The following is a 57,022-nucleotide window of genomic DNA, read 5'->3' as shown; positions in this document are numbered from 1 at the left end:
TGCTGCACGAAATGCAGAAGCGCGATGCGAAGAAGGGTCTGGCGTCGCTGTGCATCGGCGGCGGCATGGGCGTGGCGCTGGCGGTGGAACGGCCGTAAGCAGGACGCGCGGCACAAGTACGCAGGGCAGGACTGGGAAGGATTGGCGGGCGGCCTGGAGATCGCCGTCCGCATAACGAAAATGGAGTGAGGTATGACGAAGCGCATAGCGTATGTAACCGGCGGCATGGGCGGCATCGGCACCAGCATCTGCCAGCGCCTGCACAAGGATGGCTTCACGGTGGTCGCGGGCTGCGGCCCCAACTCGCCGCGCCGGGTGAAATGGCTGGAAGACCAGAAGGCGCTCGGCTTCGACTTCATTGCCTCGGAAGGCAACGTCGGCGACTGGGAATCGACCAAGAACGCGTTCGACAAGGTCAAATCCGAAGTCGGCGAAGTCGACGTGCTGGTGAACAATGCAGGCATCACGCGCGACGTCGTGTTCCGCAAGATGACGCACGAGGACTGGACGGCCGTCATCGACACCAACCTGACGAGCCTGTTCAACGTGACCAAGCAGGTCATCGACGGCATGGTGGAGCGGGGTTTCGGCCGCATCATCAACATTTCGTCGGTGAACGGGCAGAAGGGGCAGTTCGGCCAGACCAACTATTCGACCGCCAAGGCCGGCATTCACGGCTTCACGATGGCGCTCGCGCAGGAAGTGGCGACCAAGGGCGTGACGGTCAACACGGTGTCGCCGGGTTACATCGGCACGGACATGGTGAAGGCCATCCGGCCGGAAGTGCTGGAGAAGATCGTCGCGACCATTCCGGTGCGGCGTCTGGGCACGCCCGACGAGATCGGCTCGATCTGCGCGTGGCTGGCCTCCGATGAATCGGGCTTCTCGACCGGCGCGGACTTCTCGCTGAACGGCGGCTTGCATATGGGCTGACGGGCGGAGGCTCGTCCGGGTGCGGCGTGCATTGCGTGCGTTGCATGCATTACGTGCATCCGGGCGGGCCGCCACTCGCCGGATTTTTTCAACGATGCGGCGAACATGCAGCAGCGCTTTTTTGCGACGACGCAAGACCTGCTTGCTGCCATCGCAGTAAAGTTTTGCGTTTAAAGGCGTTCAATGACCACTACTACTACAAAGAAATCCGCCGAGCGACTGATCAAGAAGTATCCGAACCGTCGGCTGTATGACACGGAGACGAGCACCTACATCACGTTGTCGGATGTGAAGCAACTCGTGCTCGATCAGGAAGAGTTCAAGGTGCTCGACGCGAAGTCCAACGACGACCTCACGCGCAGCATCCTGCTGCAGATCATTCTTGAGGAAGAGAGCGGCGGCCTGCCGATGTTCTCCTCGGTGATGCTGTCGCAGATCATCCGCTTCTACGGCCACGCGATGCAGGGCATGATGGGCACGTACCTGGAGAAGAACATCCAGGCGTTCATCGACATCCAGCAGAAGCTGTCCGAACAGAGCAAGGGCATTTACGACGGCAACGCGCTGAATCCCGAGGTCTGGTCGCAGTTCATGAACATGCAGGCGCCGATGATGCAGGGCATGATGACGAGCTACATCGAGCAGTCGAAGAACATGTTCGTGCAGATGCAGGAGCAGATGCAATCGCAGGCGAAGACGATGTTCAATACGTTTCCGTTTCAGGCGCCTACGGGGCCGACTACGGAGAAGAAGTAGGGGACTCGTATCCGGGCAGGCTTCGCGGGTGGCGTGCATCGCCAGCCGGGGGATCAGGGTCAGCGGCGGAACGTTGAGGAAGTAATTTCACAGAAATGCGTTCGCGATTTCGTTGACGCTCGGTATGGCGCGCCCCTAAGCTATACCTACGTTTCAGGCGATGCCTGAAACGCTCGTCGAACGGGGAAACCTGGCGGCAAATACGGCCGCAGGCCGCCGAACAGCCGCTTCAAGCGGCTGTTTTCATATCCGCGGACGCATGACTGTGACGTACATCTGCTATATCGATCTGCTATATCGATGAGGCAGGAAACGGCGCATCGTTGCTTTCCAGCGAGACCTGCAACCAGCCGCTGCTCGGCATTGCAAGCGGGTTGTGCTTCAGGATTCAACGTCTCGCGACGTCTCGAGCCGAGTTCGCCGGAAAATCGTTCAAGTGCCGCAGGTGCAGTATCAAGATAGGCACTTCGTATATTGATTCTGGCCGTCTTCCCTAACCCCCTCGTTTTTCCAACCAAGCCGCTGATAAAAGCCGTTCGCTCGGACTGCTGGGTTCCGATCAGTCCGCAGCCAGATCTCGCCGCATCCTCGGCTGAACAACCATTGTTCCGCTGCGTTCATGAGCAGTCGGCCCACGCCGATTCCTTCATATTCGGGTCGAACAAACAGCGCGAAGATCGTTGCGTCTGCCGCGTTTGCCATGCCGAATGCCACAACCTTTGCAGCATCTTCCGCAACCCAACCGCGGCCTTCGCCAGTCAGCATGGCGGCAATGGTCACCGGCGTGATATTCACGGATGCCAGTTCTTCGATGGACATGCGGTTCTCACGGACGCTAGTGCGAACATCGAAAAGCCAGGGCACGTCTTCGACGGTTGCAGCGCGGATCTGTATTGCTGTCCTTCTCATGGCATTTCGCGTCGTATTTCAAGTTTCGAGCCTCGCGGATGTAAGCCAGTCTGAACGACAAACGCAGACTGCGTTGTGAAAAAGGGGTTCGTTTTCAGCAAACAGTGTCACAGCGAATGCCTGGGTGATCCTCCGCTTGAACCAATCCGCACCACCGATCACCCTCCAAACCGCCTCCCCACCGCTCCGATGTAAAATAGTGGATTCGCCCGACGCCTTCGGCCGAGTCCCACAACATCGTCTCTCCCCGTGAAAAACTCTTTGGAATCAACCGCCCAGGCCCCAGCCCCCAAAATCGGCATGGTGTCCCTCGGCTGCCCGAAAGCCCTCGTCGACTCCGAGCAGATCATCACCCAGCTGCGCGCCGAGGGTTATCAAATCTCCGGCACCTATGACGGCGCGGACCTCGTCGTGGTCAACACCTGCGGCTTCATCGACGAAGCCGTGCAGGAAAGCCTCGACGCCATCGGCGAGGCGCTCTCCGAAAACGGCAAGGTCATCGTCACCGGCTGCCTCGGCGCGAAAAAGAGCGCGAGCGGCGGCGGCCTGATCGAGGAAGTGCATCCGAAGGTGCTCGCGGTCACCGGCCCCCACGCCACCAACGAAGTGATGAACGCGGTGCACACGTATCTGCCCAAGCCGCACGATCCGTTCACCGACCTCGTCCCGCCCGCCGGCATCAAGCTCACGCCGCGCCACTACGCCTATCTGAAAATCTCCGAAGGCTGCAATCATCGCTGCACCTTCTGCATCATTCCGTCGATGCGCGGCGATCTCGTCTCGCGTCCCGTCGCCGAAGTCATGCTCGAAGCCGAGAATCTCTTCAAGTCCGGCGTGAAGGAACTGCTCGTGATCTCGCAGGACACGAGCGCGTACGGCGTCGACGTCAAGTACCGCACCGGCTTCTGGAACGGCAAGCCGCTCAAGACGCGCATGACCGACCTGGTCGGCGCGCTCGGCGAACTCGCCGCCCAATACGGCGCCTGGGTGCGCCTGCATTACGTCTATCCGTACCCGAGCGTCGACGAAGTCATCCCGATGATGGCCGAAGGCCCGCTCAAGGGCCACGTGCTGCCGTATCTCGACGTGCCGTTCCAGCACGCGCATCCCGAGGTGCTCAAGCGCATGAAGCGTCCGGCCAACGCCGAGAAAGTGCTCGAGCGCGTCCGGACGTGGCGCGAAATCTGTCCCGACCTGACCATTCGCAGCACCTTCATCGCGGGCTTTCCGGGCGAAACGGAAGAGCAGTTCCAGACCCTGCTCGACTTCATCGCGGAAGCGGACCTGGACCGCGTCGGCTGCTTTGCGTATTCGCCGGTCGAAGGCGCGAGCGCCAACGAACTCGACGGCGCCTTGCCCGATGAAGTCCGCGAAGAGCGCCGCGCGCGCTTCATGGAACTCGCCGAGGAACTGTCGGCGAAGCGCATGAAAAAGAAAGTGGGCAAGACGCTCAAGGTGCTCGTCGACGAGATCGGCACGGACGGCGGCATCGGCCGCACGGCGGCGGATGCGCCGGAAATCGACGGCGTCGTGTACATCGCGCCGGCCACCAAGGCATCGAAGCGCTACAAGGCCGGCGATTTCGTCTCCGTGAAAATCACCGGCGCCGACGGCCACGATCTCTGGGGCGAGGTCTGACACCATGCCGCACGCTCCGCAGGTCCTCGCCCTCGGCGAGGCGATGATCGAGTTCAATCAGTCGCAGCGCGGCCAGCCCGGCTATCTGCAAGGTTTCGGCGGCGATGTGTCGAACTTCCTGATCGCGGCGTCGCGGCAGGGCGCCTCGACCGGCTTCGTCTCCGCCGTCGGCAACGATCACTTCGGCCAGTTGCTGCTCGACCTGTGGCGCGCGGAGAACGTCGACACCTCCACGGTGCGCATCGATCAGGACGCGCCCACGGGCGTGTATTTCGTGTCGCACGGCGAGCAGGGGCATCGCTTCGACTACTTGCGCGCGGGCTCGGCGGCGAGCCGCTATGCGCCGTCGCACCTGCCGCTCGACGCCATCGCGGCCGCCCGCGTCGTGCATCTGTCGGGCATCAGTCTGGCGATCGGCGTGGCCGCGTGCGATGCCGCGCTCGCCGCCATCGACCATGCGCGCTCGCACCGCGTCACCGTCAGTTTCGACACCAACCTGCGCCTCAAGCTGTGGCCGCTCGCGCGCGCTCGCGCCGTGATGCTCGAAGCCATCCGCTCGGCCGACATCTGCCTGCCGAGCTGGGACGACGTCACGCTGCTCACGGGCCACGAAGACAAGGACGCGATCGTCGACGCCTTGTTGGCGCTCGGTCCGAAGATCGTCGCGCTGAAACTGGGCCGCGAAGGCGCGTACATCGCCACGCCCGCCGAGCGGCGCGTGGTGCCCGGCCGCGTCGTGCAGGCGGTCGATGCCACCGGCGCGGGCGACTGCTTTGGCGGCGCGTTCATTGCGCGCATCGTCGCCGGCGATGATCCTTTCGCGGCCGCGCGCTATGCGAACGCGGCGGCCGCCTTTCGACGCAAGGCTTTGGCGCGGTCGCGCCGATTCCTGATCAGGCCGCGGTGGAGCGCGCGCTGAAAGCCTGAGCGTCAATCCAGCAACGACAACCCGACAGCGGAGACGACATGCAACGTGAAGTGGTGGTGGTGAGCGGCGTGCGCACGGCAATCGGCGATTTCGGCGGCGCGCTGAAGGATTTCATGCCGACCGATCTCGGCGCGCGCGTCGTGCGCGAGGCCTTGTCGCGTGCGAACGTGCAGGGCGATGAAGTCGGCCACGTAGTGTTCGGCAACGTGATCCAGACCGAGCCGCGCGACATGTATCTCGCCCGCGTCGCCGCGCTCGACGGCGGCGTCACGCAGCACGCGCCCGCGCTCACGGTGAACCGCCTGTGCGGTTCGGGCCTGCAGGCGATCGTATCGGCGTCGCAGAGCATCCTGCTCGGCGATGCGGATGTCGCCATCGGCGGCGGCGCGGAAAGCATGAGCCGCGCGCCCTACATCATGCCGGCCGCGCGCTTCGGCCAGCGCATGGGCGACGCGCGCATCGTCGACATGATGGTCGGCGCGCTGAACGATCCGTTCGACAAGATTCACATGGGCGTGACCGCCGAGAACGTCGCGCGCCAGTTCGGCATCACGCGGGAGATGCAGGACGCGCTCGCGCTCGAATCGCACAAGCGCGCGGCGCACGCCATCGAGGCCGGTTTCTTCAAGGAGCAGATCCTGCCGATCACGCTCGCGTCGAAGAAAGGCGACACGGTGTTCGAGCGCGACGAACACGTGCGCATGAACGCCACTGCCGAGGACTTCGCAAAGCTCAAGCCCGTGTTCGCGAAAGAAAACGGCACGGTGACGGCGGGCAATGCATCGGGCATCAACGACGCCGCGGCGGCCGTCGTGCTGATGGAGTGCAGCGTCGCCGAGAAGCGCGGCGCGCAGCCGCTGGCCAGGCTGGTCGCCTACGCGCACGCGGGCGTCGATCCGAAGATCATGGGCATCGGCCCGGTGCCCGCGACGCAGAAGGTCCTGGAACGCGCGGGTTTGTCCGTCGCGGATCTCGACGTGATCGAGGCCAACGAGGCGTTCGCCGCGCAGGCCTGCGCCGTGTCGCAGGAACTGAGGCTGGATCCCGCGAAGGTCAATCCGAACGGTTCGGGCATTTCGCTCGGCCATCCGATCGGCGCCACGGGCGCGCTGATCACCGTGAAGGCGCTGTACGAGCTGCAGCGCATCGGCGGGCGCTATGCGCTCGTGACGATGTGCATCGGCGGCGGGCAGGGCATCGCGGCGATCTTCGAGCGCATCTGAGGCAGCCGATGCGCGCTCGAATCCCGCACACAACGAAGGAACCACGGATGATCCACAGCATGCACGGCTCGCGTCTCATCGCGGCGCTGGCCATCACGGCGGCGCTGGCCATCACGGCGGCGCTGGCCGCCTGCAATTCGCCGATGCCCGCAGGCGGCTCCGGCGTGTTGCCGCCGGACCAGCGCGAGCCGGCCGGCGCGGATGCGCACGGCGCGCAAGCGGCCATCGCCGAACTGGCGCTGCCGCCGCAAAAGCCGCTGACGCCCAATCCGGAGTACGCGCGCTTTCCGCGCTATGTCGGCACGCTGGGCACGCGGCAGATCGAGATGAAGCTCGGCGCGAAAACCGACGATCCGTCCGGCGTCCACGGCGAATATCGCTTTGCAGGCAGCCCGAACGTGATTCTCGTGGCGGGCGATCGCGACAGCGACACGCTCGAGATCGAGGAATCGAACGACGGCACGCACATCACCGGCAACTGGGTCGGCAAGTTCGCGCCGGACGGCAGCGTGTCCGGCGAACGCATGGATCCCGACGATTCCAACGGACAGCCCTTCGAGCTTCGGCCCGCCGTTGCGGGCGCCGGGCTGCCGCCGCTGCCGGGCGGGAATGCCGCGGGTTCAGCGGGCGCGGCGGGTGCATCGAAAGCGCCGCCCGCGCCGTCGCTGGAACCGGCGCCGCCCGCACCGCCGAAGAACAGCGTGGGCGGCACGAGCAACGTCATCATCGGCGAATAGCCCTGTCTCTTTCATGCCGCCGGCGCGCTCCGGCGGCATCTTCCTTGATCCGTTTCAACGCCACGCCATGACCGATTCCCACGACAACGCCCCCAACCGCGACCTGCAAACCCGCATCGTCCAGCCGGAGGATCGCATCACGCCCGGCTTCGAGTCGTTTTCGGTGCCGGTGGCGCGGGCGTCGACGGTCGTGTTTCCCGATCTCGCGACGATGCGCTCGCTCGTCTGGAACGACGACTCCAGGTGGCGCTACGGCCTGCACGGGACGCCGACGACCATCGCGCTGGCGCAGCGCATCGCGGCCATCGAAGGCGGCGAGTACGCGCTGTTGCAGCCCTCGGGACTCGCGGCGATCTCGAATGTCTATTTCGGTCTCGTGCGGACGAGCGATCACGTGCTCGTGCCCGACAACGCCTATGGCCCGAACCGCGATCACGCGGACTGGCTCGCGGAGGATTTCGGCATCGAGGTGACGTATTACGATCCGATGATCGGCGCGGGCATCGATACCTTGCTGCGCGCCAATACGAAGCTGGTCTGGCTCGAAGCGCCCGGTTCCGTGACGATGGAAGTGCAGGACGTGCCCGCCATCGCCGCGGCCGCGCGGGCGAAGGGCATCGTGACGGCCATCGACAATACGTTCTCGGCCGGCCTCGCTTTCAAGCCGTTCGAACATGGCGTCGACATTTCGGTGCAGGCGCTGACGAAGTATCAGTCCGGCGGCAGCGACGTGCTGATGGGCGCGACCATCACGCGCAACGCCGACTTGCACAGCAAGCTGAAGCGCGCGCGCATGCAGCTGGGTGTCGGGGTATCGGCGGACGATGCATCGCTCGTATTGCGCAGCCTGCCTTCGATGAAGACGCGTTACGAGGCCCACGACCGCGCGGCGTTCGCGCTCGCCACCTGGCTGAAGACGCGCCCCGAAGTGGCCGCCGTGCTGCATCCGGCGCTGCCGGACTGTCCCGGCCACGCGTTCTTCGAGCGCGATTTCAAGGGCGGCGCGGGCGGCCTGTTCTCCATCGTCTTCGACAAGCAATACAGCGCGGCGCAAGTCGATGCGTTCGTCGAGGCGCTCGAGCTGTTCTCGATCGGCTGGAGCTGGGGCGGCTCGCACAGCCTCGCGATGCCCTACACCGTCCGCACGATGCGCACGGCATCGCAATGGCCGCACGAAGGCGTGCTGGTGCGGTTCTATATCGGCCTGGAGGCGGAAGCGGACCTGCGCGCCGATCTCGAAGCGGCGCTGGTCAAGGCGTTCGGTTAAGACAAACGGCGCCCGAGGGCGCCGTTCTTCGACAAGCACGAAAGCCGCAGCGTTCAGAACAACCGCAGCAGGCCGTCGAGGCCGACGAAGTTGAACGCGAGGCTCGCCGACTCGCGCACGACCGGCTTCGCGCGAAACGCCACCGACAAGCCCGCTTCGGCCATCATCTTCAGATCGTTCGAGCCGTCGCCCATGGCGATCGCGCGCTGCGGATCGATGCCGATCTGCGCGCAGGTGTCGAGCAGCGTGCGCGCCTTCACGTCCGCGTTGACGATTTCGCCGACTACCTTGCCCGTCAGCTTGCCATCGACGATTTCCAGCGTGTTCGCCCGCGTGTAGTCGAGGCCGAGACGCGCCTTCAGCCGCTCGGTGAAGAACGTGAAGCCGCCCGACACGAGCAGCGTCTTCAGACCCGCCGCGCGCGCGCCGGCGAGCATGCGCTCCGCGCCCGGCGACAGTTTCAGGCGTTCCTCGTAGACCCGTTCGAGCGCGTTTGCATCGAGTCCCTTCAGCAACGCGACGCGGCGCGTGAGGCTCTCGTTGAAGTCCTTGATCTCGCCGCGCATCGACGCCTCGGTGATCGCCGCGACTTCCGCCTTCAGCCCGCAGAAATCCGCGATTTCATCGATGCATTCGATCGTAATGAGCGTCGAGTCCATGTCCATCGCGACGAGGCCAAAACCGGCGAGCGTCGCATCCGGCGCGATGTAGGCGTAGTCGAGGCCGTGCGTGCCGCAGTACGCGTCGATGTCGGGACGTTGCAGCGGGTCGGCGCCGGCAAGACGCAGCAGCGTGTCATCGACGCGCTGCGGAGCCTGCGAGCGGGCCAGCGCCGCGAGCGGGCGCAGGTGCGAATCGGAGATCGGGGCGAGGCTTTGAATGACGAGGTTCATCGAAGGCGAGGGCGAGGGCCAAGAAACAGTGGACGCGCGAAAGCGCCATTGTACCGGCCGGCTTGCGCGCGCTAACGCTGCACCTTCGCGGGATCGACGTCCCAGTAGGGCGGCTCGCCGAACTGTCCGGCGAGGAAGTCGATGAAGGCCAGCGTTTTCGGCGGCACAAACGCGCGGCTCGGATACACGGCCCAGATCGCCACGGTCTGCGCGGGCGGATAGTCGTCGAGCAGCGTGACGAGTTCGCCGCTCGCGATCAGCGGCGCGACGCTCCACGTCGATTTCAGCCCGATGCCGATGCCCGCCGCCAGCGCATCGCGGATCACCTCGCCGTTGTCGGTCACGAGCCGACCGGACACGCGCACGTCGATCACGCCGGTCGGCGTGACGAAGCTCCAGTCGCGCTGATCGGCGAGGATCACACACTCGTGGCGCGCGAGATCGGCCGGATGGCGCGGCGTGCCGTGCCGCGCGAGATAGCCGGGCGACGCGCACAGCACGCGGCGGTTGCTCGCGAGCTTCTTCGCCACCAGCGTCGAATCCTTCAGCGCGCCGATGCGGATCGCGAGGTCAATGCCCTCGTCCACGAGATCCACGATCTGGTCGGTCATGCGCAGATCGACGCTCACGCCCGGGTATTGGCGCAGGAACGCGGGCATTAGCGGCGAGATGTGCTGGCGTCCGAGCGACGAGGGCATGGTCACGCGCAGGCGCCCGTGCGGATGCTCGCGCGCCTGTCCGACCGACGCGCGCGCCGCGTCGGCGGCGTCGAGCAGGCCGCGCGCGTGGTCGGCGAAGATCTCGCCCTCCTGGGTCAGCGAGACGCGCCGGGTCGTGCGATGCAGCAGCCGCGCGCCGAGCATGCGCTCCAGCGCCGCAATGCGTGCGCTCGCCACCGCGGGCGAGAGCCCGAATTCGCGCGCGGCGGCGGACAGATTGGCCAACGCCGCCGCACGCACGAAAAGTCCGATATCGAGGAGATCGAGACGCTCGCGCGGCGTGGCGTCCGCGAGGAGATCACTTGCCATTTGATGGATTTCGCGAAGAATGTTTCAGTGATTATGACGGTTTTCCGGATATCGCAGGCGTCTTACCATGGGCAACCGTTCACTCACTTCAATGGAGCACCCCATGAAAGCCATCGGTTTCACGCGCTACCTCCCGATTTCCGACCCGCAAGCGCTGGTCGACATCGAGCTCGAGCAACCCGTGCCCACCGGACGCGACCTGCTCGTGAAGGTCGAGGCGATCGCCGTCAATCCGGTCGACACCAAGGTGCGCGCGCCCAAGGACAAGGTCGAATCGGCCCCGCGCGTGCTGGGCTGGGACGCGGCGGGCGTGGTGGCCGCCGTCGGACCGGAAGCGACGCTGTTCAAGGTCGGCGATCCGGTCTACTACGCCGGCGACATCACCCGGCCCGGCGCGAACAGCGAATTCCATCTGATCGATGAACGCATCGTCGGCACGAAGCCGGCCTCGCTCGATTTCAGCAGCGCCGCCGCGCTGCCGCTGACCACCATCACCGCGTGGGAAGCGCTGTTCGACCGCCTGGGCGTGTCGGCGGAAGGCAAGGACGCGGGCAAGTCGGTGCTGATCGTCGGCGGGGCGGGCGGCGTCGGGTCGATCGGCATCCAGCTTGCGAAGCGGGTGGCGAAGCTGCAGGTGATCGCCACGGCGTCGCGGCCCGAATCGGCCAAGTGGGCGCAAGAACTCGGTGCGGATCACATCGTCGATCACTTCGGGGACATCCCGGCGCAGATGAAGCAGATCGGCTTCCCGCAGGTCGACTACGTGCTGATCTTCAACGACACCGACAAGCATTTCCCGGCCGCCGCCGAAGTCATCAAGCCGCAGGGCGGCATCTGCACGATCGTCGAGAATGCGCGGCCGCTGCCGGTGGAACTGCTGAAGGCGAAGAGCGCCGCATTCCACTGGGAGTTCATGTTCACGCGCGCGATGTTCAGCACGCCCGACATGATCGAGCAGCACAAGCTGCTGTCGGAAGTGGCGCGGCTGATCGACGCAGGCACGCTGCGCACGACCCTCGGACGCGACCTCGGACCCATCAATGCGACGAACCTGCGCGAGGCGCATCGGCTGCTGGAAGAAGGGCGCACGGTCGGCAAGCTGGTGCTGACGGGCTTTTGAGGCGCCGCTGACAGGTTTTTGACCATGCGCAAGCCGCCCTTCGCGCACTCGGGTTATCCATGACGATGACCCGTCAAACGTGGCGCTAGACTGAATCCGGACCGTTGCACGCACACTGCGTCCCGGTGCGCGAGACGCGCCGGATTCACTCACAGCGCCTGTTACGGAGGTGGCGGCATGAATCGTCGTTCGATCGTTCGTCGCATCGTTTCCGTCGCCGCGCTCACGATGATCGCCGCGACCGCCCGGGCCACGCCGGGCATCAAGGTGCTCTCCGAGGCGGCCAATGACGGCCCCATCAAATACACGGTCAAGATGACCTCGAAGTCGTTCGGCAACGAGCAGGAAACCCGCACCATCCGCTCCGGGCAGACCGATGACTTCACCTGGCAAGGCAACGCCGCCGGCGGCGCGCAGGCCGTGCCGGACGGCTGTCCGCAGGCGGCCTCGGTGCCGAAGAGCGCCGACGGCGCGGCGGTGCGGCAGGTGCAGATCCGCTTCGCGCCGATGGTCGGCGACAACGGCACGGCCAACGTGCAGATCAGTTTCCGGGCCTATGCGCCAAAGGGCACATCGCGCGTCACGGTGGCCGGGAAGAGCCTGCAATGTCCGGTGGACAACCGCTTCAGCCAGATCGTGCGCTTCGCCATGCCGACTTCGACCGGTTCCAAAAAGACCGTCACGCTCGACGACGGCACGCAGCTGACCGTGACCGCCAACCGCAAATAGCATCTTTGGTCGGCTGGAGCAGTAAGGCTTACAGAACGCCTGCCCGGCTTCGGCCCAGATCGCCGGACGCCGCGCGCCCGGCCGCCTTGGCATGTTTCCTGCGATTCCTTCCGATACCGTGCCGCAACCGCGCACGGAAAACGCCTCGACGCCCGCCCGGCGCGAGGCGCGTTCATCGACTCTTCCCGACCGCCAAGGTGCCGCGATGCCGCACATGATCTGGAAAGGCGCGATCAGCTTCGGACTGGTCCACGTGCCCGTGCAACTCTATCCCGCGACGCAGTCGGAGAAGGTCGGCTTCAACCTGCTCGACAAGCGCTCCATGGACCCGATCGGCTACAAGCAGATCAACAAGAACACGGGCAAGGAAGTCACGCGCGACAACATCGTGCGCGGCTTCGAGTATGAGAAGGGCAAGTATGTCGTGATGACCGACGCCGAGATTCGCGCGGCCAATCCGGAGTCCACCCAGACGGTCGACATTCTCGCCTTCGTCGATGCCCCCGAGATCTCGTTCCTGTCGCTCGACACGCCTTACTATCTCGCGCCCGATCGCAAGGGCGAGAAGGTCTATGCGCTGCTGCGCGATGCGCTGAAGGACACGGGCAAGGTCGGCATCGCGAGCGTCGTGCTGCATAACAAGCAGCATCTCGCGGCGCTGATTCCGGTGGGTCCGGCGCTGGCGCTCAACACGCTGCGCTGGGGCGACGAGGTTCGCGATTTCGGCGAGTTCAAGTTCCCCGACGAAGACACGAAGAAGGCCGGCGTGACGCCGAAGGAACTGGAGATGGCCAAGCGGCTCATCGACGACATGAGCGACAGCTGGGATCCGTCGAAGTACCACGACACCTTCAAGGACGACATCATGGCGCTCGTCGACAAGAAGGTGAAACAAGGCAAGGTGGCCGAGGTGATGAAGGTGGAAGAGGGCGGCGAACAGAAGTCGTCTGCCGACATCCTCGACTTGTCGGAATTGCTCAAGCGCAGTCTCAAGAAGGGTGGCGCGCCGGCGAAACGTGGCAAGGCCGCGGCCGCGGAGGAAGCAGACGGCGAGGACGACTCCGGCGAAGAAGCCGCGCGTCCGGCGCGCAAGACTGCGCGCCGCAAGCGTGCGTGAAGCGCGTCTGTCTCGCCTCTGACACTGCGGATTTCCGACGATGGCCGGCAAACTCGACACCTATCAGCGCATGCGCGCGTTCGACAAGACGCCGGAGCCGTCCGGCGCCGCGAAGCGCGCCGCGCGGGCCCGCAAGACGGCCAAACCACCCGCGAAGTCCAGCCTGTCCTTCGTCATCCAGGAACACGATGCACGCCGTCTGCACTACGACTTCCGCCTGGAACTCGACGGCACGCTCAAGTCATGGGCCGTGCCGAAGGGACCGAGCCTCGATCCCACGGTGAAGCGCCTGGCGGTGCATGTCGAGGATCATCCGCTCGACTATGGTTCGTTCGAAGGCGAGATCCCCGAAGGCAACTACGGTGCGGGCAGCGTCATCGTGTGGGATCGCGGCACGTGGGCGCCGCAGGCGGGCAGCTTCGCGGATGCACAGCGTGAATACGAAAAGGGCAAGCTCAAGTTCACGCTCGATGGCGAGAAGCTGCAGGGCGGCTGGACGCTCGTAAAAAGCCACATGCGCGGCAGCGGCGACAAGGAGCAATGGCTGCTCATCAAGGAGCGCGACGATACGGCGCGCCCGGAGAGCGAATACGACGTGCTTCTCAAAAGGCCGGGCAGCGTGATGTCCGATGCGCCCGGCGCGCGCGGCAAGGATGGTGCGGTGCTCGAACGATCGGAGCGCAAGACGGCGGCAAAGAAAGCGCCCGCAAAGACGCCCGCGCGCAAGAAGACCTCCGCCGCACAGGCGAACGGCCACGATCATCCGGACATCGTCGCGACTCGCAGCGCGGAATCGCTGCGGACCTTGTCGCATGAACCCGCGATCGAGGGCGCGGTGAAGGCGAAGCTGCCCACCACGTTCAAGCCGCAGCTCGCCACGCTCGTCGATGCCGCGCCCTTCGGCGACGACTGGGCCTACGAGATCAAGTTCGACGGCTATCGGGTGCTGGCGCGCATCGACACGGTGAAGGGCAAACGCCGCATCGCGATTTTCACGCGCAACGGCAACGACTGGACCGCGAAATTCCCGAAGCAGGTTCAGGCGCTGGAACAGCTCGAGATCGAGAGCGGCTGGCTCGACGGCGAAGCCGTGGTGCTCGACGCACGCGGACTGCCCGACTTCCAGGCGCTGCAGAACGCCTTTGACGCAGGCCGTCCGCAGGACATCGTCGTGTATTTCTTCGACGTGCCCTGGCTCAACGGCTATGACCTGCGCGACGTGCCGCTCGTGCAGCGTCGCGCGCTGCTGAAGGCGCTCGTCGAACCGGCGGAAGATCCGGTGCTGCGCTATTCGCAGGACTTCGCGTTCCACGCCGACGATCTGCTGAAAAGCGCATGCGACATGGCGCTCGAAGGCATCATCGGCAAGCGCATTGACAGCGGCTATGTGTCGGGGCGCGGCAATGCGTGGATCAAGCTCAAGTGCCGGCGGCGCCAGGAGTTCGTGATCGGCGGATATTCCGAGCCGACAGGCAGCCGCGGCCAGTTTGGCGCGCTGCTGCTCGGCGTGTACGACGCGCACGGCAAGCTGCAATACGCGGGCCGCGTGGGCACCGGGTTCGATCACGCGCTGCTCGTCGCGGTGAAGAAGGAACTCGACAAACGCGAGACGAAGCGCATGCCCTTCGCGAGCGAGCCGCAGGAGCGCAGCCGGACGCCCGTGCACTGGGTCAAGCCCGAACTCGTGGCCGAATGCAATTTCGCGGAATGGACCAAGGAGCGCATCGTGCGACAAGCATCGTTCGTCAGTCTGCGTGACGACAAACCCGCGCGGCAGATCGTCAAGGAAGAGCCGGTTGCGGCGAAGAAGACCACAGCGACGAAGAAGACCGCAGCAAGGAAGACCACCGCAGCGAAGAAGGCCAAGGCGGCATCAGCGGAAGTCGAAGGCGTGAAGATCAGCCATCCGGACCGCGTGATCGACAAGTCCAGCGGCTCGCGCAAGATCGACGTGGTCGAGTACTACGCCAGCGTCGCGCAATGGATGCTGCCGCATCTGAAGGACCGCCCGGTGTCGCTCGTGCGCGCGCCGGAAGACATCGGCGGCGAGCTGTTCTTCCAGAAGCACAGTGCAAAGCTCGCCATTCCCCATATCAAGCAGCATCCGGACATCGATCCCGGTCATCCGCCGCTGCTCACCATTGAATCAGCGGGCGCGCTCGCGGGCTGTGCGCAGATGGGCACCATCGAACTGCATACCTGGAACGCGCTCGCATCGAACCTGGAGAAGCCGGACCGCATGGTGTTCGATCTCGATCCGGGCGAGGGCGTCGGCTGGGAACGGATGATCGAGGCGGCGCGCCTCACCAGGGAATTGCTCGCCGAACTGGGCCTCGAATCGTTCTGCAAGACGAGCGGCGGCAAGGGCTTCCATGTGATCGTGCCGCTCGTGAAGCAGGCCGGCTGGGACGACGTGAAGGACTTCTCGCAAGCGGTCGCGCAGCACATGGCGAGCACGCTGCCCAAGCTCTTCTCCGCGAAGATGGGCATGCAGAACCGCAAGGGCAAGATTTTCATCGACTATCTGCGCAACAACCGCGGCTCGAGCACGGTGGCGGCGTTCTCGCTGCGCGCGCGTCCGGGACTCGGCGCATCGATGCCGATTGCCTGGGACGAACTCGACGACGTGACGAGCGGCGATCAATGGAACATCGGCAATGCGCACGAACGGCTCGACGCATTGAAGCACGATCCGTGGGCCGGCTACGACAAGGCGCGCAAGCGCCTGAGCGCCGAGATGAAGAAGCGCCTCGGGCTGAAGTGAAGCAATTGACAGGAGAAGATCATGAAGCAGTCGAACAAGGAACCCGCAAGCGCGCCCGAACGCGGCCGCGAGGTGTCGAGCAGCGATCGCAATACCCGGACGCGCGACGATGCCGCGAACGCACCGTTGCCTCACGAAGCGGACCAGAACGTCGAATCGCAGCATGAGCACGATCCGCGCGAGGTCGGCAAGCAGGCGCACGAGGATCTCGAACGCGGGCTCGTCGATACCGACCGGCGCGGCGGCGACGACTATCAGCGCGGCACGCAGCGGGACGAGCACGCCAACGTCAATAGCGGTGACGGCCGGCCGCGCAAGTCCTGAAAAAAATTTGAACTGACCGGTGAATTGTTCCGGCAACGGCGCGGCAGATTGCTTATAAACGCTGGCCTTGCATGGCAGCGGCGAGGCCGGATGCGTAGAATGACTCTTTTTTAAATGAGCGCTCGCATCACGTTCGCCGCCAAGCGTTCGCGGTGCGATTTCTACCGACACCCACGCCCAGCCAGGCGCCCGAACCGGTAAGCCCTGCCGATACCCGCATCATTCGTCCGCCTCGCGGTCCTTAAGCCCACTCATCGCAACATGCAATCCGACCTTCTGTCCCGCCTGAAGAACGAAACCGCCGCGTGTCATGCACGGCTCGAGAATGCGCTTGACCTGATGCGGGACGATCTGCAACGCGACGAATACATCGCGCTGCTCGAACGATTCTATGGCTATGTTGCACCGTGGGAGGACGCCGCGGCCGCGTGCCTGCCGGCCACGCTGTCGGTCTTTTTCGACCAGCGCCGCAAGGCGCCGCTGCTGGCCGCCGATCTCGCCGCGCTGACCGGCGAACGCCGGCCGGTCGGCTCCGTGCCGCAGGCCGACACGCGCTATGACCTGCCGCGCCTCCACAACCTGGGCGATGCGTTCGGCTCCATGTACGTGATGGAAGGCAGCACGCTCGGCGGACGGTTCATTGCGCCACACGTCGCGCAGCGTCTCGATCTCGCGTCAGGCCTGGGCAATGCCTATTTCGAAGGCTATGGCGCGCGCACCGGCAGCATGTGGAACGCGTTCCGCGAAACCGCCGCCGCCTCGGTGCCCGAAGCCCAGCATGACGACGCGGTGAAGGCCGCCATCGCCACCTTCGAGAGCCTGCAGTCCTGGCTGTGTCCCGAAGCGGCCGGTGTCGACGTCGTCCCGCCCGTACCGGGAGCCGTCACATGAGCGGGACGGACAGCGGATCCGGCGGTTCACTCACTCCCGGAGCGGGGAGCTACGGACCGCCCGACGCCGAGGCACGCCGGCTCACGCTCAGTTCGGGCGTCGCGAGCAAGGATTGCGACGCCGAGCCGATCCACGTTCCCGGCGGCATCCAGCCGCATGGCTATCTGCTGGCGCTGGCCGACGATCTCCGCATCGTGCAGGCCAGCGACAACCTGCCTGCATTGACGGGCGCGCCTCTGGATGCGCTGCTTGGCCAGCCGCTCGCGGTGGCGCTCGGCGAGGCCGCCGCGCAGCGCATCGCGCACGTGGCCAGCATGGCGGCGCTGGAAGATTCGCCGCTGTATGTCGGACCGGTCGAGATACCGGCCGCGCCCCCCGGCTCCGCGCGTCTCGATGTCACGCTGCACCGGCACGACGGCATCCTGATCGTCGAGATGGAAGCGGCGGCGGCAAGCGGCGACACGTTCGCCTCGATGTATCCGCTCGTGCGCACCTTCGCGCGCGGCCTGCAGGATGCGGCGACCGTCCAGGAACTGGCGGAACTCGCGGTGCGCGAGGTGCGCGCGATCACGGGCTTCGGCCGCGTAATGCTCTACAGCTTCGACGAAGAAGGGCGCAGCCACGTGCTCGCGGAAGACCGCGAGGCGGACTACGCGTCGTTCCTGCATCAGTTCTTTCCGGCTTCCGACATTCCGCGCCAGGCGCGCGCGCTGTATCTGAAGAACCGCATCCGCCTGGTCGCCGACGTCAACTACACGCCCGCGCGCCTCGTGCCGGATGTGAACCCGCTCACGGGCCGTCCGACCGACCTCACCTATTCGACGCTGCGCAGCTTCTCGCCGGTGCACCTCGAATACATGCGCAACATGAACACGCATGCGTCGATGTCGGTGTCGATCGTCGTGCGGGGCCGCTTGTGGGGCCTCGTCTCGTGCCACGACCATGCGCCGCGCATCGTGCCGTTCAACACGCGCGTCGCGGTCGAGCATCTCGGCAACATGCTGTCCTTGCAGATCGAGGCGAAGGAAGAGCGCGCCGAAGGCGAATATCTCACCGACCTGCGCCGGACCATGGGCCGCCTGATCGCCGCGATGGGCGAGCACGAGCGTTTCGTGACCGGACTGCAGTCGGTGCCCGCCGACGTGCTGAACTTCGCGCGTTCCGCCGGCGCGGCCATCGTGTTCGATGATCAGGTGACGCTGCTCGGCGCCACGCCCGACGAAGACACGGTGCGCGCGCTCACGCACTGGCTCGCGGAACATACCAGCGGCGTCTGGGCGACCGATTCCCTGGCGCGCCAGTGGCCGCCCGCCAAGGCGCACGAAGACCGTGCGTGCGGCGTGCTGGCGGTGCCGGTGTCGCAGATCTTCCGCAACTATCTGCTATGGTTCAGGCCCGAGGTGATGCAGACCATCAAGTGGGCGGGCGAACCGGTCAAGATCGAGGACGGGGCCGGCGCGAGCGCGCCGCGCACCAGCTTCTCGCCGTGGCTCGAAACCGTGCGCGGGCATTCGAAGCCCTGGCGCGCGGGCGAGATCGAGATTGCGGGCGAGCTGCGCGGCGCGCTCCTGAACATCGTGCTGCGGCGCGCCGAGGAACGCGCGGCGCTCGCCACCGAGCTCACGCGCGCCAACAAGGAACTGGAAGCGTTTTCCTATTCGGTGTCGCACGACCTGCGCGCGCCGCTGCGCCATATCGCCGGATACGGCGACCTGCTGCGCGAGCAGGAGGGCGAGCGCATGTCGGAGAAAAGCCGGCGCTTTCTCAACAACATGCTGGATTCGGCGCGCTTCGCGGGCACGCTCGTCGACGATCTCCTGACCTTTTCGCAGATGGGCCGCGCCGCGCTGCGCCCCGCCCCGGTGGACCTCGGCATGCTGGTGCGCTCGGTCGTGCAGGAGTTCGAGCAGGAGGCGTCGGGACGCGATATCGAATGGGTGATCGGCGACCTGCCGCGCGTCACCGGCGACGCGGCTTTCCTGCAACTGGCGGTGCGCAACCTGCTGTCGAACGCGGTGAAATATACGAGAACGCGGGAATCGGCGAAAATCGAGGTATTCGCCAGCCGCAGCGGCGAGGAATACATCATCGGCGTCCGGGATAATGGCGTCGGCTTCGACATGAAGTACGGCGCCAAGCTGTTCGGCGTGTTCCAGCGCCTGCATCGCGCGGAAGAGTTCGAGGGCACGGGCATCGGACTTGCAAATGTGCGGCGCATCATCGAACGGCACGAAGGGCGGACCTGGGCCGAAGGGCATCCGGGGCAAGGCGCGGTATTCTATTTCTCGCTGCCGGTCGTGTTTCGCAGCATCGGCGCCGCGCAAGGCGCAAAGGGACCCAACGGCGCTCAAGGCACGCCAGTAACAAAGTCACGAAGAGACCATGCTTAAACCGATATTGCTTGTCGAAGACAACCCGAATGACCTCGAGCTGACGCTCGTCGCGCTCGACAAGAGCCAGCTCGCCAACGAGGTCATCGTGGCGCGCGACGGCCAGGAAGCGATCGACTATCTCACCTCCGAAGGCGAGTGGAAGGCGCGCGCGCCGGGCAATCCCGCCGTCATTCTGCTCGACCTGAAGCTGCCGAAGATCGACGGTCTGGAAGTGCTCGACATGATCCGCTCGAACGCGGCGCTCAAGAGCATTCCGGTCGTGATGCTGACCTCGTCGCGCGAGGAGCAGGATCTGATTCGCAGCTACGAACTCGGCGTGAATGCGTATGTCGTGAAGCCGGTCGAGTTCGCGGAATTCGTCGAGGCGATCAGCGATCTCGGCGTGTTCTGGGCCGTGCTCAACGAGCCGCCGCCGGGCTCGACGCGCCTGCGCCGTCCGCCCAACGCGCAATGAGCGCAGCGATCCTGTCCGCGGCGTCCCGCCGCTTCGCGCACCCGTCCCCGCACCCGACTTCCGGCGAGGACGTGTAGATCATGCAGCCCCTGCATCTGCTTCTCGTCGAAGACAACGCACTCGATGCGGAGTTGACGATCGCCCAGCTCGAACGCGCGGACTATGCGGTCGAAGCGTCGATCGTCTACGACTCCGCGGCGTTCGTCGCCGAACTCGAGAAGAAGCGTTTCGACGTGATCCTCGCCGATTTCGTGATGCCCACGTTCTCGGGCATCGAGGCGCTGACCATCGCGAGCGAACGCACGCCGGACACGCCGTTCATCTTCGTGTCGGGGCTGCTCGGCGAGGAACATGCGGTCGACATGCTGAAGCGCGGCGCGACCGACTACGTGCTGAAGCAGCGCCTCCAGCGCCTGCCCGCCGTTGTGCGCCGCGCGATGCGCGAGAGCGCCGAACGGGCGCAGCGCATCGCCGTGGAACGCGCGCTGCGCGAAACCGAAACCCATTTCCGGCTGCTGATCGACGCGCTCAAGGACTACGCCGTCATCACGCTCGACCCGGAAGGGCGCATTCGCACCTGGAACGCCGCATCGGAGCGCATTCTGGGCTTTCCGGCGCAGGACGTGCTCGGGCAATCGGCGGATATCTTCTATAGCCAGGAAGACCGCGAGACCGGCGTGTTCGAGGCCGAATTGAACACCGCGCGCCGCGAAGGCAGCGCAAGCGACGACCGCTGGCTGTGGCGCAAGGACGGCCATTCGTTCTTCGCGTCGGGCGTGACTACCGCGATCCGCAGCGAGCATGACGAACTGATCGGCTTCTCGAAGATCGTGCGCGACGCCACCGATGCCCACATGGCCGCCGACGCGCTGCGTCTCGCGAAGGATCAGGCCGAATCGGCCAACCGCGCGAAGGACCATTTTCTGGCGGTGCTGTCGCACGAACTGCGCACGCCGCTCACGCCCATTCTGGCGGCCGTGCGCCTGCTCGAAATGAAGCATGCGCTGCCGCGCGAGGCCCATCCGACGCTCGACCTGATCCGTCGCAATGTCGAACTGGAAGCGCGCCTGATCGACGATCTTCTCGATCTCACGAGCATCGCGCGCGGCAAGCTCTCGCTGAATTTCGCGAACGTCGCGCTGGACACGCTGCTGACGAGCGCGCTCGACATGTCCGAAGCCGACCTGCGCGCCAAGAGCCTCACCCTGAAGACGTACTTCGACGCGAGCCGCTTCGTCGTGCTGGGCGACGCCGCGCGCTTGCAGCAGATCGTCTGGAACCTGATGAAGAACGCGGTGAAGTTTACCCCGGCGAATGGCCGCATCGAAGTGCGCACCTGGAACCCGGATCCCGCGACCATTTCGGTTTCGGTCACGGACAGCGGCATCGGCATCAGTGCCGAGGCGCTGCCGCGCATTTTCTCGGCGTTCGAACAGGCCGACGATTCCATCACCCGTTCCTTCGGCGGTCTGGGACTGGGACTGGCCATCGCCAGCACGCTCGCGCAGAAGCATGGCGGCACGCTGTCGGCCTACAGCGAGGGGCGCGAGAAGGGCGCGCGCTTCACCCTCACGCTGCCGCTCGCCCGCGTGCAGCCGGAGCACGAGGACGCGCCGCGCGTCGAGGCGGCGCAGCAGGAACACAGCCGTGCGCTGAGAGTCCTGCTGGTGGAGGACAACGAGCAGACGTCGTCCGCCATGGCCGAAGTGCTGGAAATGCTGGGCCATCAGGTGACCGTCGCCATCACGGTGGCGGAGGCGATCGGACACGCGAAGCGCGCGTCGTTCGATCTGCTGGTCAGCGATATCGGACTGCCGGACGGCAGCGGACTCGACATCGCACGCGCCTGGACGAGCCTGCAGCCCAACAAGCCATCCGTCGCCATCACGGGCTACGGCATGGACGAGGACATTCGCCGTTGCCGCGAAGCCGGCTTCCTCGATCATCTGACCAAGCCCGTGAATTTCTCGCGGCTCGAAGGCCTGATTCAATCGCTTGCCGAGCAGTCTTCGAAATAGGCTATCGCGTCATGCCGGCGCGGCGTGAAATTTTTGCGCCGCCGCTGCGCGTTCATGTCGATTGACGCCCGCGCCGATCGTTGTAGGGTGTGAGAGCGCCGCCACTGCCTGGCGCGCCTCGTCCACTCTCACGGAGCCGACATGTCCTCTGCTGCTACTGAACCCATTCCTCCCGGCATGCATTCGCTGACCCCGCACCTGTGCTGCGCGGACGCCGCCAAGGCCATCGACTTCTACAAGCGCGCGTTCGACGCCGTCGAAATGGGCCGCATGCCCGGCCCGGACGGCCGGCTCATGCACGCGATGGTCAAGATCGGCGATTCGATGCTGATGCTGGTCGACGAACATCCTGAATTCGGCATGCTCGGGCCGAAGGCGATCAAGGGTTCGCCGGTCACGGTGCATCTCTACGTCACGGATGTCGATGCCACGGTCAGGCAGGCGGCCGAGGCCGGCGCGAAGGTCACGATGCCCGTCGCCGACATGTTCTGGGGCGACCGCTATGGCCGTCTCGAGGATCCGTTCGGGCATCAGTGGTCGGTCGCGACGCACAAGCGCGACATGAACCCGGAAGAGATGAAGGCCGCGATGGAAAAGGGCTGCGCGCCCGGCCAATGACCCCATTCGAGAACGGAGACCCGCAGATGGACAAGATCTCGCCCTGCCTCTGGTTCAAAGGCAACGCGGAAGAAGCCGCAAATTTTTACGTCGCGACCTTCAGGGGTGCGCGCATCACCGAAGTCATGCGCCATACGGAGGCCAGTCCCGGTCCCGCCGGCAGCGTGCTCGCCGTGCTGTTCGAACTGGAGGGCGAGGCCTTCATGGCCTTGAACGGCAATTCGCAGTTCGACTTCACGCCGGCCGTTTCGATGTTCATCAAGTGCGATACTCAGGAAGAGATCGACTACTACTGGGACAAGCTGATGGACGGCGGCAAGTCGATGGCCTGCGGCTGGCTCACCGACCGCTATGGCGTCGTCTGGCAGGTGGCGCCGAGGCGTTTGCTCAAGATGCTGCAGGACCCGGATGCGGAGAAGGCGAACCGCACGATGCGCGCGATGATGGACATGATCAAGCTGGACTTCGTCGAGCTGGAGCGGGTCTACAACGGCGCGTGACCGGACAACTCAAGTGGCGCGCTTGCGCGGGCGGCGCTCCACGAGTTTCGCCGCCATGAAGCGATGGTCGGCCGCGAAGAGCCGTCGGTAGGTCAGCACGATCGCGGCGACCACGCCGAGCGCCGAGGCTGCCGCGATCAGGAACATGATGACGATCTGATAGCGCACCGCCTGCAACGGCGACTGTCCGGCGAGCACCTGGCCGGTCATCATGCCGGGCAGGCTGACGAGGCCGACCACCGCCATCTGGTTCAGGGTGGGAATCATGCCCGCGCGCACGGCCTGGCGCGCGGGGCCTTGCGCCGCTTCCCAGCGGGTTGCGCCGAGCGCGAGCGACATCTCGACGGCGGCGCGTCCGGCGGTCAGTTCCTCGGTCATCCGCTCGATGCCGAGGGACACGCCCGTGAGCGTATTGCCGAGAATCATGCCGAGGATCGGAATCGCGTATTGCGGCTCGTACCAGGGATGAATACGGATCACGACGAACAGCCCGAACGCGCCGATCAGCCAGGAACTGCCCCAGATCGACAGGATGCTGTCGACGCGCTGGCCCGCGTAAGTGCGCCGTCCGCGTCCGGATGCCGCGAAGCCGGCGATGACGGTCATCAGCGCCATCAGCGGCAGGACGACATACCAGCGGTCGAACGCAAAAACCCAGCCGAGCACATAGCCGATCAGCAGCAGCTGCACGACGGTGCGCACCGCCGCGACGGCGAGCTTGCGTTCGAGCCTGAGCTGGAGCGCGACCGACAACGCGCCATTCACCACGATCAGCAAGGCCGCCAGTCCGATATCGACGATCCCGAGATTCTGATAGCCGTTCATCGCAGGTCGCCTCCGAGCACGCCGGCGTTCATGGTCAGGTGGCGCGTGGCGACGCGCCGCGCCTGTTCCGGATCGTGCGACACCCAAACGCAGGCGCGGGCGGCATCGGCATCGAACCAGGCGGCAACGAGCGCTTCGATCGAACGCGCCGAAGCCGGGTCGAGCGAGGCGGTGGGTTCGTCGAGCAGGAGCACGTCGGGCGCGAGTTGCAAGGTGCGCACGAGCGCGGCGATCTGCGCCTCGCCGCCCGACAGCTCGCTGGCGGACTTGTCGAGGAAATCGGCGGCGCGTCCGGCCGCCTGGGCGAGCCGCGCGGCAGTGTCCCGATCGAAACGCACATCTCGATAGGCCTTGAGCATGAACGGATAGCGCAGGTTGTCCTCGACGCTGCCGTCGAGCATCGCGGGACGTTGCGCGATATAGGCCACGCGCCGCCGGTACGCCGGAATGCGCGAGTGCGCGATCCGCTCCCCGCGCCAGGTCACGTAGCCTGCATCGCAGGCGTCGAGCAGCGCGAGCGTGCGCAGGAAGACGCTCTTGCCGGAGCCGGAAGGGCCCGTGATCGCGGCGCGCTCGCCGCCATACAGCGTGAAATCGGTGGGCTGAAGCAGCGTCGTGCCTCTCACGGCGTCGCGCCGCGTGACGCCGTGGGCGGTCACGAGCTCGGTCTTCGGGGAAACGCCGGGCGATGTCGCTTCGGGCATCGGATGCATGTCAGGTGGAGGGGTCGAGATCGACATCTTACGGAGTTTCAAGCGGTGTCCAGAAGGCGCGTGGACGCACGCCGGGCACATTATGTGCTGCCGCACCGAATAACGATAATACGCATGGAGAGGTCATGGCGCAGGCTGGAACGACCCGCAAAATCGGCAAGATCGCCGCCTGGTTCTTCGGCATTCTGGCGGTGCTGATTGCGATCCTGGTGGTCATTTTCCTGACCTTCGACTGGAACCGGCTGCGACCGTGGGTGGACGACAAGGTGTCCGAGGCCATCGGCCGCCGCTTCGAGATCACCGGCGACCTGAAGGTGGGCTGGCATCGTCCGCCCAACGAGACCGGATGGAAACGCTGGGTGCCATGGCCGCGCTTTTCGGCCGAGAAGATCACCATCGCGAACCCGGACTGGACGCGTCAAAAATTTTTCGCGACGCTCGACGAGATCGACTTCCAGGTCGCCGTGCTGCCCCTGCTCGCGCATGACATCGTGATTCCGTCGATCAATCTCGTGAATCCGTCCATCGATGTGGAGCGGCTCAAGGACAAGCGCAATAACTGGACGTTCAAGTTCAAGCAGTCGAACGAACCGTCCACGTGGAATCTCAAGCTCGGCGACATTTCGCTCGCGAAGGGCACCGTGAGCCTGCGTGACGAAGTCACCAAGGCTGACATGCAGGCGGTCATCGATACGCTCGGTCAGCCCGTGCCCATCGGTGAAGTCATGAAGCAGCAGGAAGCAGCGTCGGCGAAGTCTTCGGCCGAGATGGTCGGCAAGAGCGGCGCGGCGAAGCTCAACAAGCAGGCCGATGCGGCGGCGGCTTCGGAAGCGTCGGCCGCATCGGCGGCGTCCGCTGCGGCAGCGGCGAATGCATCGGCGCCTAATCCGGCGAGCACGTCAGCGAACACCAGCATCACCACCAAGGACGCTCCTAAGCCGCCGGTTCCCCCCTACGCGTTCGGCTGGACCGTGAAGGGGACGTACAACGGCGGCAAGGTGTCCGGCGACGGCAAGCTGGGCGGCGTGCTCGCGGTACAGGACGCACAGCGGCCGTTCCCTGTGCAGGCCGACGTGCGCCTCGGCGACACGCATATCGCCTTCGTGGGCACCGTGACCGATCCTGCGCATCTCGCGGCGCTCGACCTGCGCCTGTGGATCCAGGCCGTCAGCATGGCGCATCTGTATCCATTTACTGGCGTGACGCTGCCCGAGACGCCGCCGTTCGCAACCGAAGGGCGTCTGACCGGACAGTTCCGCGAAGACGGCAACGTGTTCCATTACGAGAACTTCACGGGACGCGTGGGCGGCAGCGATATCAACGGTTCGCTGGTCTATGCGGGCAAGAAGCCGCGTCCGCTGCTGCAGGGCGAACTGGTGTCGCATCTGTTGCAGTTCAAGGATCTCGCGCCGATCATCGGCGCCGATTCCAACGCGAGCAAGGCCAAGCGCGGCGAGACGGAGAAGCAGCCATCGTCGAAGGCGCTGCCGACCGAGGAGTTCAAGACCGATCGCTGGAAGTCCATCGACGCCGATGTGAAGTTCACCGGCGAACGCATCATCAAGGACCCGGACCTGCCGATCACGAACCTGTACACGCACGTGGTGATGAACGATGGGGTGTTGTCGTTCGAGCCGCTGAAGTTTGGCGTGGCGGGCGGCTCGCTGGCATCGAACATTCACCTCGACGGCAGCGCAGCGCCGCTCAAGGGACGCGTGTCGGCGCAGGCGCGGCATCTGAAGCTCAAGCAGCTGTTCCCGACCAACAAGACGATGCAGTCGGCGCTGGGTGAAATCAATGGCGATGCAGCGTTGTCCGCTACCGGCAATTCGCCGGCGGCGCTGGCGGCGACATCGAACGGCGAAGTGAAGGCGTTGGTCACCGAAGGCACCGTCAGCCGGCTTTACATGGAAGCAGCCGGGTTGAACGTGGCGAACGTGGTGTACGAGAAGCTGTTCGGCAAGCGCGATGTGAACATCAACTGCGCGGCGGCGGATTTTGTCGTGACGGATGGCGTGCTCGATTCACGCGTCTTCGCACTCGACACCGATGATGCAGTCATCAACGTCGACGGCACGATCAATCTCAAGACCGAAGCCATGGATCTCGGCATCCACCCGCACACGAAGGGCGTGCGGATCTTCTCGCTGCGCTCGCCGCTGTATGTGAAGGGCACGTTCAAGGATCCGCATATCGGCGTAAGTCCGGTGCTGGCAATACGCGGGGCGGCGGCGGTCGGGCTGGGGCTGATCAATCCGTTCGCGGCGCTGATTCCGTTGATTGCGCCGAGCAACAACAAGCCGCTGCCGTGTCAGCAGATGCTTGCTGATATCGGCAAGGCGCCGACCGCGCCGCCTGCGGGACAGAAGGAGAAGGCCAAGGCGGCGCCGGCTTATATGTCGTCGGGGGCGGCGGCGAGTGATCAGGGCGCGAAGAAGAAGCCGGCGGCGCCGGTGGGGGCTAGTGCCGCGCAGTATAAGGGGAGTTGACTTACGTCGCGTCAGCAGGGGAGTGCTCATTCCGCCGCTTTAGAAGGGGGAGGCTTGGGGAACGTGCTTGCCTCGCTCCGACAAGGCGCGGATAACCACGCAATCCGTCTTGCAAGACGAATAAAGGCTTGACGCGCTCGCTCGTTCAGCACGAGCGAGACGCGGGTTCCGCTTTGCTACAGGCTTCCAACCTGTCCGCTGCGCATGCAATGAGATTTCGCAGAATAGGACAAACCTGCTTTTGACTGCGTGTTTATGTTTGTGAAATTGTGTCCCGGACGGGCGTGATCTGTTGCTTTATGGCAGGCAGACGAAGATCGACATGCCGAGGGCTAGTAGCCGTTTCCACGGCACGCAAAGAGGCGATGCAATAGGAGTTCTCCACAGGCCGCGTGGAAAGCCCTGTGGAAAACCGCTGGGTGACTTGCTCAGTCATTTGAATTCTTTGGGAAATCCAGACGTGGTGCGGATCGAACCAAGATCGCCACCAGGCAAACCAGTGCAATCGAAGCCTGACTTATCCACATATTCTGTGGACAGCGCTGTTGAAAAGGCCGGGGGATCGGCCTAAGTCTTTGACGGCGAACGATTAGTATGACGTGCCCGAAGGGCAGCATACATGCACGCTACGCTTCCATACGCGCACCAGCACTCAACTCGACAGCCCCGGTCCGCCATTACTTCCCAGCAACTGCTCGACCGAATCCGCATCCGCATAATCCTGCTCGGGCAGCCCGTCGAACAGCGTGACGACATCATTGCTGACGCCGGCTTCGCGCGCGGCGTCGACGATGGCGTCCTTGTTGGCGGGATACTTCACGAGGCGCAGCACGTGAGCGATCTCATCGTCGATCGGCTCATCGTTCAAGGCGTCTTTTGAGTGCGTGTCGGTCATTGCGCTGACTTGATTAGTTGATGATTCGGAAAGAAAACCACTCGTCAGGTCTGCACCTGAACCGGCTGGCTAGCCATACCGTGATTCGGCGTACGCGACTTCGGCAGCGGCACGTGGCGCCAGCGCGCGTGATCGAGGTCCTGCGCGGCAACTTCAGGCGCCGGCGGCGCAACCGGAGCGACATTGACGCGCAGGGCGGCGCGTGTCGCGGTGGCGGCGGCGGTGGATTCGTCGGTGGAACTCGTATGCAGCGGCGCGGCATAGCACGAGACCGACACCAGGGCCATCGACAACAACGTTGAGGTCTTCATCGGGCAACCCCTCCTCACGTAGGCAGCGAGAAGCATCAAGCAAAGCCTGTGCCGATGCTCGCATGACCTGCCTGGCCGCGCGCCGCGACCGCCTGAGCGGACTGCGCACGGGCGCGACGTGCGGGCGTCGCGCGGACGTACTTCGAGTGAAATGTGAAGTGGACCCGGACCGCGCGCAGGACGCACGCAAGCGGCACGCCGCGCCGCAAAATTGCACGGCTGCGCAGTTTCAGCGCGACGTCGGATTCAAACGGAAGTATGCGTCCAGCAGCGAGGTTTTGTACACGACTCCCAGCAGCAGTGGCTGGCTCTTGTTCTCGACCACCGGCAGACGCTCGCCCTGGAACGCGAGGAAGTGCTGCAGCGCCTCGCCCAGCGACATGTCGGGCATCAGCACGTCGAATTGCGGCTGAAGATAGTCGGCGGCGGTCTTGGCTTGCGTGTCGTGCTCGTCGAGCAGGTCGGAGGTGATGTCCTTCAGCGCCACCACGCCACGAAAACGGCCGGCTTCATCGACGACATACAGGTACTTCACCGGATACTCGAGGAACACGCGCGTCATGTCCTTGATGTTCGCCGTGAGCGGCACGACGGTATCGGCGGGCTTGACGAGCTCGCGCATCTGCGTGGCGGCCAGACGCACGCGCTCCTTCTCCTCGCGGTTGCGGCGCAGCGTGACTTCGTACATCGAGGTCTGCTCCGAGGTGCGCGCAATGAAGTACGCAATCACGCACGACAGCATCAGCGGCAGCATCACCTGATACGAGAGCGTCATCTCGAAGATCATCAGGATGGCCATCAGCGGCGCGTGCGTGGCGGCGGCGAGAAACGCGCCCATGCCGACCATCGCATAGGCGTAGGGCGCCGAGGTGGCATGCGGCCAGATGGCATGCGCGCCGATGCCGAACAGGCAGCCCACCACGGCGCCAAAGAACAGCGTCGGCGTGAAGATCCCGCCGACCGCGCCGGAACCGGCGGTGGCGGCCGTCGCGATGATCTTGAAGAGCAGCAGCGTGAGCAGCGTGGTCCAGGTCCATTGCTCATGCAGCAGCGAATTCACGACTTCATAGCCGTTGCCCCAGACTTCGGGCCACCAGATCGAGATCACGCCGACGATCAGCCCGCCCGCCGCGAGCCGCACGGGCAAGGGCCACGGCAACATGGCGAAGCGTTTCTTCGAGGCGCTGAGCAGCCGCAGGAATTGCGGCGCGAGCACGCCGCAAAACAGGCCGAGCACGACGAAGAGCAGCACTTCGACACCGGTGACGGTGGGGAAGACCGGCATCTCGTACGGCGGCCGATAACCGGCGAACTCGCGCATCGTGATGTTGGCAACCACCGACGACACGACGATGGGCCCGAAGCTTTCCATCGCCATGGAGCCGAGCACGAGTTCGGTGACGAAGAAAGCGCCGGCGATCGGCGCGTTGTAGGCCGAGGTGATCCCGGCGGCCGCGCCGCACGCGACCAGCAGGCGCAAGCGCGGCGGATCGAAGTGGACCCAGCGGCCGATCAGCGACGACACGAGCGCGGCGAGCTGGACCATGGAGCCTTCGCGGCCGATCGAACCGCCGCTCGAAATGGTGATGAGCGAGGACAGGCTGCGCCAGAAGCTCTGCCAGACCGGCACGACGCCATCGCCGATGGTGACGGCTTCCATGTAGTCGGTGCTCGCGTTCTTGTTGACGCGGCGGCGCGCGATCAGCAGGCAGAAGCCCGCGATGACGCCGCCCGCGGCGGGCAGCAGCATGCGCACGGGCCAGGGCAGGCCGAGCGCGAGCGCCACGAGTCCTTCCGAACGATTACCCAGCAGATGTTGCAGGATCTCGATGCCTTCGCGAAACAGCGCCGTGGCGAACGCGCCGGCCACGCCGACCACGACTGCCCAGACGAGCATCGTATGCGAGTCCGACAGACGAAAGAGCCGTTGGGCGCGGGTACGGAGCTTGAGCAGGAACGAAAGCACTTTTGCGAAATCGTGGAAAGCTTAGAAGGAAATGGAATAAGGACGCCCGCAAGGATAGCATTGCAAGGCGGGTCTGCGGGCTTCGGGACATCGAAGAAAAACGCCCGGCGAACGCGTCAGCCGGGCGGCTATGTACGGATGCTATGCGTGGCGGCATGCGCCGCGCATCGCTATCACCATTTCGGCGCGAACGAAGGATTGGCGTTGCGCCGGCCTTCGTCGAGGGCATCGATCTGGGCGATGTCGTCGGCGTCGAGCTTGAGTTTCTGCGCGTCCCAGTTGCTTTGCTGATGCTCCAGATTCGTCGAGGCCGACAACACCACGATATCCCGCGCCAGCAGCCACGCGAACGTGACCTGCGCAGGCGTGACATTGTGTTTCGCGGCGATCGCCTTGAGCGTCATGTCCTTGTGCGCGCGGCCTTCGCCGAGCGGCATGTACGCCGTCACCTTGATGCCGGACTTCTGCGTCGCATCGACGAGCGCCCGGTTCGCGAGGAACGGGCTCACTTCGATCTGATTGGTGACGATGTCCTTGCCGCCCGGCGCCGCCAGCGCTTCCTCGAGCAGCGGCGCGGTGAAGTTGGACACGCCGTAGTGGCGGATCAGCCCCAGTTGCTGCGCTTCCTGCAGCGCCGCGAGCGTTTCGGCGATCGGCACCGCGCCCTTGGGCGACGGCCAGTGGACCAGCGCGAGATCGATCGTGCCGATGTCGAGTTTCGCGTGACTGTCCTTCAGGCTGGCAATCAGCGCATCGCGCGACAGCCGCTCCCACCAGACCTTGGTCGTGACCCAGACATCGTCGCGCGCGATGCCCGAATCGCGCACGCCCTGGCCCACGGCGGCTTCGTTGTTGTAGTACTGCGCGGTGTCGATATGGCGGTAGCCGATGCCGATTGCGCTCTTTACAGCTTCCGTGGTCTTGGCGGCATCGACGCGAAACGTGCCGAGACCGAAGGAAGGAATCGTTTCGATCATGCTGGCTCCTTGCTGAGTCGGGAGTGGATGGGCGTCAGGCGCGCGTGGTTCATCGTGGCTCACGCGTCCTGATCGAGTTCGGGATAGTGCCTGAAGATGCCGGATTCGTTGAACGGCAGACGCCGGTCCGAATCCACGTAGGCGGCAATGTTGGGCCGTTGCAGCACGGCATCGTGCAGCGCCGCCACGCGCGGATACTGCTCGCCGAAGCGCTTCATCGCGCGCGGAAACGCGTAATGCAGGCCATCGACGATCTGGAACATGGACAGGTCCACATAGCTGGTCTGGTCGCCGATCATCTGCGTGTCGCCCGCGGGATTCTGCTTCAGCACGCGTTCAAAATAGCCCATGAACTTCGGGACGCGCTTGTCGAGGAAATTCCGCGTGCGGATCTTCGCGGCGTCCTTCTGATCTTCATAGTAGAGGTCGGTGGCCAGCGGATGATGCGTGTCGTGCACTTCGGCAACGAAATCCGCGATGGTCAACTGCAGGCCATTGGCCACGTAGCGCAGGCCCTCATTCTGCGGCGCCAGGCCCAGCTTGGGACCGAGGTAGAGCAGGATGTTCGCGACGTGCGGCACGATCAGCTCGCCGTCCTTCAGGAACGGCGGTGCGAACGGAATATGCGGCTCGGTCTTGCTGTCGAGGATTTTCATCATCGCATTCATGCCGTGGCCGCTTTTCTTCGACTCGCGCGCGACCTCGATGTACGGCGCGCCGGCATCTTCCAGCGCCAGCCGGACGAATTCGCCGCGGCCCTGCAATCCGTCCCAGTAATGGAGTTCGTAAGGCATGAGTTGGGCTCCTTGTCGGGGAATGCCGCGCCGGGGTTCACGAGCGGAGCAGCGTTATCATGCTCGTCGCGAACGGCGCGGACGAAGGAACAGGCGAGCAACATGCGTACCCGTAAGCCGTGGATGCCATGAGCGGCTGAAGATCAGGCAAAATCGATGGTTTCGGATCGACTCGCTAGCGGAGAAGTAATGGACAAGCAAGGTTTCACCACAGGCATCGTTCACGGCGACAGGCAGCCCGGCGCGGAACACGGCGGCGTGCGTCAGCCGATCCATACATCGGTGCAGTATGGCTTCGAACGCGTGGAAGATCTGATCGGCGTGTTCCAGGGCACGAAGAAGGGCGGCTTCAACTACGCCCGTCAGGGCACGCCGACCACGGCCGCGCTGGAGCGCAAGATCACGAGCCTGGAGCAGGGCGTCGGGTCCATCTGCTTCGGCACGGGCATGGCCGCGCTCTCCGCGGTGTTCCTGACGCTGCTGCGCGCGGGCGATCACCTCGTGTCGAGCCGCTATGTGTTCGGCAACACCAACAGCGTGTTCGGCACGCTCAGGACGCTCGGCATCGAAGTGACCACGGTCGATGCCACCTCCGCCGACAACGTCGCGAACGCCATCAAGCCGAACACGCGCATGGTGTTCGTCGAGACCATCGCGAATCCGGGCACGCAGATTCCCGATCTCGAAGGCATCGGCGCACTGTGCCGCGCGCGCGGTCTCGCCTATGTCGTCGACAACACCATCACGTCGCCGGCGCTGTTCGTGCCGAAGGCCGTGGGCGCGAGCCTCGTCGTCAATTCGCTGACCAAGACCATCGCGGGACACGGCGCCGCGCTCGGCGGCGCGGTGACCGATACCGGCCTGTTCGACTGGAGCAAGTATCCGAACATCGCCGACGATTACCGCGGCTCTGCGCCGAAGGAACAAGGGCTGTTGCAGGTTCGCAAGAAGGGACTGCGCGACATGGGCGGCTCGCTTTCGTCGGAGCAGGCGCATTCCATCGCGATGGGCGCGGAGACGCTCGCGCTGCGCGTCGCCCGGTGCAGCGACAACGCGCTCGCGCTGGCGCGCTTTCTCGAAGGGCACGAGGCCATCGGCCGCGTGTTTTATCCGGGGCTGGAAAGTCATCCGCAGTATGCGATCGCGCAGAAGCTGTTCAAGGGCGCGTCCTGGCTGCTGTCGTTTGAACTGCGTCGCGCGGACCGCATGATCGACGTCGTCAATGCGCTGAAGCTGCCGATCAAGGCGACCGGACTCGGCGATACGCGCACGCTGATCATCCCGGTTGCGCCGACCATCTTTTACGAAGCCGGCGCCGAAGTACGCAAGTCGATGGGCATCTCGGACGGCATGCTGCGGCTCTCGGCGGGCATCGAGGATACCGCGGACCTGATCGCCGACTTCGGTCAGGCGCTCAAGCTGGCCGTGTAAGCCGCTAACGCGTGCCTTCCCGGGCACGCGTTGTTTATGCTGCGGATCAGCCGATCACGAAGCCCGCGCGTAGTAGATGTTCTGCGGGTGGCGCGCTTCGGCGAAGAAGAACCAGCGTTCTGCGACTAGCCCCAGATACTGCGTGACGAAGGCCACGCAGAACAGCGCGGCGGACTGCGCGCCGATGCCCGCGAGCATCAGCACGAAGGGCACGCCGAACGCGCCGATCAGGAAGGTCCACTTGATGCGGCGGATCGCCTGCACGGTCTGTCCATGGAAGAACTCGCGCAGGTTGAAGGCGCCCGCCGTGAAGCCGCGCGATTTCTGCACGACGTTGGGCCCCTTGATGCCTGTCGCGCTCTGCACGGTGGACTTGGGCCGCAGACGCGCATTGCGCTGCAAGGATGCGACACGCGCCACACAACCGGCGAGCGTCAGCGTGCAGGCGCAGGCCGCGAGTCCCGCCGCAAGCGACGGCGCGAGCCATGCGGCGCAAGCGCTGGCGAGCGTGAAACCAGATGCGCAGCCGAGCAGTACGAAGTTGACCAGCGTGAGCGGCGTTGCCCATTCCTGGAGGAAGCGCAGGCATGCATAGATCATCGCGGTGCAGACGAACAGCGCGGCCGCCGCGAGCACGCCGATCAAGCCGATGGCCAGCGACCACGTCGCGCCGAGCCAGTGCGCAAAACCATATAGCGCGGCGCAGCCGAGAAAGGCCGGCAGGGCCAGGCATTCGCGCGAGAGCCACGAGGTGCGCCACATCGCGATGGCGCGCCACGCGCGTTCCGGATGGCCGAGGTGAAAGAACGACGCGATCAGCCCGAGGCCGCCGAGCGCCACGGCAACGGCCGCGCCGATGACGAAGAAGGTCTGCGACGGCCCGGCGAACAGGCCGATGCGCGCCAGCAGTTCCACGCCGACGAGCGCGATCAGCAGGCCTTGCGCGGCACCGCTCAGGGTCGTGAGGAACACGACAGAAAACGCGGGTTTCATGAGGATGCTCCGTGTGAGGTCAGACGCGGGCGGCCATGGCCGCCAGATTCAGTTCGCCGTGGGCGTCGAGCGCGTCATCGTCGGCGGCATTCGATTTGCCATTCGACTCGCCATTCGATTTACACCCGCACGAACCACTGCCGCACGCATTCACCGGATTGCGCGGCAAGTAGTGATTCGCGGGCTTCGTGTCCCATTCGGGCATCAGCTGATAACCGCCGCGCTCCTCGATCGCCTTCGAGACGACCGACTCCGGATCATGGATGTCGCCGAAGAGCCGCGCCGAAGTCGGGCACGCGAGCACGCAGGCAGGCTTGCGGTCGCGCTCGGGCAGCGCCTCGTTATAGATGCGGTCGGCGCACAGCGTGCACTTGGTCATCTCCTTGCGTTCTTCGTCGAGTTCGCGCGCGCCGTAGGGGCACGCCCACGCGCAGTACTTGCAGCCGATGCACTTGTCGAAATCCACCAGCACGAGCCCGTCTTCCTTGCGCTTGTAGCTCGCGCCGGTCGGACAGACGGGCACGCACGGCGGGTCCTCGCAGTGCAGACACGACTTCGGGAAATGAATGGTGTCGGCGAGCGGAAACTCGCCCGACTCATAGGTCTGCACGCGGTTGAAGAAGGTGCCGGAGGGATCGGCGTCATAGGGGCGCTGATCCGCGAGGCTGCCCGCTTCGCCGGAGGTGTTCCATTCCTTGCAGCTAGTCACGCAGGCATGGCAGCCGACGCAGACGTTCAGATCGATCACGAGAGCCATCTGGGTCATCGGAGTCTCCTTCAGTTGCCCGGGTTGCGCTTCAACGCGTTGCGCAGGCGCGCCGCGAACTCGCCGCGTCCCGCGAAGTAGGTCTGTACGACGCGCTGCACCGGCCCGGCCATGCCCGGTGCGGGGCGCATCGGCGGGAATTGCGGCAGGGTATGGCGCGCGTCGGCTTCAGCGGGATAGACGCGTACGCGCACGTCGTACCAGGCCGCCTGTCCCGTCACCGGATCCGAATTGGAGTAGCGGGCGCCTTCGCGCTGCGGGTCGGGGATTTCATCGGTGATGAGGTGATTGAGCAGGAAGCCACGCTGCGATTCGTTGGCGTCGGCGCCGAGGCCCCACGCACCCGAGGCCTTGCCGATCGCGTTCCAGGTCCATACCGTGCCGGGCTCGACCGCCTCGCTGTAGCGCGCCATGCAGCGCACCTTGCCCCATGGCGATTCGACGTAGATCCAGCCGCCATCCTCGATGCCGTTCGCCTGGGCCATGCGCGGATTCATGTACAGCAGGTTCTCGCCATGAATCTGCCGCAGCCACGCGTTCTGCGAGTCCCATGAGTGATACATCGCCATCGGGCGTTGCGTGACGGCGGCGAGCGGGTAGCGTTCGAGGTCGGTCGTGTCGCGTTCGAGCGGGGCGTACCAGAAGGGCAGCGGATCGAAGTAATGTTCGATGCGCGCACGCAGATGATCCGGCGGCTGCCGGCCCTTCGTGCGTCCCTGGGCGGCAAGGCGGAACTTCTGCATCACGTCGGAATAGAGCTGGATCAGGATCGGCGTGTCGAACTTGCGGAAGCCTTTTTCGACCGACCACTTCAGATACGGCCCGTTCTGGCCGCGCATGTACTGGAATTCCTCGGGCATCGTGTAATGGAAGACGCAGTCGTGCTTCGCATACTCTTCCCACTGGTTCGGATTCGGCTCGCCGACCAGCGCATCCTTGCCGTCCTTGCCGCGCCAACCCATCAGGAAGCCCACGCCTGAGCCCGGCGCGGTCTGGTGATTGACGATGAAATCCGGATAGTCGCGATACTTGCGCGTGCCTTCCGGCGTCGTGAAGGCGGGCAGCTTCAGCCGGCTGCCGAGTTCGACGAGCACTTCCTGGAACGGCCGGCATTCGCCGGTGCGCGGCACGACCGGCACGCGTACCGAATCGCACGGACCGTCGAACTCGGAGATCGGGCGGTCGAGCATCGACATCGCGTCGTGGCGTTCGAGATAGGTCGTGTCGGGCAGCACGAGATCGGCGAACGCGGTCATCTCGGACTGGAATGCATCGCAGACCACGATGAACGGAATCTTGTACTCGCCGCTCGCGTCCTTGTCGGCCAGCATCTTGCGCACTTCCATCGTGTTCATCGACGAGTTCCAGGCCATGTTGGCCATGAAGATCATCAGCGTGTCGATGGGATACGGATCGCCGCGCCAGGCGTTCGTGATGACGCTGTGCATCACGCCGTGCACCGCGAGCGGATATTCCCACGAGAAGGCCTTGTCGATGCGCACCGGCGTGCCGTCGTCGTGAATGAACAGGTCCTCGGGCGCGGCGGGCCAGCCGAGCGGGCCGCTGGCGAGCGGCGTGTTGGGCTGCACCTGGTCGGGATGATTCGGCGGTTTCGCGGACGGCGGCACCGCGCGCGGAAACGGCGACTTGTGGCGGAAGCCGCCCGGCCGGTCGATGGTGCCGAGCAAGGACATCAGCACCGCGAGGCCGCGAATCGACTGGAAGCCGTTCGAGTGCGCAGCGAGCCCGCGCATCGCATGGAACGCGATGGGATTGCCCGTCACGTGATCATGCGTCTTGCCCCAGGCATCGGTCCAGCGGATCGGCAGCGTGATCTTGTGGTCGCGGCTCACCTGGATCATTTCGGCGGCCAGTCGCCGGATGGTCGCGACCGGAATGCCGGTGATCTCCGCCGCCCACTCCGGCGTGCAGGACGCGACCTGCTCGCGCAACAGCGCAAAGGATGGCGCGACGGGCGTGCCGTCTTCGAGCGTATAGCGGCCGTCGAGCGCGGGCTCGGCGTCCGGCGCGTGATGCGCGACCGCGCGGTTCGTCTTCGTGTCCCACCACAGATGATTCTGCGGGAAGAGCTTGTTGCCTTCGGGCGTGCTGGCATCCTCGACGAACAGGCCGAAGCGCTCGCTCGCCTCGTTCATGTCGAGCAGTTCGGCCGCGTTGGTGTAGCGCGTGACGAACTCGTGGTCGTAGGCGTCGGCGGCGATCAGTTCGTGGATCAGCGCCATGAAAAGGGCGCCGTCGGTGCCCGGGCGGATCGGCACCCATTCGTCGGCGATGGCCGCATAACCCGTGCGCACCGGATTGATCGCGATGAAGCGTCCGCCCGCGCGCTTGAACTTCGAGATGGCGATCTTGAGCGGGTTCGAGTGATGATCCTCCGCCGTGCCGATCATGAAAAACAGCTTCGACTGGTCGAGATCGGGACCGCCGAACTCCCAGAACGAACCGCCCATCGTGTAGATCATGCCGGCCGCCATGTTGGCCGAACAGAAGCCGCCATGCGCGGCGTAATTGGGCGTGCCGAAGTTCTTCGCGAACAGGCCCGTCAGCGCCTGCATCTGGTCGCGGCCGGTGAAGAGGGCGAACTGCTTGGGATCGGTGGCGCGCAGATGCGCGAGACGTTGTTCGAGCGTGTCGAGGGCCACGTCCCACGACACGGGTTCGAACTGCGCCTCGCCGCGCAACGCGCCGGGCTTGCGCATCAGCGGCTGGGTGAGACGCGCGGGCGAGTACTGCTTCATGATGCCCGACGCGCCTTTCGCGCAGATCACGCCCTGGTTCAATGGATGGTTCGGATTGCCGTCGATGTAGCGAACCTCGCCGTCGCGCAAATGCACGCGGATGCCGCAGCGGCACGCGCACATGTAGCACGTCGTGGTCTTGACATCGAGCGTCTCGTTCTGGGTGCGAGCGCCGTGTTCCATGAGTGCTCCTTCAAAAAGCGTCATCGCGCGATGGGGAGTTCGCGCGATGGATACTGCAACAGCCCGGTCAGCCGAACAGACGCTCGACGCCGAGGGTGATCGCAAGACCGCCGCCAACGAGCCATGCGTACAGGATCGCGCCGGTGGCAAGGGCACGCGGGCCGGCCGCGCGAATCTGCGCGAAGCGGGTTTCCATGCCGAGCGCCGTCATGGCCATCGTGAGCGCGAAGGTGTCGAGCATGTTGATCGTGCTGGTGGCGGTATCGGGCAGGACGTGCAGCGAGTTCACGACGACCAGTGCGAGGAAGCCGAGCGCGAACCACGGCACCGCGACCTTGCCTTTGCCTTGGGTCGGGTCCTGACCTGCGCCGGCGTTGCGCGAGCGGCTGATCCAGAAACCGATGACCAGCAGCACCGGCACCAGCAGCATCACGCGCGTCATCTTCACAATGGTGGCGATGTGCGTCGCTTCCGGACTGACGTTGCTCGCCGCGCCGACCACTTGGGCGACTTCATGGATCGTGCCGCCGAAGAACAGGCCCGCGCCGAGCGTGTCGAGATGCAGCCAGCCGGCATTGAGCGCGAGCGGATAGAGGAACATCGAGAGCGTGCCGAACAGCACGACGCTGCCGACCGCCATCGCGCTCTTGTGCGGCTTGGACTGGAGCGTCGATTCGAAGGCGAGCACGGCGGCCGCGCCGCAGATGGCGCTGCCGGCGGCGGTGAGCAGCGCGGTGTCGCGGTCGAGCTTCATGAGCTTCATGCCGGCCCAGGTGCCCACGACGAGCGTGCTGACGACGACCAGCACCGACACCGTGAACCCCGCTGCGCCGACCTGCGCGATCTCCTGCAGGCTGACCCGCAGGCCGAAGAACGCGACGGCGATGCGCAACAGCTTGCGCGCGGAGAAGTTGACGCCGGCGGCCCAGCTGTCGGGCATGCCGTGGCGTAGTGCATTGCCGTAGAGCGCGCCCGCGATGATGCCGACGATCAGCGGGCTGATTCCGACTCCCGCGATGGCGGGCACGGCGGCGACACGCGTGACGGCGGCGGCAAACAGCGCGACGAAGAGAATGCCGTTGAGCTGTCCGCGTGTGGAAGACGCGGCGGGTGCAAGCGGGGAGGCGGACGGGACCGTGGACATGGAGGGTCTCAAGGATAGGTAGGAGTCTATGGGCTAATCCTATTCTCGATATATCAATATGAAAAATCGTGATTTAGAATGCCAAGTATCGGATAAGCGGATATTTGGAAGCGATGACCCCGGAGCAGCTGATAACCTTTGCGACCGTAGCGGAGCACGGCAACATCAGCCGCGCGGCGGTGGCGCTTCATCTCTCGCAGCCTGCGGTATCGGGGCAACTGCGGCTTTTGCAGGACGAATTCGGCGAGCCGCTTTATCAGCGCGACGGCCGCGGCATCCGCCTGACAGCGGCCGGCGAGCAACTGCTCGGGCATGCGGAGCGGCTACGTGAAACCTTCGCTCAGGCCCATGCGCTGCGCGACGCGCTGCGGGGGCTTGAACGCGGGACGCTGCGCATCGGCGCCAGTACGACGCCCGCCAGCTATCTGCTGCCATATCTGATCGCGGCGTTTCACAAGCGCTATCCCGATGTCACCGTGACGACCATCGACGGCAATACCAGCGACATCGTCGCGGCGCTCGGCGCGCTCGACATTGCACTGGTCGAAGGCCCGGCCGGGCAGGATCTGCCGCTCGGCACCACGGTGACGTCGTGGCGGGAGGACGAGATCGTCGCGATTGCACCGAAAGGGCATCCGCTCGCGGACGGCCGAGAATTCGTCACGCTCGACGAATTGGGGGCGCAGCCGCTCGTGTTGCGCGAGCCGGGCTCGGGGGTGCGGCTGATTGTCGAACGGGCGTTCGCGGAACACGGCGCGCCAATGCGTGCGGCGCTCGAAATCGCAGGCGTGGAGGGCGTGAAGGAAGCGGTGCGCGCGGGGATGGGCGTCGGTTTCGTTTCGGCGATGTCGATCCGTCACGAGGACAACGCGCTGCAACGGCTGCGCCTCGCGCCCGAACCGCTCACGCGGCGCTTTTCCATTCTGCTGCCGCATGCCGCTACGCCTTCGCGTGTCGCCACGCGCTTTCTGGAACTGTGCGAGGAACCCGGCCTGATCGGCTAGGGAATTCCACTATGGCGCGCCTCACGTACTCTGACGCACCATTCGCTCTGAATCAGGACGCTGCGGCGTCTTTTTTGAAATCTTCAAATGGAACCGGTTCCAGTAGGCTGAATCGGACCGAATTCGATGGTGGCGCGCCGGTGAAGCAGATTTCTCGACAGAAAGCGGTATCGGAGGTGGTGATCGTCGCGAGCGCGTTCGGCGCGGAGGCGATTCGCTGCGATGGTCACGCTGTCTGGGCCAGCGCGGCGGCGAGGGCGGGCGCGCACGGCTTCGAAGTGCGCCGCGAACTGTTCGCCAGCGATGCCGATGTCCAGCCATCCGCACTCGCGCGCCTCGGCGAACGGATTCGCGCGCGGGGTTTGTGGGCCGTGTATTCCACGCCCGCCTGTCTGTTCCGTGACGACGGCGCGCTTGATTCAGACGCGCTTGCGCTTGCGATCAACGAAGCTGCGGCGCTGGGCGCGCGCCTCGTGAAGCTGCAACTCGGCGGCACGGAGCGCGCAGTCAAGACGGATGGCGTCACGCTGGATCGGCTGCTGTCGGGCGTCGCGACGTCGCGGGCGCGCGTGGTGGTCGAGAACGGACAGCTGAAGGCGGGAGGAACGATCGGCGCGTTCGAGACGCTGTTCGCCGCACTGCCGCGCCAGAGTGGCCTGGCGATGACGTTCGATACCGGCAACTGGCAGTGGGCGAAGCAGGATCCGCTCGATGCCGCCCGACGGCTCGCGCCGCATGTCGCCTACGTGCATTGCAAGGCGGTGATGGGCGAGGGCGGGCGCCGCTTCGCCGCCGCGCCGGCCGACGGCGACGCGCGTTTCGCGACGCTGCTCGCGCAACTGCCGGGCGACATGCCGCGCGGCATCGAATATCCGTTCATGGCAGGTGCAGACATCTCGCTCGCGGACGACGCGGCGCGCCAGGTTGCCCGCATCGGCGCATTTGCGCGGCATTTTGAATAACGCATTTTGCATTCAGCAGTGCATTTTGCATTCAGCATCAACCTGTAGAGGAACCGACATGCAAGCTCAGACCGACTCCCTGGACGTCGTCACCTACGGCGAGGCGATGACGATGTTCGTCGCGGCCCAGACCGGCGATCTCGCCCGCGTCGGCCAGTTCACCAAGCGGGTGGCGGGCGCGGATCTGAACGTCGCGATCGGGCTGTCGCGGCTCGGCTTCAAGGTGGGCTGGATGAGCCGCGTGGGCAACGATTCGTTCGGCCGCTACGTGCTGGACGTGCTCGCGGCCGAGGGCATCGACGCGCGCCGCGTGGCGGTGGACCGGCGCTATCCGACCGGCTTCCAGCTCAAGGGCAAGTGCGACGACGGCAGCGACCCGGCCGTCGAGTACTTCCGCGCCGGATCGGCGGCCAGTCACCTGTCGCTCGACGACTACGCCGCCGACTACGTCCTCGGCGCACGGCATCTGCACCTGACGGGCGTGGCGCCGGCGATTTCCGCGACTTCACGCGAACTCGCCTTTCACATGGCCCGCGAAATGCGCGCGGCAGGCAAGACGATCTCATTCGATCCGAACCTGCGGCCGACCTTGTGGCCGTCGCGCGAAGCCATGGCAGAGTCGCTCAATGCACTGGCCGCGCTGGCCGACTGGGTGCTGCCGGGCGTGACCGAGGGCCTGACGCTGACCGGCTACGCGAAGCCCGAGGACATCGCCGCGTTCTATCTCGAGCGCGGCGCGAAGGGCGTGGTCGTGAAGCTGGGCGCGCATGGCGCGTACTTCCGCACGGCGCGCGACGAGCAGGGCATCGTGCCGGCGCTTCCGGTGACGAACGTGGTCGACACGGTCGGCGCGGGCGATGGCTTTGCCGTCGGCGTGGTGAGCGCGCTGCTGGAAGGACACGACGTGCGGCATGCCATTGCGCGCGGCAATCGTATTGGCGGTCTGGCAATCCAGGTGATCGGCGACAGCGAAGGCCTGCCGACCCGCGCCGCGCTCGACCTGCTCGAACGGCAGGATGCCAGCGACAGGACGGCCAGCGCCGCGTTTCCGGCCTGAACGAGGGCCGCGGAGGCCTTCGCTCGTGAATTGAATCGTGCATTCAAAGTGCGTTAAACCGTGCACTCAGCGTGCATTCATCGGGCATTCAACATGCACGATGACGCGCACCCAACGTTCTGCTTCAGGAGACAACCATGCAGACTTCCTCCACTCCCACGCTGGCTGTGCGCCGCTGGTGGGCGATCATGCCGATCGTCTTCATCACCTACAGCCTCGCCTACCTGGATCGCGCGAACTACGGTTTCGCATCGGCCGCCGGCATCAACCAGGATCTAGGCATCAGCAAGGGGCTGTCCTCGCTGATCGGCGCGCTGTTCTTCCTCGGCTATTTCTTCTTCCAGATTCCCGGCGCGATCTACGCCGAGCGGCGCAGCGTGAAGAAGCTGGTGTTCTGGAGCCTGATCCTGTGGGGCGGGTGCGCGGCGCTCACCGGCATGGTGAGCAACATTCCGTCTCTGATGGCGATCCGCTTCGTGCTCGGCGTGGTCGAGGCCGCGGTGATGCCGGCGATGCTCGTGTTCATCGCCAACTGGTTCACGAAGTCGGAGCGTTCGCGCGCGAATACGTTCCTGATCCTCGGCAATCCGGTGACGGTGCTGTGGATGTCGGTCGTATCGGGCTATCTGGTGAACTCGTTCGGCTGGCGCCACATGTTCATCGCGGAAGGCCTGCCGGCCGTGGTCTGGGCGGTGATCTGGTGGTTCATCGTGAAGGACAAGCCGGCGCAGGTCAGCTGGCTCTCGGAACAGGAGAAACGCGATCTCGACGCCACGCTGCGCGCCGAGCAGGCGTCGATCAGGCCGGTCAAGAACTACCGCGAGGCCTTCAAGTCGCCGGCCGTCATCAAGCTGTGCGCGCAGTATTTCTGCTGGAGCATCGGCGTGTACGGGTTCGTGCTGTGGCTGCCCTCCATCCTGAAGAGCGGCTCGACGCTCGGCATGGTCGAGACCGGCTGGCTCTCGGCGGTGCCGTATCTCGCGGCGACCATCGCGATGCTGCTGGCGTCCTGGGCCTCGGACAAGCTGCAGGCGCGCAAGGCCTTCGTCTGGCCGTTCCTGCTGATCGGCGCCATTGCCTTCGCAGGCTCGTATCTGCTCGGCTCGACCAACTTCTGGGCGTCATACGCGCTGCTGGTGATCGCCGGCGCGGCCATGTACGCGCCTTACGGACCGTTCTTCGCGATCGTGCCCGAGCTGCTGCCGAAGAACGTCGCGGGCGGCGCCATGGCGCTCATCAACAGCATGGGCGCGCTGGGCTCGTTCGTCGGCTCCTATGTTGTCGGCTATCTGAATGGCGCGACCGGTTCGCCCGCTGCCTCCTACGTCTTCATGAGCGCGGCGCTGCTGCTGTCGGTCTGGCTCACGCTGGCCGTCAAGCCGCAGGCCACGGTGCGCACGGGCGTGGCGGCGCGGTCCTGAGCCGTTTATGCTTGGCCCCTCCAACCTGCAATCGCATCGAGCGCCCATGACCCGAACCATCGTTGCCTACAAAGCCTTGCCCCCCGACGTCGACGCCTGGCTGCGCGAGCGCGCCGACGTCATCGATGTCGATCCGAAAGACCACGCCGCATTCGTCTCGGCGCTCCAACGTGCCGATGGCGCCATCGGCGCGAGCGTGAAGATCTCCGCCGACATGCTCGACGGCGCCACGCGCCTGAAGGCTTTCTCGACGATCTCCGTCGGCTTCGATCAGTTCGATGTCGCCGACCTCACGCGCCGCGGCATCGTGCTCACGCATACGCCCGACGTGCTCACCGAATCGACCGCCGACACCGTGTTCGCGCTGATCCTCTCGAGCGCGCGCCGCGTCGTGGAACTGGCCGACTGGGTTCGCGAAGGCCACTGGAAAGGGAGCATCGGCGAGGATTGCTTCGGCGTGGACGTGCAGGGCAAGACGCTCGGCATCGTGGGGCTGGGACGCATCGGCGGGGCGGTCGCGCGCCGCGCCGCGCTCGGCTTCCGGATGGACGTGCTCTACACCAACCGCAGCCCGAACGAGCAGGCCGAGCGTGACTACGGCGCGCGGCGTGTCGAACTCGACGAACTGCTCGCGCAGGCCGACTTCGTGTGCCTGCAAGTGCCGCTCACGCCCGAGACGCGCGGCATGATCGGCGCGGCCGAATTGGGCAAGATGAAGCGCAGCGCGATCCTCATCAATGCGTCGCGTGGCCCGACGGTAGACGAAGCCGCGCTGATCGACGCATTGCGCGACGGCACGATTCGCGGCGCGGGCCTCGATGTGTTCGAGCACGAACCGCTGCCCGCCGATTCACCGTTGCTTGCGATGAAGAATGTCGTTGCGTTGCCGCATATCGGCTCGGCCACGCACGAGACGCGTCACGCGATGGCGCGCAATGCCGCCGAAAACCTGATCGGCGCGCTCGACGGTACGCTGACGCAAAATATCGTCAATCGCGACGTGCTGACGCGCTGAGCGACAAGGATCGGGCCCGCGCATGCGCTAACATGCGCGATGCGAGCAGAACCATAATCAAGTCTGCGCGTGTCGCCGTCAGGCGCCCCGCGGGCCACGACCCTTATGTCCGACGATCCCTCTTCAACCCAGCCCCCGGCGCCGTTCGTCACGCGCCGTGCAACGATCACCGATGTCGCCCGCGAGGCGGGCACCGGCAAGACCAGCATCTCGCGCTACCTGAACGGCGAGATGGACGTGCTGTCGCCCGACCTGCGCGGGCGCATCGAGGCGGCCATCGCCAGGCTGGACTATCGGCCGAATCAGATGGCGCGGGGCCTCAAGCGCGGCCGCAACCGCCTGATCGGCATGCTGCTCGCCGACCTCACCAATCCGTACTCCGTGGAAGTGCTGCAGGGCGTCGAGGCCGCGTGCCACACGCTCGGCTACATGCCGCTCATCTGTCACGCGGCCAACGAGATCGACATGGAGCGGCGCTATCTGCAACTGCTGACGACATATCGCGTCGAAGGCGTCATCGTCAATGCGCTCGGCGTGAAGGAAGCATTGCTGCAGGGCTTCGCGCAGGGCGGCATTCCGGTCGTGCTGGTGGACCGCTCGGTGGAAGGGCTCGTCACCGATATGGTCGGGCTCGACAATCATGCGGCCGTGGCGCTGGCCACGCGTCATCTCGTCGCTGAAGGGTTCGACGAGTTGCTGTTCATCGTGCAGCCTGTTACGCACGTCAGCTCGCGGCGTCTGCGCGAAACGGCCTTTCGTGAAACGGTCGCGGCAACGGGTGCGAGCGGCGCAACGCTCGTGATCGATCTCGCCGATGCGTCGGCCGCGCTCGAACAACTCGACGCGCGCGTGAGCGCGGCACAGGCGGCGGGCAGGCGCGTCGCGCTGTTCGCCGCCAACGGGCCGGTTGCGTTGCGCGTCGCCGTGCATCTGAAGGCGCGCTATGGCGCGGACTGGCAGGCGCGCGTCGCGCTGATGTCGATCGACGATTCCGAATGGGCCCAGCTCGCCGGCATGACGACGGTGCGGCAGCCGACCGGCGATATCGGCCGGCGCGCGGTCGAGTTTCTGCATGAACGGCTCGGCGGCGCTACGATGCCCGCGCGCGAATGCCTGCTGCCCGGCGAGCTCATCGTGCGCGCTTCCACGGCGCGCAATCCGCACGTGCTATCCCAAGGAACCTGAGGAACTGGAATGGTCAGTGTGTCGACCTTGTTGTGTCTTGCGCTGGCGGCGCTGCTGATCGCCGCGCTGCCCGTCGTGCTGTACCGGAAGCTGAGGCCGCGTTTCGGCATCGTGCCGCGCGAAACGATTCTCGGCGTGGGCGTGTTCGCGCTCTTCGCGATGGTCATCGAACGCGCGCTGCATGGCTTCGTGCTCGCCAATGCCGTCACGTCCGGCTGGCTCGCGAGCCCCGCGGTGTTCGTCGTCTATGGCGCGCTGGCCGCCGGTGTGTGCGAGGAAGTTGGCCGCTTTCTCGCGATGAAGTGGCTCATCTCGCGCGAACCCGGCGCGCTGGACCGCGTCGGACCGGGGCTTGGGCTTGGCATCGGACATGGCGGCGCCGAGGCGTGGATCGTCGGCGTGCTGGTGCAGGTGCAATGGATCATCTACGCGGTGCTCGCCGACCGCGGCACGCTCGATGCGCATTTTGCGAACGCGCCGCTCGAAGCGGTCGCGCGCATCCATCTGGTGCTGCTGAGTCTCTCGCCGGTATCGGCGGGCATCTTCGTGATCGAGCGCGCGAGCGCGTTCGTCCTGCAACTCGGCTTCTCTGCACTGATGTGGCAGATGTTGCGCGAACGCTCGCGTCATGCGTTGCCGTTCCTGATCGCGGCGCATGCGCTTGTCGGCCTGCCTGCCGCGTTGTTCCAGGCGCGGCTGGTGCCGCTCTTCGCCGCCGATGCCGTGTATCTCGCGCTCGGCGTGTTCGTCGCAGTGGGGCTGGTGCGCTACTATCGGCGCGCGGCCTGAACCGTATCCGCCACTTCCCGATCTTTCTTCGACACAGCATGGAAGACTATCAATACGACTGCCCGAGCGCGGACATCGACATGCTGGCGCGTGTGATCTCCGACCTCTTTCCGGAACAGACGCAGTTCGTCGAGCGCAAGGACGACACGGGCCGTACCTCGCTCGTGATTCACTACGTGGCCATGCGCTTTGGCGCGCAGGCGCGGCGCATTGCCATCGACGTGCGCTTCGATCCGGATGCGCTCGCACGCTACCGCGCGACGCCGCCGCGCATGCACGCACGCAGTTATGCGGTGTTGCGCGCGTATGTGGAGGCCACGCTCGGATCGCTGGAGGAGCAGTATGCGAACGGCGAGGCTGTGCCGCGCGAGGTCGAACTGGAGATGGGCGAGGACTTCGCCTGAGGCGTCTGGACTTTGGCGTGCGTTTTTAGAGCACGCGGTACACCTTGGCAAAGCGCGCTGCCTTGACGACGCCGTAGTCGCCGGGCGCGTATTGCATGACCCAGTCGCCGGCATCGCCCGTGAGGATGTCGCCGGCGGCCGAGCGCGCGATGGAGAAGGGCTCGTGCATCTCGCGAGCAAGCACGACGCTCGGCAGGTTGCGATAAACGCCCGGCTCGCCATGCGCAATGCCGCCTTCGGGCGCGTACTTCGCATCGAAGCGTGCGCGCGACACGACCCAGCGTTCCCCGCCGGCGCCGCTGACGATGGCATCGCCTTGTGTGTGCCGGTTCGGGCCTTCGAGACTCATCAGTTCGCCGTCGCCGGCTGCGAATTCGACAGATACGGCTTCGTCCTTGACGACGCGGCATGCGGCCGGGTCAGAGGCGAGATCGAGCTGGGTCAGATGGAGCATGGTGCGTTGCCGGATGGCGTGACATGGGGATGCGGGATCGTAACGGCATTCGCGCGCATTGTGCGCCTCGTCATGTGAAAAAGCCCGCCTAGGCGGGCTTTGTATGCATCATGCAAGATTCAACTCAGGGCTTGGTTGCCGAAGCCGGCGCGGGGCTGGCCGCATGCGGGCGACGATGCGCACGATGGCGGTGGTCCTTGGCATGCTCGTCGCGGAAGCTGGTATCGGCCAGTTTCTTCTGCTCCGGCGAGAGGCTCGCGTAAAGCGGCTCGAAAGCCTCGACGAGGCGCTTCGTGCCGTCCGCGTTTGCTTGCGTGATCTGCTGATACTGCTTCATGTCGTCGAGCGCGGACATCGTGCTGCGCTGGGCGACGCGCTGGCGATAGAGATCGGCCATGGTGCGGCCGTTGTCGCGCATCACGTCGGCGAACTTCGACCATTGCTCTTCCTGCTGCGGCGTGATCTTGAGGCTCGAGTGAAGCTCAGCGATACGCTCTTCAGTGCGCGCCTCGCGATTCGAGGCGGCCGGAGCTGAAGCGGCGGTTTGGGCAGAAGGAGCGGCCGGCGCGGAAGCGGCTGCGGGCGCGGACGATTGTGCGAAGACCGGGCTCAATGCGCCCAGCGAGACCAGCGAGGCGGCCAGGGTGACGAGAGTTCTTTTCATTCGTATATATACCTTGAATCGAGATGAAAGGTGGGCGTGCCGGTATGCTGCATGCCGTTGGCGGATATTAGTATCACGATTGCATTCAAGTTCGCTTGCATTGCGACAACTGCTTACATTCGATACGACTCTGGAAAAAAAGCGCAGTGGATACCTTGTTGAGCATGCGGGTCTTCGTGGCCATCGTGGATCTGGGCAGCCTGAGCGCCGCGGCCGAGCGCTTTTCCATCTCCGCGCCAATGGCCGGCAAGCATCTGCAGGCGCTGGAGGCGCGTCTGAACACGCGCCTGATGGTACGCACGACGCGGCGCCAGAGTCTGACCGAGGTCGGCCGCGAATACTACGAACGCTGCCGCCGCATTCTCGCCGAGGTCGATGCCGCCGATACCCTTGCAGAAGCCATGAGCGCGACGCCACGCGGTGTGTTGCGCGTGACGGTGCCGCTGACCTACGGCGTGCATTTCGTCACGCCGGCCGTGACTGATTTTCTGGCGGCGTTTCCGCAGATCGCGGTGGAGTTGAATCTCACCAACCGCATGGTCGATATCGTCGAGGAACGGTTCGATGCGGCCGTGCGCATCGGCGCGCTGGCGGATTCGAGTTTCGTCGCACGCCCGTTGAAGCCTTATGCCATGGCTGTGTGCGCGACGCCCGGCTATCTTGCGCGTGCGGGGACGCCCGCAACGCCCGCCGATCTCGCGGGACACGAGTGCCTGGGTTTCGTGCATCAGGGACGCGAGGCGGGCTGGCGACTGGAGGGGGAAGATGACGCGATCCTCGCACGCCGCACCGGTTCCGCGCGCTTTCGGGCAAACAACGGCGAGGCGCTGAAGAAAGCCGCGCTGGCGGGCTTCGGGCTGGTGTTGCAGCCGCATGCGTTGGTCGAGGACGAGTTGAATAGCGGCGCGCTGGTGGCGGTGTTGCAGGCGTACTTGCCGAAATCCTCGCCGGTGCATCTGGTGTATCCCCGTGATACGCGCGCGACGCCGAAGCTCGCGAGTTTCGTCGACTTCATGATGGCGCGGCTGGGGGTGTGATGACGAGAGTTGGGCGACGGCGATTGAGAGTGCTTTGGCACGATGCGAACGTGCTGGCGGCAAGCCTTGTGTGAACCGGGCCGCGACTCGAACGTACGACGCTGCTGATGTCCCAGGCCCGTCGGCGATAATGCAAAACACAAAATGCCAAATGCCGGTTTGCATTCAATACGCGTAACGCAAAATGCAACGTGGTGCGAGTGAGGTGCAAAAACGGGAGGTGCAGTGCAGGCGTGACGTTGCTTCGTTACCCGGCGGCCCCTTCGTGAGGGCGACGGAAAGCACAGACCGCGCGCCGGCATGCAAGATTACGCATGCCGAATACCCTTTGGCATTCAAAACGCATAGCGCGTAATGCATAACGCATAGAACCAACTCAGCCAATACAAAACGCCAGGAACGACGCACACATGAGACCGCCGCGCCTCGATCAACTCGACGACATCGATCGCAACCTCGTCGCGCTTTTGCAGATGAACGCCCGCGAGAGCGTCGCCGAACTTGCGCGGCAGCTTGGCGTCGCGCGCACCACGGTGATCGCACGGATCGCGCGGCTCGAAAAGAATCAGGTGATCGCGGGCTATGGCGTGCGACTCGGACAGGACGTGCTCGACGCGAGTATCCAGGCCTACGTGGGCATCAAGCTGACGCCGCGATATGGGCGCGATCTGCAGAAGCGTTTTGCGCGCATGCCCGAGATCCAGTTGCTCTGCGCGGTAAGCGGCGAATTCGATTACGTCGCCTGGCTGCGCGCCGACTCACCCGACCGCCTCAATGACCTGCTCGACGAAATCGGCGCGCTGGAAGGCGTCGAGCGGACGACGACGTCCATCATCCTGGCGCGCAAGATCGACCGGGCAGGTTAGCCGGACACGACAAAACGCAGTATTGTCCCGTCGAAACGTCGAAAACCTTCGTCGAAGCGCATCACTTTGCGTCTAGGAACCGCATTCGTCCGCCCCTACACTGTTTGAAGACGGCTTCGGCCCCACTCGAACACACACAAGGAGACGAATATGAAAGTGGCTCTCGTCGGCGCCGGATTGATCGGTCGCAGCATTGCTCAACTGTTGCGTGACAGCGGGGATTTCGAAGTGGTCACGTTCGATCGCGACGAACACGCGCTCGCACTGCTCGATGCGCAAGGCTTCGCGACACGCCGTGTCGATTCCGCCGATACCCCCGCGCTGCGGCAGGCGTTGCAAGGCTTCGATGCCCTCGTCAACGCCTTGCCTTACTACCTCGCGATCAACGTCGCCTCGGCAGCGAAGGCGGCAGGCGTACATTATTTCGATCTGACCGAGGACGTCCGCGCTACGCATGCGATCCGCGCCATCGCCGACGGTTCGGAACTCGCGTTCATGCCGCAATGCGGTCTCGCGCCGGGCTTCATCGGCATCGTGGCGCACGATCTCGCGAAGCGTCTCGACGATGTCCGCGAAGTGAAGATGCGCGTCGGCGCGCTGCCCGAGTTTCCGACCAACGCGCTGAAGTACAACCTCACGTGGAGCATCGACGGTCTCATCAACGAGTACTGCCAGCCCTGCGAGGCGATTCGCGAAGGCCGTACGCAGTGGGTGCAGCCGCTCGAGGGCGTCGAGCATTTCTCGCTCGACGGCATCGAATACGAGGCGTTCAACACGTCGGGCGGCCTCGGCACGCTCTGCGAAACGCTTGCCGGCAAGGTGGAGACGCTCGATTACAAGTCGGTGCGCTATCCGGGGCACCGGGACCTGATGCAATTCCTGCTCGAAGACCTGCGCATGTCCACCGACCGCGACGGTCTCAAGACCATGCTCAAGCGCGCGGTGCCCTCGACGGCGCAGGACGTGGTGCTGATCTTTGTCACGGTGACGGGCATGCGTCACGGCCAGCTCGTGCAGGACGTATTCACCCGCAAGATCTTTGCGAAGAATGTGTGCGGCGTACCGATGAGCGCGATCCAGATCACCACGGCCGGCGCGATTTGCGCCGAACTCGACCTGTTCCGCGAGGGCGTACTACCGCAGTCCGGCTTCGTGCGTCAGGAGCAGGTGCCGCTCGAGGCGTTCCTCGGCAATCGTTTCGGCAAGCTGTACGAAGGCGCGAATGCGCTGGCGCCGGCGCGGCGGCTCGCAGCCGCGTGATGTGCATACCGAGGTGCATTCATTACGCGTAATTCAAAACGCGTAATGCAAAACGCGTAATGCAAAACGCGTAATTCAAAACGCGTAATGCAGCATGCATCATCCTGTCTCGACAAGACGCGCCAGCAAGTCAACCTGCGTATCGTCCGAGGGCGCGGTGTTGTCGACCATCACGAGCGTTTGGGCGAGAGTGTCGTCGGGTACGAACAGGCGCCGGCGATACTCGTCCCAATGCGCCAGCTTGTACGCATCGTTGGGATCGGCGCGGGCAAGAATGCGCTCGCGCGCCACCGCCTCTGCGGTATGAACCCATACGACGCGAATCGCGACATCGTCGCCAATGCCCAGCCACGCCCGATCGAACAGGCGGCCGCTGCGCACTTCGCGCGTGAGCGGCGCAACGACGATCACGCTCGTACCCAGCGAAAGATTCTCCGCCGCGGTATTGATGAGCGAGCGGTACTCGGGATCCCGGAAGTGCTCGATGAACTGCGGACTGTCGCGATCGTGCGGATCGCCGGTGAGCGCGCCGATCGCCGCAGCGCTGTACGGTCCGTAGAGCGTGTCCTTGTCGAGCAGACAAAAAGGCTCGCCGGTGGCGTTGCCGAGCGGCGCGAACAGGCGCCTGGCCAGCGTGGTCTTGCCGGTGCCCGCATGACCGCAGAAGAAGAGCAGATGCTTCACGCCTGAACGTCCTTGAATGGATTGAGCATGACGATGATGATGCCGCGCGCCCGCGCATCCCGGCAAGCACGCCGTCAATCGTCCGCGCTCCAGCGCTGATAGCGGTTCATGAGCGGCGTGGCGGTGATGCCGTGAACCACGACCGATGCCGCAATGGTCGCGATGACGAGCGGCACGAGCGGCGCCGCAACGTCGCGCGGGGCTTGTTCGAGCGCATAGAGCAGGTAGTAGAACGAGCCCACCCCGCGTATGCCGAACCAGCTCATGAGCCGACGTTGCGTGCCGGTCGCATTGGAGCCGATCAGCGAGAGCTCGACGGCCGCCGGCCGCAACACGAGGAAGAGCGCCGCGATCAGCACGGCGGCTCTCCACGTGAAGAGGTCGCGCCACAGGGTCGCGAGCAGGGCGCCGACCATCAGCATGATCGCCACCTCGGCAATACGCTCCAGTTCGATCGTGAAGCCATGCACGCGCTCGGCCACGAACGCGTGCGCGCGTTCAGGATCCGCCGCGGCCGCGCCGACATCGTCCGCATCGATCTTGCCGACCGCCTGCCGTGGCGTCTTGTCGCCGCTCGCCTTCTGTTCGACGCGGCGCATTGCGAGCCCCGCCGCAAACACCGCGAGGAAGGCATAGGTGTGCAACAGTTCGGCGACGCCATACGACAGCGCGATCAGCCCCAGCGCATAGAAGCCTTCCGGACCCAGCGCCTGTCCATGACGCGTGCGCAGATAGGCCACGAGCCGCACTGACAGCGCACCGAGCAGCCAGCCGCTCGCAAGCGCGCCCGAGATGCCCCATGCCGCCTGCAACGCGAAGTTCCAGTGCAGCGCCTCGCTGGGTGAGGCCTCGAAGCGGCACACGGCAATGCCCAGCAGCGCGAAAGGCAGCGCAATACCGTCGTTCAGGCCGCCTTCGCCGGTGAGCGAAAAGCGCAACAAGTCGATGTCACCGGGGGTTTCAACTTGTACGTCGTGCGCGAGCACCGGGTCGGTTGGCGCAAGCATTGCGGCGAGCAACAACGCCGGCCCCCAGCCCAGGCCGAGCACATAGGCGCAGAAGACGGTGAGCGCGGCGACGGTGAGCACCATTGCGACCAGTCCGAGTCGCACGGGCAGGAACCAGATGCGATCGGTTGGCGGCACGCGCAGGCGCAGGCCGATGGCGAACAGCGACGCGAGCATCGCGACTTCGGTGATGCGCCGCAGGACCGTCGCATCGGTGGCGAGGTCGAGCGACAGCAGATTGGCCGCGGCGGGACCGAGCGCGAAGCCGATCGCCAGATAGCACATCGCGGTGCTGATCGGCAGGCGTCGGAACATCGAACTGGCAAGGCCCATGAAGATGAGCACGCCGCCGACTACGAGGAACCATATCGTCTCGATCATGAATGCCTTCGGTCACGTGAGCCGGAATGGATGAACGCCGCGGCCCTGGACGCACGGCATGATTCACACAAAAGGAGCACGTGTCATGCCCATGTCCGCATCGGACGCCCGATGCACCGTTCCTGAAGCCGTGGCGGCTTGCGCGTAAGATGCTTCGACTCATGTTCAGCGGTTCGCCATCCACGACGGCGCGCTCGCAACGAATCACGGAGGCCTCACCATGTCACAGCATTTCGATGCAGTCGTCATCGGCACGGGACAGGGCGGCTCGCCGCTCGCGGTCCGGCTGGCCGAGAGTGGCCGGCGCACGGCGGTCATCGAGCGGCATCTGTTCGGCGGCACCTGTGTGAACGTCGGCTGCACGCCTACCAAGACCTACGTGGCCAGTGCACGGGCCGCGCATGTCGCGCGCACGGCGGCACGCTACGGCGTCATGATCGACGGCGACATCGCCATCGACATGGCCCGCGTGAAAGCGCGCAAGGACGAGGTGATCGGCAGTTCCCGCAGCAGCGTCGAGAAGTGGCTGCGCGGCACGAAGAACGTCACCGTGTTCAAGGGCCACGGACGCTTCACAGGACCGCATGCATTGCGCATCGAGGCCGCCGACGGCTCGACCCAGGACATCGATGCCGATCTCGTTTTCATCAACACGGGCACGCGCGCCGCGGTGCCGCCCGTAAACGGGCTCGAGAGCGTGCCTTATCTGACCAACGCCTCCATCCTCGAACTCACCGAGGTGCCGGAGCATCTGGTGATCGTCGGAGCCAGTTATATCGCGCTGGAATTCGGCCAGATGTTCCGGCGCTTCGGCAGCCGCGTGACGCTGCTCGTGCGCGGCGAGCGAATCCTCACACGCGAGGACGCGGACGTGGCCCGCGCGATGCAGGACGTGCTGTCGCGCGAGGGCGTCGAGTTCCGCTTCGACACCGACTTGCAGCGCGTGGAGCCGCTGGCGGCGGGCGTGCGCATCGTGACCGGCACGGGGACGGTCGATGCGTCGCATCTGCTGTTCGCGACCGGCCGCACGCCGAACACCGACGATCTCGGCCTCGAGCAAGCCGGCATCGCTGTGAACCGGCACGGCATGATCGACGTGGACGGCCAGTTGCGCACCAGCGTGCCGGGCATTTATGCAATCGGCGACGTGAACGGGCGCGGCGCGTTCACGCATACCTCATGGAACGACTACGAGATCGTCGCTTCGAACCTCATCGATGGCGAGGCGCGCAGCGTCGACACGCGCATCATGGCGTACGCGGTGTTCGTCGATCCGCCGTTCGCGCGCGTGGGCATGAGCGAGGAAGAGGTGCGCAAGGACGGCCGCGAGGCGCTCATCGCGACGATGCCGATGGCGCGTGTCGGCCGGGCGCGTGAGCGCGGCGAAACCGATGGCTTCATGAAAGCGCTCGTCGATGCGCGCACGAAGCGGTTCCTCGGCGCGGCGATCTACGGCATAGAAGGCGATGAGGCGATCCATACCTTCATCGACATCATGAACGCCGATGCGCCCTACACGACGCTGCAGCGCGCGATGCACATCCACCCGACGGTGAGTGAATTGATCCCGACGCTGCTCGAAGGCCTGAAGCCGTTGCGATAACGCGTAGCTTCACTGCGCGCGTGCAAGGTCAGGCCTTGACCGGCGGTTCGACCTCCGCGGTCTTCGCATGCTCGATGCGGGTCTCGGGCATCGCGAGCCACACCATCAGCACGGCCAGCGCGCCTGCGCCGGCTAATCCAAAGAAGCTCATGGTCGTGCCGAAGCGATCCGCGGCGAAGCCCGCCGCCGCGGTAGAGAGCGTCGCGCCGACGCCCGCAGCGAGACCGAAGAAACCAATAGTCAGGTTGTAGTGTCCGCGCCCGCCCGCGACGTCCGCCGCGATGAGCGGCAGCATGACGCCGAACACCGCCGCGCTGATGCCGTCGAGCATCTGCACGGGCACGAGCAGGTAAGGGCTGCTCACGCCGGCAAACAGGATCGCGCGCACGGGCAGCGCGCAGAAGCCGAGGATCAGCACCGGCCGGCGTCCCCATTTCTGCGCCTGGCGTCCGACCCATGGCGACATCACCGCGACGAGGAACTGCGGCACGATGATGCAGGCGGCGATCACCAGTTGAACGTTGTCGCCCATGTGCGCGGTGACTTCGCCGGCGGCGAGATTGAGCATCGCCGCATTCGACAGGTGGAACAGCACGACGCACACCGCGAAGATCAGAAGGCGCCGGTCTTTCAGCAACTCGCGCAACGACTCGCGTTCTTCACCTTCGTGCGTGATCTTCGGCTTGCCGGGCGGTGCGCGCGGTACGGCGGGCGCCATGTCGTAATGAATCATGCGCAGCGCAAAGATCGCCGGCACGGCGAGCGCGGCGGTCAGGAAGAAAACCGAACGCAGCGACAGGTACTCGCCGAACGCACCCATCAACGCAGCGGTCAGTGCACTGCCGATCGATGCCCAGCGCGCATTGCGGCCCAGCCGGTCGCCGAGATCGGCGCGCGAGACGAGGGCGAGCGAGATCGCGGCCATCGCCGGGACGAGCATGCAGCTCGCGAAGCCGTGCAGCACTTCGGCCGCGAAGACGGGGACGAAGGTCGGACTCGCGGCGAGCAACAGCGCGCTCACGATGATCGCAACGATCGCGGAAAGCGCAGCGAATTTCTTGTTGCGCATGGCGTCGACGAGCGCGCCGGCCGGCAACTGGCTCGCCATCGCGCTGATCGTGCCGACGGAAAGCATCAGGCCGATCTCGCCCTGCGTCCATTTGTTGGCCGCAAGGTACGAAGCGATGAAGGGGCCGAAGCCGGTCTGCACGTTGGCGACAAAGAAGTTCAGCCAGTCGAGCGCGCGCAGACTGCGTGCAATTACCATGTTGTGAATCTGTTCTCGATGTCGTTGTCCGTTATTTGGCGGGGCGCGCGCTGGAGGCCGGCTTCTGCGCCGACACAGCGCCCGATGCCGTCGTCCCTGTGGGGCCCGTCGCTGCTGCGCCCGATGTTCCCGATGTGCCAGACGCGACCGATGCGGCCGATGCGCCCGCTGGCGCCGACGCAGGCGCCGGCACCACCGGCGAGACGATCTTGATCGGCTGCTCGGGCGAGTAGGTCGGCGTCGCCTTAAGCTGCGCGTCGTTGAAGTCCATCTGTAATTGCCATTGCTTGTTGTGCGAGACGACATGCAGGTCGCCCCAGTTGGCGGCCACATGGCGCTTGTCCTCCGCCAGCGAGCTCGACAGATCGAGGACGAGTGCCTGCGGCTGGGACTGCGAATCGACCAGCACGTCGACCACCCGGCCGATGCGCGCGCCGCTCTTCTGCGCCACCGTCGAATCGACCAGCTGCACGAGG

The 57,022-nt window shown here is 65.2% G+C and carries 52 protein-coding genes and 1 pseudogene (1 of these 53 running past the window's edge); 33 read left to right on the top strand and 20 right to left on the bottom strand.

The genetic code is table 11. The features are described 5' to 3' along the window. The 3 genes from QCE69_RS39510 to phaR all read left to right on the top strand — a co-directional run. Window positions 1–98: hypothetical protein (locus QCE69_RS39510; protein WP_309934219.1), on the top strand; the 98-nt coding region annotated here is incomplete at its 5' end. 94 nt (window positions 99–192) lie between these two features. After that, window positions 193–933, top strand: coding sequence for a 3-ketoacyl-ACP reductase (locus QCE69_RS07775; RefSeq protein WP_309916519.1), 741 nt, complete (start codon window positions 193–195; stop codon window positions 931–933). A 183-nt stretch (window positions 934–1,116) separates the two neighbouring features. Beyond that, a complete protein-coding gene (gene phaR, locus QCE69_RS07770; protein WP_309916516.1) occupies window positions 1,117–1,689 on the top strand; it encodes a polyhydroxyalkanoate synthesis repressor PhaR in 573 nt (190 codons plus the stop codon). Window positions 1,690–2,142: 453 nt separating this feature from the next. Here the strand turns inward: phaR and QCE69_RS07765 are convergent, their stop codons facing one another. Then, entirely contained in the window at window positions 2,143–2,508 is a 366-nt protein-coding gene (locus QCE69_RS07765) for a GNAT family N-acetyltransferase (protein WP_309930196.1), read from the bottom strand. A 390-nt stretch (window positions 2,509–2,898) separates the two neighbouring features. Between QCE69_RS07765 and rimO the strand changes: the two genes are divergently transcribed. The 5 genes and pseudogenes from rimO (at window position 2,899) to QCE69_RS07740 (ending at window position 8,391) form a co-directional block, all read left to right on the top strand. Beyond that, window positions 2,899–4,236 (top strand): 30S ribosomal protein S12 methylthiotransferase RimO, encoded by a 1,338-nt coding sequence (gene rimO / locus QCE69_RS07760; RefSeq protein WP_309930195.1) that lies wholly within the window; start codon window positions 2,899–2,901, stop codon window positions 4,234–4,236. A 4-nt stretch (window positions 4,237–4,240) separates the two neighbouring features. After that, window positions 4,241–5,163: pseudogene (locus QCE69_RS07755) on the top strand (sugar kinase). 39 nt (window positions 5,164–5,202) lie between these two features. Then, window positions 5,203–6,387, top strand: a complete 1,185-nt coding sequence (gene bktB, locus QCE69_RS07750) for a beta-ketothiolase BktB (RefSeq protein WP_309930194.1) — start codon at window positions 5,203–5,205, stop codon at window positions 6,385–6,387. A 47-nt stretch (window positions 6,388–6,434) separates the two neighbouring features. Then, window positions 6,435–7,124, top strand: coding sequence for a hypothetical protein (locus tag QCE69_RS07745; RefSeq protein ID WP_309930192.1), 690 nt, complete (start codon window positions 6,435–6,437; stop codon window positions 7,122–7,124). Between the two features lie 67 nt (window positions 7,125–7,191). Continuing rightward, complete coding sequence (locus QCE69_RS07740) at window positions 7,192–8,391, top strand: cystathionine beta-lyase (RefSeq protein ID WP_309930191.1); 1,200 nt, start codon at window positions 7,192–7,194, stop codon at window positions 8,389–8,391. 53 nt (window positions 8,392–8,444) lie between these two features. On the opposite strand, the gene serB is transcribed toward QCE69_RS07740, so the two are convergent. Beyond that, window positions 8,445–9,284, bottom strand: coding sequence for a phosphoserine phosphatase SerB (serB, locus tag QCE69_RS07735; protein WP_309930190.1), 840 nt, complete (start codon window positions 9,282–9,284; stop codon window positions 8,445–8,447). A 71-nt stretch (window positions 9,285–9,355) separates the two neighbouring features. Next, complete coding sequence (locus tag QCE69_RS07730; protein WP_309808461.1) at window positions 9,356–10,312, bottom strand: LysR family transcriptional regulator; 957 nt, start codon at window positions 10,310–10,312, stop codon at window positions 9,356–9,358. 103 nt (window positions 10,313–10,415) lie between these two features. On the opposite strand from QCE69_RS07730, the gene QCE69_RS07725 reads away from it, so the two are divergent. From QCE69_RS07725 to QCE69_RS07675, 11 genes are all read left to right on the top strand, one after another. Then, window positions 10,416–11,432 carry a zinc-binding alcohol dehydrogenase family protein gene (locus tag QCE69_RS07725; RefSeq protein WP_309930189.1) on the top strand — a complete coding sequence of 339 codons (1,017 nt, stop codon included), beginning with the start codon at window positions 10,416–10,418 and terminating at the stop codon, window positions 11,430–11,432. A 177-nt stretch (window positions 11,433–11,609) separates the two neighbouring features. Next, window positions 11,610–12,161, top strand: a complete 552-nt coding sequence (locus QCE69_RS07720; RefSeq protein WP_309930187.1) for a DUF6013 family protein — start codon at window positions 11,610–11,612, stop codon at window positions 12,159–12,161. A 205-nt stretch (window positions 12,162–12,366) separates the two neighbouring features. Continuing rightward, window positions 12,367–13,278: a Ku protein gene (locus tag QCE69_RS07715; RefSeq protein ID WP_309916490.1), complete on the top strand. Its 912-nt coding sequence runs from the start codon at window positions 12,367–12,369 to the stop codon at window positions 13,276–13,278. Between the two features lie 40 nt (window positions 13,279–13,318). Then, window positions 13,319–16,042 (top strand): DNA ligase D, encoded by a 2,724-nt coding sequence (ligD, locus tag QCE69_RS07710; protein WP_309930185.1) that lies wholly within the window; start codon window positions 13,319–13,321, stop codon window positions 16,040–16,042. Between the two features lie 21 nt (window positions 16,043–16,063). Next, a complete protein-coding gene (locus QCE69_RS07705; protein WP_309930184.1) occupies window positions 16,064–16,366 on the top strand; it encodes a hypothetical protein in 303 nt (100 codons plus the stop codon). A 261-nt stretch (window positions 16,367–16,627) separates the two neighbouring features. After that, on the top strand, window positions 16,628–17,257 hold the full coding sequence (locus tag QCE69_RS07700; RefSeq protein WP_309916483.1) for a biliverdin-producing heme oxygenase: 630 nt from the start codon (window positions 16,628–16,630) through the stop codon (window positions 17,255–17,257). Beyond that, entirely contained in the window at window positions 17,254–19,647 is a 2,394-nt protein-coding gene (locus tag QCE69_RS07695) for an ATP-binding protein (RefSeq protein ID WP_309930183.1), read from the top strand. Before QCE69_RS07700 ends, QCE69_RS07695 begins: the two co-directional genes overlap by 4 nt. Next, window positions 19,640–20,104, top strand: coding sequence for a response regulator (locus QCE69_RS07690; RefSeq protein WP_309808453.1), 465 nt, complete (start codon window positions 19,640–19,642; stop codon window positions 20,102–20,104). The genes QCE69_RS07695 and QCE69_RS07690 overlap by 8 nt, the downstream gene beginning before the upstream one ends. Window positions 20,105–20,184: 80 nt before the next feature. Next, window positions 20,185–22,122, top strand: coding sequence for a response regulator (locus tag QCE69_RS07685; protein ID WP_309930182.1), 1,938 nt, complete (start codon window positions 20,185–20,187; stop codon window positions 22,120–22,122). Between the two features lie 141 nt (window positions 22,123–22,263). Further along, window positions 22,264–22,740, top strand: a complete 477-nt coding sequence (locus QCE69_RS07680) for a VOC family protein (RefSeq protein WP_309916474.1) — start codon at window positions 22,264–22,266, stop codon at window positions 22,738–22,740. 26 nt (window positions 22,741–22,766) lie between these two features. Further along, a complete protein-coding gene (locus QCE69_RS07675; protein ID WP_309930180.1) occupies window positions 22,767–23,240 on the top strand; it encodes a VOC family protein in 474 nt (157 codons plus the stop codon). Window positions 23,241–23,249: 9 nt separating this feature from the next. Here the strand turns inward: QCE69_RS07675 and QCE69_RS07670 are convergent, their stop codons facing one another. Further along, on the bottom strand, window positions 23,250–24,065 hold the full coding sequence (locus tag QCE69_RS07670) for an ABC transporter permease (protein WP_309916467.1): 816 nt from the start codon (window positions 24,063–24,065) through the stop codon (window positions 23,250–23,252). Then, on the bottom strand, window positions 24,062–24,769 hold the full coding sequence (locus QCE69_RS07665) for an ATP-binding cassette domain-containing protein (protein ID WP_309931596.1): 708 nt from the start codon (window positions 24,767–24,769) through the stop codon (window positions 24,062–24,064). The genes QCE69_RS07670 and QCE69_RS07665 overlap by 4 nt, the downstream gene beginning before the upstream one ends. A gap of 134 nt (window positions 24,770–24,903) precedes the next feature. Between QCE69_RS07665 and QCE69_RS07660 the strand changes: the two genes are divergently transcribed. Next, window positions 24,904–27,267 (top strand): AsmA family protein, encoded by a 2,364-nt coding sequence (locus QCE69_RS07660; protein ID WP_309916464.1) that lies wholly within the window; start codon window positions 24,904–24,906, stop codon window positions 27,265–27,267. A gap of 652 nt (window positions 27,268–27,919) precedes the next feature. Here QCE69_RS07660 and QCE69_RS07655 read toward each other — a convergent pair. The 5 genes from QCE69_RS07655 to QCE69_RS07635 all read right to left on the bottom strand — a co-directional run bounded on the left by QCE69_RS07655 (window position 27,920) and on the right by QCE69_RS07635 (window position 32,210). After that, the gene (locus QCE69_RS07655) at window positions 27,920–28,162 is read right to left on the bottom strand and encodes a DUF2795 domain-containing protein (protein WP_309930178.1); all 243 of its coding nucleotides are present in this window, start codon (window positions 28,160–28,162) and stop codon (window positions 27,920–27,922) included. 44 nt (window positions 28,163–28,206) lie between these two features. Beyond that, window positions 28,207–28,473, bottom strand: coding sequence for a hypothetical protein (locus tag QCE69_RS07650; protein WP_309808442.1), 267 nt, complete (start codon window positions 28,471–28,473; stop codon window positions 28,207–28,209). A gap of 229 nt (window positions 28,474–28,702) precedes the next feature. After that, complete coding sequence (locus QCE69_RS07645) at window positions 28,703–30,439, bottom strand: ClcB-like voltage-gated chloride channel protein (protein WP_309916461.1); 1,737 nt, start codon at window positions 30,437–30,439, stop codon at window positions 28,703–28,705. 173 nt (window positions 30,440–30,612) lie between these two features. Continuing rightward, complete coding sequence (locus QCE69_RS07640) at window positions 30,613–31,416, bottom strand: aldo/keto reductase (protein WP_309930176.1); 804 nt, start codon at window positions 31,414–31,416, stop codon at window positions 30,613–30,615. Window positions 31,417–31,475: 59 nt separating this feature from the next. Further along, window positions 31,476–32,210, bottom strand: a complete 735-nt coding sequence (locus tag QCE69_RS07635; RefSeq protein ID WP_309930174.1) for a glutathione S-transferase family protein — start codon at window positions 32,208–32,210, stop codon at window positions 31,476–31,478. Window positions 32,211–32,399: 189 nt separating this feature from the next. On the opposite strand from QCE69_RS07635, the gene QCE69_RS07630 reads away from it, so the two are divergent. Then, a complete protein-coding gene (locus QCE69_RS07630; RefSeq protein WP_309916452.1) occupies window positions 32,400–33,641 on the top strand; it encodes a cystathionine gamma-synthase family protein in 1,242 nt (413 codons plus the stop codon). Window positions 33,642–33,695: 54 nt separating this feature from the next. On the opposite strand, the gene QCE69_RS07625 is transcribed toward QCE69_RS07630, so the two are convergent. The 4 genes from QCE69_RS07625 to QCE69_RS07610 all read right to left on the bottom strand — a co-directional run bounded on the left by QCE69_RS07625 (window position 33,696) and on the right by QCE69_RS07610 (window position 39,486). Further along, on the bottom strand, window positions 33,696–34,634 hold the full coding sequence (locus tag QCE69_RS07625) for a DmsC/YnfH family molybdoenzyme membrane anchor subunit (protein WP_309916450.1): 939 nt from the start codon (window positions 34,632–34,634) through the stop codon (window positions 33,696–33,698). Between the two features lie 19 nt (window positions 34,635–34,653). Continuing rightward, a complete protein-coding gene (locus tag QCE69_RS07620; RefSeq protein ID WP_309916446.1) occupies window positions 34,654–35,400 on the bottom strand; it encodes a 4Fe-4S dicluster domain-containing protein in 747 nt (248 codons plus the stop codon). An 11-nt stretch (window positions 35,401–35,411) separates the two neighbouring features. Then, window positions 35,412–38,342, bottom strand: coding sequence for a molybdopterin oxidoreductase family protein (locus QCE69_RS07615; protein WP_309930172.1), 2,931 nt, complete (start codon window positions 38,340–38,342; stop codon window positions 35,412–35,414). 67 nt (window positions 38,343–38,409) lie between these two features. Continuing rightward, entirely contained in the window at window positions 38,410–39,486 is a 1,077-nt protein-coding gene (locus QCE69_RS07610; RefSeq protein WP_309916440.1) for a YeiH family protein, read from the bottom strand. 113 nt (window positions 39,487–39,599) lie between these two features. On the opposite strand from QCE69_RS07610, the gene QCE69_RS07605 reads away from it, so the two are divergent. The 8 genes from QCE69_RS07605 to QCE69_RS07570 all read left to right on the top strand — a co-directional run bounded on the left by QCE69_RS07605 (window position 39,600) and on the right by QCE69_RS07570 (window position 47,323). Continuing rightward, entirely contained in the window at window positions 39,600–40,490 is an 891-nt protein-coding gene (locus QCE69_RS07605; RefSeq protein ID WP_309930170.1) for a LysR family transcriptional regulator, read from the top strand. Window positions 40,491–40,630: 140 nt separating this feature from the next. Continuing rightward, on the top strand, window positions 40,631–41,452 hold the full coding sequence (locus QCE69_RS07600) for a TIM barrel protein (protein WP_309930168.1): 822 nt from the start codon (window positions 40,631–40,633) through the stop codon (window positions 41,450–41,452). A gap of 58 nt (window positions 41,453–41,510) precedes the next feature. Further along, complete coding sequence (locus QCE69_RS07595) at window positions 41,511–42,509, top strand: sugar kinase (RefSeq protein ID WP_309930166.1); 999 nt, start codon at window positions 41,511–41,513, stop codon at window positions 42,507–42,509. A gap of 137 nt (window positions 42,510–42,646) precedes the next feature. Then, window positions 42,647–43,930: an MFS transporter gene (locus QCE69_RS07590; protein ID WP_309916429.1), complete on the top strand. Its 1,284-nt coding sequence runs from the start codon at window positions 42,647–42,649 to the stop codon at window positions 43,928–43,930. 46 nt (window positions 43,931–43,976) lie between these two features. Continuing rightward, window positions 43,977–44,945 carry a D-glycerate dehydrogenase gene (locus QCE69_RS07585; RefSeq protein WP_309916426.1) on the top strand — a complete coding sequence of 323 codons (969 nt, stop codon included), beginning with the start codon at window positions 43,977–43,979 and terminating at the stop codon, window positions 44,943–44,945. A gap of 105 nt (window positions 44,946–45,050) precedes the next feature. Continuing rightward, window positions 45,051–46,130 carry a LacI family DNA-binding transcriptional regulator gene (locus tag QCE69_RS07580; RefSeq protein ID WP_309930164.1) on the top strand — a complete coding sequence of 360 codons (1,080 nt, stop codon included), beginning with the start codon at window positions 45,051–45,053 and terminating at the stop codon, window positions 46,128–46,130. Between the two features lie 9 nt (window positions 46,131–46,139). Then, window positions 46,140–46,919, top strand: coding sequence for a YhfC family glutamic-type intramembrane protease (locus QCE69_RS07575; RefSeq protein WP_309930162.1), 780 nt, complete (start codon window positions 46,140–46,142; stop codon window positions 46,917–46,919). Between the two features lie 38 nt (window positions 46,920–46,957). Next, window positions 46,958–47,323 (top strand): DUF3022 domain-containing protein, encoded by a 366-nt coding sequence (locus tag QCE69_RS07570; protein ID WP_309930160.1) that lies wholly within the window; start codon window positions 46,958–46,960, stop codon window positions 47,321–47,323. 25 nt (window positions 47,324–47,348) lie between these two features. On the opposite strand, the gene QCE69_RS07565 is transcribed toward QCE69_RS07570, so the two are convergent. Together QCE69_RS07565 and QCE69_RS07560 are read right to left on the bottom strand one after the other, a co-directional pair. Continuing rightward, window positions 47,349–47,777 (bottom strand): PGDYG domain-containing protein, encoded by a 429-nt coding sequence (locus QCE69_RS07565; RefSeq protein ID WP_309930158.1) that lies wholly within the window; start codon window positions 47,775–47,777, stop codon window positions 47,349–47,351. 124 nt (window positions 47,778–47,901) lie between these two features. Further along, entirely contained in the window at window positions 47,902–48,441 is a 540-nt protein-coding gene (locus QCE69_RS07560; RefSeq protein ID WP_309919718.1) for a Spy/CpxP family protein refolding chaperone, read from the bottom strand. A 146-nt stretch (window positions 48,442–48,587) separates the two neighbouring features. On the opposite strand from QCE69_RS07560, the gene QCE69_RS07555 reads away from it, so the two are divergent. The 3 genes from QCE69_RS07555 to QCE69_RS07545 all read left to right on the top strand — a co-directional run bounded on the left by QCE69_RS07555 (window position 48,588) and on the right by QCE69_RS07545 (window position 51,604). After that, window positions 48,588–49,478: a LysR family transcriptional regulator gene (locus QCE69_RS07555; protein ID WP_309930155.1), complete on the top strand. Its 891-nt coding sequence runs from the start codon at window positions 48,588–48,590 to the stop codon at window positions 49,476–49,478. A 410-nt stretch (window positions 49,479–49,888) separates the two neighbouring features. After that, on the top strand, window positions 49,889–50,344 hold the full coding sequence (locus tag QCE69_RS07550) for an Lrp/AsnC family transcriptional regulator (RefSeq protein WP_309832366.1): 456 nt from the start codon (window positions 49,889–49,891) through the stop codon (window positions 50,342–50,344). Window positions 50,345–50,494: 150 nt separating this feature from the next. Next, window positions 50,495–51,604: a saccharopine dehydrogenase C-terminal domain-containing protein gene (locus QCE69_RS07545; RefSeq protein ID WP_309930153.1), complete on the top strand. Its 1,110-nt coding sequence runs from the start codon at window positions 50,495–50,497 to the stop codon at window positions 51,602–51,604. Window positions 51,605–51,703: 99 nt separating this feature from the next. Here QCE69_RS07545 and QCE69_RS07540 read toward each other — a convergent pair whose 3' ends face one another. After that, window positions 51,704–52,288, bottom strand: a complete 585-nt coding sequence (locus QCE69_RS07540) for an ATP-binding protein (protein WP_309930151.1) — start codon at window positions 52,286–52,288, stop codon at window positions 51,704–51,706. Window positions 52,289–52,362: 74 nt separating this feature from the next. Further along, a complete protein-coding gene (locus QCE69_RS07535) occupies window positions 52,363–53,676 on the bottom strand; it encodes a cation:proton antiporter (protein ID WP_309916407.1) in 1,314 nt (437 codons plus the stop codon). A gap of 220 nt (window positions 53,677–53,896) precedes the next feature. On the opposite strand from QCE69_RS07535, the gene QCE69_RS07530 reads away from it, so the two are divergent. Then, window positions 53,897–55,279, top strand: a complete 1,383-nt coding sequence (locus QCE69_RS07530) for an FAD-containing oxidoreductase (protein WP_309930149.1) — start codon at window positions 53,897–53,899, stop codon at window positions 55,277–55,279. Between the two features lie 28 nt (window positions 55,280–55,307). Here QCE69_RS07530 and QCE69_RS07525 read toward each other — a convergent pair whose 3' ends face one another. Next, window positions 55,308–56,546, bottom strand: a complete 1,239-nt coding sequence (locus tag QCE69_RS07525; protein ID WP_309930147.1) for an MFS transporter — start codon at window positions 56,544–56,546, stop codon at window positions 55,308–55,310. 31 nt (window positions 56,547–56,577) lie between these two features. Continuing rightward, window positions 56,578–57,022, bottom strand: the 3' portion of a protein-coding gene (locus QCE69_RS07520; protein WP_309930146.1) for a hypothetical protein. Its footprint extends 806 nt past the window's final position; 445 of the gene's 1,251 nt are visible here — the last part of the coding sequence; its start codon lies beyond the right edge, outside the window; it ends in the stop codon at window positions 56,578–56,580.

Source organism: Caballeronia sp. LZ032, assembly GCF_031451315.1.
GTDB lineage: Bacteria > Pseudomonadota > Gammaproteobacteria > Burkholderiales > Burkholderiaceae > Caballeronia.
The sequence above is the reverse complement of the archived record's forward strand: the minus strand, read 5'-3'. Positions and strand labels throughout refer to the sequence as shown.

Coding starts and splice junctions, on each gene's coding strand:
- QCE69_RS07775 (WP_309916519.1), top strand. CDS start 193: ATGACGAAGCGCATAGCGTATGTAACCGGCGGCATGGGCGGCATCGGC.
- phaR (WP_309916516.1), top strand. CDS start 1,117: ATGACCACTACTACTACAAAGAAATCCGCCGAGCGACTGATCAAGAAG.
- QCE69_RS07765 (WP_309930196.1), bottom strand. CDS start 2,508: ATGTCCATCGAAGAACTGGCATCCGTGAATATCACGCCGGTGACCATT.
- rimO (WP_309930195.1), top strand. CDS start 2,899: ATGGTGTCCCTCGGCTGCCCGAAAGCCCTCGTCGACTCCGAGCAGATC.
- bktB (WP_309930194.1), top strand. CDS start 5,203: ATGCAACGTGAAGTGGTGGTGGTGAGCGGCGTGCGCACGGCAATCGGC.
- QCE69_RS07745 (WP_309930192.1), top strand. CDS start 6,435: ATGATCCACAGCATGCACGGCTCGCGTCTCATCGCGGCGCTGGCCATC.
- QCE69_RS07740 (WP_309930191.1), top strand. CDS start 7,192: ATGACCGATTCCCACGACAACGCCCCCAACCGCGACCTGCAAACCCGC.
- serB (WP_309930190.1), bottom strand. CDS start 9,284: ATGAACCTCGTCATTCAAAGCCTCGCCCCGATCTCCGATTCGCACCTG.
- QCE69_RS07730 (WP_309808461.1), bottom strand. CDS start 10,312: ATGGCAAGTGATCTCCTCGCGGACGCCACGCCGCGCGAGCGTCTCGAT.
- QCE69_RS07725 (WP_309930189.1), top strand. CDS start 10,416: ATGAAAGCCATCGGTTTCACGCGCTACCTCCCGATTTCCGACCCGCAA.
- QCE69_RS07720 (WP_309930187.1), top strand. CDS start 11,610: ATGAATCGTCGTTCGATCGTTCGTCGCATCGTTTCCGTCGCCGCGCTC.
- QCE69_RS07715 (WP_309916490.1), top strand. CDS start 12,367: ATGCCGCACATGATCTGGAAAGGCGCGATCAGCTTCGGACTGGTCCAC.
- ligD (WP_309930185.1), top strand. CDS start 13,319: ATGGCCGGCAAACTCGACACCTATCAGCGCATGCGCGCGTTCGACAAG.
- QCE69_RS07705 (WP_309930184.1), top strand. CDS start 16,064: ATGAAGCAGTCGAACAAGGAACCCGCAAGCGCGCCCGAACGCGGCCGC.
- QCE69_RS07700 (WP_309916483.1), top strand. CDS start 16,628: ATGCAATCCGACCTTCTGTCCCGCCTGAAGAACGAAACCGCCGCGTGT.
- QCE69_RS07695 (WP_309930183.1), top strand. CDS start 17,254: ATGAGCGGGACGGACAGCGGATCCGGCGGTTCACTCACTCCCGGAGCG.
- QCE69_RS07690 (WP_309808453.1), top strand. CDS start 19,640: ATGCTTAAACCGATATTGCTTGTCGAAGACAACCCGAATGACCTCGAG.
- QCE69_RS07685 (WP_309930182.1), top strand. CDS start 20,185: ATGCAGCCCCTGCATCTGCTTCTCGTCGAAGACAACGCACTCGATGCG.
- QCE69_RS07680 (WP_309916474.1), top strand. CDS start 22,264: ATGTCCTCTGCTGCTACTGAACCCATTCCTCCCGGCATGCATTCGCTG.
- QCE69_RS07675 (WP_309930180.1), top strand. CDS start 22,767: ATGGACAAGATCTCGCCCTGCCTCTGGTTCAAAGGCAACGCGGAAGAA.
- QCE69_RS07670 (WP_309916467.1), bottom strand. CDS start 24,065: ATGAACGGCTATCAGAATCTCGGGATCGTCGATATCGGACTGGCGGCC.
- QCE69_RS07665 (WP_309931596.1), bottom strand. CDS start 24,769: ATGCCCGAAGCGACATCGCCCGGCGTTTCCCCGAAGACCGAGCTCGTG.
- QCE69_RS07660 (WP_309916464.1), top strand. CDS start 24,904: ATGGCGCAGGCTGGAACGACCCGCAAAATCGGCAAGATCGCCGCCTGG.
- QCE69_RS07655 (WP_309930178.1), bottom strand. CDS start 28,162: ATGACCGACACGCACTCAAAAGACGCCTTGAACGATGAGCCGATCGAC.
- QCE69_RS07650 (WP_309808442.1), bottom strand. CDS start 28,473: ATGAAGACCTCAACGTTGTTGTCGATGGCCCTGGTGTCGGTCTCGTGC.
- QCE69_RS07640 (WP_309930176.1), bottom strand. CDS start 31,416: ATGATCGAAACGATTCCTTCCTTCGGTCTCGGCACGTTTCGCGTCGAT.
- QCE69_RS07635 (WP_309930174.1), bottom strand. CDS start 32,210: ATGCCTTACGAACTCCATTACTGGGACGGATTGCAGGGCCGCGGCGAA.
- QCE69_RS07630 (WP_309916452.1), top strand. CDS start 32,400: ATGGACAAGCAAGGTTTCACCACAGGCATCGTTCACGGCGACAGGCAG.
- QCE69_RS07625 (WP_309916450.1), bottom strand. CDS start 34,634: ATGAAACCCGCGTTTTCTGTCGTGTTCCTCACGACCCTGAGCGGTGCC.
- QCE69_RS07620 (WP_309916446.1), bottom strand. CDS start 35,400: ATGACCCAGATGGCTCTCGTGATCGATCTGAACGTCTGCGTCGGCTGC.
- QCE69_RS07615 (WP_309930172.1), bottom strand. CDS start 38,342: ATGGAACACGGCGCTCGCACCCAGAACGAGACGCTCGATGTCAAGACC.
- QCE69_RS07610 (WP_309916440.1), bottom strand. CDS start 39,486: ATGTCCACGGTCCCGTCCGCCTCCCCGCTTGCACCCGCCGCGTCTTCC.
- QCE69_RS07605 (WP_309930170.1), top strand. CDS start 39,600: ATGACCCCGGAGCAGCTGATAACCTTTGCGACCGTAGCGGAGCACGGC.
- QCE69_RS07595 (WP_309930166.1), top strand. CDS start 41,511: ATGCAAGCTCAGACCGACTCCCTGGACGTCGTCACCTACGGCGAGGCG.
- QCE69_RS07590 (WP_309916429.1), top strand. CDS start 42,647: ATGCAGACTTCCTCCACTCCCACGCTGGCTGTGCGCCGCTGGTGGGCG.
- QCE69_RS07585 (WP_309916426.1), top strand. CDS start 43,977: ATGACCCGAACCATCGTTGCCTACAAAGCCTTGCCCCCCGACGTCGAC.
- QCE69_RS07580 (WP_309930164.1), top strand. CDS start 45,051: ATGTCCGACGATCCCTCTTCAACCCAGCCCCCGGCGCCGTTCGTCACG.
- QCE69_RS07575 (WP_309930162.1), top strand. CDS start 46,140: ATGGTCAGTGTGTCGACCTTGTTGTGTCTTGCGCTGGCGGCGCTGCTG.
- QCE69_RS07570 (WP_309930160.1), top strand. CDS start 46,958: ATGGAAGACTATCAATACGACTGCCCGAGCGCGGACATCGACATGCTG.
- QCE69_RS07565 (WP_309930158.1), bottom strand. CDS start 47,777: ATGCTCCATCTGACCCAGCTCGATCTCGCCTCTGACCCGGCCGCATGC.
- QCE69_RS07560 (WP_309919718.1), bottom strand. CDS start 48,441: ATGAAAAGAACTCTCGTCACCCTGGCCGCCTCGCTGGTCTCGCTGGGC.
- QCE69_RS07550 (WP_309832366.1), top strand. CDS start 49,889: ATGAGACCGCCGCGCCTCGATCAACTCGACGACATCGATCGCAACCTC.
- QCE69_RS07545 (WP_309930153.1), top strand. CDS start 50,495: ATGAAAGTGGCTCTCGTCGGCGCCGGATTGATCGGTCGCAGCATTGCT.
- QCE69_RS07535 (WP_309916407.1), bottom strand. CDS start 53,676: ATGATCGAGACGATATGGTTCCTCGTAGTCGGCGGCGTGCTCATCTTC.
- QCE69_RS07530 (WP_309930149.1), top strand. CDS start 53,897: ATGTCACAGCATTTCGATGCAGTCGTCATCGGCACGGGACAGGGCGGC.
- QCE69_RS07525 (WP_309930147.1), bottom strand. CDS start 56,546: ATGGTAATTGCACGCAGTCTGCGCGCGCTCGACTGGCTGAACTTCTTT.